This window comes from Streptomyces sp. NPDC101118, from assembly GCF_044759445.1.
Taxonomy (GTDB): Bacteria; Actinomycetota; Actinomycetes; order Streptomycetales; family Streptomycetaceae; genus Streptomyces.
In genome coordinates this window covers 403207-458828 of record NZ_JBIVZG010000002.1, presented here as the reverse complement: position 1 = coordinate 458828, position 55622 = coordinate 403207, and the positions used below count along the sequence as shown (strand labels likewise).

Here is a 55622-nt window from a genome sequence, read left to right as displayed (position 1 = left end):
CCGCTGAGGTCCTGGCGCAGGGCGAGGGCGAAGCCGCGCAGCCCGAACTTGGTCGCGTTGTAGAGGGAGGTGGAGCGGGTCGCCGCCTTGCCGGAGATGGAGCCGACGAGCACGATGTGGCCGCGGCCGCGGACCACCATGGGTGCCGCGAGCAGCCGGGACAGCACGATGGGCGCCCGCAGGTTCACGTCGAGGGCGCGGTCGAGCTGCTCCTCGGTGTAGTCGAAGAGTTCGCCGCTGGCGGGCAGGGCGGCGTTCGCGACCAGCACGTCGGTGTCGGCGCACGTCTCGGCGAGGCGGGCGACGTCCTCCCGTACGGCGAGGTCGGCGAGGACTCCCCGGGCGCCGTGGGCGTCGGCGGCGGCCTTGAGCGCCTCCTCGCGCCGTCCGGTGACCGTGAGGCGGGCCCCGGCGGCGGTGAGGTGCGCGGCCAGGGCCGCCCCGATGCCGCCGGTGGCACCCGTGAGCAGAACGTTCGCTCCAGATATGTCCATGACAACTCCTGTGCTCGCCTACTGTTCGTTCGAACGAACAGTAGGGAGGGGCCCGCCCGCTGTCCAGGTGCGGCAGGGGAACGGGTGGCCGGCCCGAGGGCCTGGGACCCCTGACGATGAGGCAGAATGCCGCCATGTCCCCTGCGTCCGACACCCGCCAGCGCATCATCGACGCCGTGCTGCGGATCATCGGGCAGGACGGGGTCGCGGCCGTGACCAACCGGCGCATCGCCAAGGAGGCCGCCGTCTCCCTCGGCTCCGTCACGTACCACTTCGCCACCCAGCACGAGCTCCTGCGGGAGAGCCTGCTGCACTTCGTGGCCGAGGAGACCCGGCACTTCACCACCCTCGCCGACGAGTGCTCGGAGGGCCTCGACATCCGCCAGGCGGCCGAGGTGGTCGCCCAGGTCGCGGGCGTCGACGGCTTCGACAGCCGGCACATCGCCCCCTTCGAGCTCTACGTCCAGGCCGGCCGCGACGAACGGCTGCGCACCGCCGCGGCCGAGTGCTTCGCCGCGTACGACCTGCTCGCCGCCCGCCTGCTGACGCACCTCGGCGTGCCGGACCCCGAACGGCTGGCCGGCGCCGCCGTCGCGCTGGTCTTCGGCCAGCAGCTGCGCCGCCTCGCCACCGGCGCCCCCGCGGAGGACCTCGTCGACGCGCTCCTGGTCCTCACCCGGATCTCCCCCGCGGCGCCCGCCGCCGGTCCCGGCTCCCACTGACGGGCCACGTGCCCCTTCCTTTCGCCGACACGGCGTTCCCATGCGTGTTCTCGTGGCTCTGAGGTGTGCGATGCGGGACCATACGGACGCATCAGGCGATAGAAGGACCAAGAGGAAGAAGGGCGCCCGTGTCCGGCAGCGAAAGCGAGAACCCGGTCATCCCCTCCCCGGCCCCCGTGCCGACCCGGCCGATGACGAACCGGGACTGGTGGCCGAACCAGCTGGATCTCCAGGTTCTGCACCAGCACTCCCCCCGCGCCAACCCGATGGGTGAGGACTTCGACTACGCGGCCGAGTTCGCGACGCTCGACGTCGAAGCGCTGAAGCGGGACGTCTTCGACGTGATGACCGCGTCGCAGGACTGGTGGCCCGCGGACTACGGCCACTACGGGCCGCTGTTCATCCGGATGAGCTGGCACGCCGCCGGGACGTACCGGATCGCCGACGGGCGGGGCGGCGGCGGCAGCGGCGCCCAGCGCTTCGCCCCGCTCAACAGCTGGCCGGACAACGCGAGCCTGGACAAGGCGCGCCGGCTGCTCTGGCCGGTGAAGCAGAAGTACGGCCGGAAGATCTCGTGGGCCGACCTGCTGGTGTTCGCCGGCAACTGCGCCATGGAGTCCATGGGGTTCAAGACCTTCGGGTTCGGCTTCGGACGCGAGGACATCTGGGAGCCCGAGGAGATCTTCTGGGGGCCCGAGGACACCTGGCTCGGCGACGAGCGCTACGTGGGAGACCGCGAGCTCACCGGCCCCTTCGGCGCCGTCCAGATGGGCCTCATCTACGTGAACCCCGAGGGCCCCAACGGGAATCCGGACCCGCTGGCCGCCGCGAAGGACATCCGCGAGACGTTCCGCCGCATGGCGATGGACGACGAGGAGACGGCCGCCCTGATCATCGGCGGGCACACCTTCGGCAAGTGCCACGGCGCCGTCGACCCGCAGTACGTCGGCCGTGAGCCGGAGGGCTGCCCGCTGGAGGCGCAGGGCCTGGGCTGGCCGAACACCTACGGCACCGGCAAGGGCGCCGACGCGCTCACCAGCGGGCTGGAGGGCGCCTGGACCACCGACCCGGTCCACTGGGACAACGGCTACCTGGACAACCTCTTCAGGTACGACTGGGAGCTGACGACCAGCCCGGCGGGCGCGAAGCAGTGGACGCCGACGGACCCCGCGGCCCAGGGCACGGTGCCCGACGCCCACGACCCGTCGAAGCGGCACGCGCCCATGATGCTGACGACGGACCTCTCTCTGAAGCTGGACCCGGTGTACGCGCCCATCTCGCGGCGCTTCCACGAGAACCCGGACCAGCTCGCCGACGCCTTCGCCCGGGCCTGGTACAAGCTGCTGCACCGCGACATGGGTCCCCTCTCGCGCTACCTCGGGCCCTGGGTGGCCGAACCGCAGCTGTGGCAGGACCCGGTCCCGGCGCCCGGCCACGACCTGATCGGCGACGCCGAGGTCGCCGCGCTCAAGGAGGCCGTCCTCGCGTCGGGGCCGTCCGTCTCCCAACTGGTCACCGCCGCCTGGGCGTCCGCGGCCAGCTTCCGCGGCACCGACAAGCGCGGCGGGGCCAACGGAGCGCGGATCCGGCTCGCCCCGCAGAAGGACTGGGAGGTCAACACGGCCTCCGGGGTCGCCGCGGTGGTCGAGGCGCTCGAAGGCGTCCGGAACGAGTTCAACTCCGCGCAGTCCGGCGGCAAGCAGGTCTCGCTGGCCGACCTGATCGTGCTGGGCGGGTGCGCGGCCGTGGAGAAGGCGGCGCGGGACGCCGGGCACGCGGTCACGGTGCCCTTCGCGCCGGGACGCACCGACGCCTCCCAGGAGCAGACGGACGTCGAGACGTTCGCCGTCCTGGAACCGGGCGCGGACGGCTTCCGCAACTACCTGCGGTCCGGCGAGAAGCTCCCGCCGGAGACCCTCCTCCTGGACAGGGCCAACCTGCTGACGCTGACCGCCCCCGAGATGACCGTGCTGATCGGCGGCATGCGGGCGCTCGACGCCAATGCCGGCGGGTCGGCGCACGGCGTCTTCACCGGCCGTCCCGGAACGCTGTCGAACGACTTCTTCGTCAACCTGCTCGACATGGGCACGGAGTGGCGGGCGTCCGACACGGCGGAGAACGAGTTCGAGGGCCGGGACCGCGCCACGGGCGAGGTGAAGTGGACCGCCACCGCGGTCGACCTGGTCTTCGGCTCCCACTCCCAGCTCCGGGCGCTCGCCGAGGTGTACGCGAGCGCGGACGCCGGCGAGAAGTTCGTGCACGACTTCGTGGCCGCCTGGGACAAGGTGATGAACCTGGACCGGTTCGACCTCCGCTGAGACCGGGGCCGCGGGCCGGCCGGACCACCGGCCGGCCCGCATCCGCACGTCCGGTCCGCGGACCGGTACCGGTCAGCCGGTGCCCTCGTCGTCCTCGTCGATGACGTGGACGGCGGCCTCCTCGGCGGAGGCCGCGCCGCCGTCGATGCCCACGTCGTGGGCCCGGACCGAGAGGTGGGGGTGCGGGCCGGGACCCGGATCGTCCGCCGGCGCCAGGCGGCCGGCCCGGCGCGTGCCCGCCTGGTCGTCCACGGGTTCGCCCTCGCCACCGGGCAGGTCCCCGATCCCGTTGCCGTCGGCTGCGCCGCGGGGGTCGGGTTCGGGGACCTCGGTGGCCAGGCGCTGGTCCAGGGTCGTGCCGTCCCTCAGCTCGCGGCCGGTGGTCGCGGGGCCCGCGACGGCGTACGGGCGCTCGGGGGGCGAGTCGGCGGTGTCCAGCCGGTCGTCGAGGCCGGGCTCGTCCAGGGTGTTCTCCAGGTCCGGCTGGAGTTCTCCGGGCTGGTCGGCGTCCTGCGGCTGGTACACGTCGTCGGCGCGCGCGTCGTTCTCGGTCATGGCCCGCCTCTCCTTCCGGCCGCGCCGTGCGGCGCGGCCCCGGGGCTTGCGTACCCGCCTGCGCCTACCCGGGGCCGGGGCGTCCACACCGCGGTCGCCGTGGTCCGGCGACGGGCGCGGCACGCGGCCGCGCCCGTCGGGCGGGGCCGTCAGCAGATGCGGGGCAGCTGTTCGCCGACGGGGAGGTCGACGACCCGGGTGCCGCCGAGGGCGGTGCGGGCCACCACCATGCCGGGGTGGTCGGCGACCGCCTCGCCGACGACGGCCGCCCGCCGGCCCAGGGGGTGGGCGCGCATCGCGTCGAGGACGGCGTCGGCGTGCTCGCGCGGTACGAAGGCCACGAGCTTGCCCTCGTTGGCGACGTAGAAGGGGTCGAGGCCGAGGACGGCGCAGGCGTTGGCGACCGCGGGCGGCACGGGCACGGCGCGCTCGCGGATGACGACCCCGGTGCCGGAGGCGGCGGCGATCTCGTTGAGGGCGGCGGCCAGGCCGCCCCGGGTGGGGTCGCGCAGGACGTGCAGGTCGGGGGTGACCGCCAGCATCGCCTGGACCAGACCGCCGAGCGCGGCGCAGTCGCTGGCGACGTCCACGCCGAACTCCAGGCCCTCGCGGACGCTCATGATCGCCACGCCGTGCAGGCCGATCTCGCCGCTGACGACGACCACGTCGCCCGGGACCACGCGCTGGGGGCGGAGGTCGACGCCGGCCGGGATCAGCCCGATGCCGGCCGTGTTGACGTACACGCCGTCGCCGTGGCCCGCTTCGACGACCTTCGTGTCGCCGGTGGCGATCTCGACGCCCGCGGCCCGGGCCGCGGTGCCGATCGCCTCGGCCACCCGCGCGACCGTGGCGACCTCGACGCCCTCCTCCAGGATGAACCCGCAGGACAGGTAGGCGGGGACGGCCCCGCTCATCGCCAGGTCGTTGACGGTGCCGTTGACGGCCAGGTCGCCGATGCTGCCGCCGGGGAAGAACAGCGGCCGCACGACGTAGGAGTCGGTGGAGAAGGCCAGCCGGGCGCCGCCCAGGGTGAGCTGGGCGCTGTCCCCGAGACCGGCGAGGGCGGGTCCGCCGTAGGCCGGTGCGAAGACGTGCCGGACGAGCTCGGCGGAGAGGGCCCCTCCCCCGCCGTGGCCCATGACCACGCGGGGGTGGTCGCGGAGCGGGGCCGGGCAGGTCCACCCGGTGACGTCGAGCGGTGCGGTCTCAGACAACGGGGTTCGCCTCCAGGGGTGCGGTCGTCTCCGTGCGTCCCGCGCCGCTGCCCGCGGCCGCCGCGTCTGCGGCGCGCGGCGGGGCGAGGTCGAGGCGCCGGTAGAGGTAGTACGCGGCGCAGGCGCCCTCGCTCGAGACCATGGTGGCGCCGAGGGGGTTGCGCGGGGTGCACAGGGTGCCGAAGGCCTCGCACTCGTGGGGCTTGAGGAGGCCCTGGAGGACCTCGCCGCTGCGGCACTTCTCGGGTTCGCGGGTGGCGATGCCGGTCACGGCGAAGCGGTGCTCCGCGTCGTACTCCCGGTACTTCGGCGAGAGCCGCCAGCCGCTGTCCGGGATGACGCCGATGCCGCGCCAGGCCCGGTCGGTGACCTCGAAGACGTCCGCGAGCATGGCGAGCGCGGCCGGGTTGCCCTCGGGGCGCACGGCGCGGGCGTAGGCGTTCTCGACGCGGTGCTCACCGCGTTCCAGCTGGTGCACGGCCCGGCGTACGCCCTCCAGGATGTCCAGCGGTTCGAAGCCGGTGACCACGATGGGCACCCGGTGGCGGTCGGCCAGGGCGGGGTACTCGGCCGTGCCCATCACGCTGCACACGTGGCCGGCGGCCAGGAAGCCCTGGACCCGGCAGCTCGGCGAGCCCATGATCGCCTCGATGGCGGGGGGCACCCGGACGTGCGAGACGAGCAGGCTGAAGTTGCGGATGCCGAGCCGCTCGGCCTGGTACACCGTCATGGCGTTGGGCGGGGCGGTGGTCTCGAAGCCGATGCCGAAGAACACCACCTGCCGGTCGGGGTTCTGCCGGGCGATCTGCAGCGCGTCGAGCGGCGAGTACACGACCCGCACGTCGCCGCCCTCGCCGCGGACCCGGAACAGGTCCCGGCCGCTGCCGGGGACGCGGAGCATGTCGCCGAAGGAGCAGAAGATCACGTCGGGGCGGGAGGCGATCTCCAGCGCCTTGTCGATGACCTCCAGCGGGGTGACGCACACCGGGCAGCCGGGCCCGTGGATCAACTCGACCTCATCGGGCAGGAGTTGGTCGATGCCGTGCCGGATGATGGTGTGCGTCTGGCCGCCGCAGACCTCCATCAGGGCCCAGGGGCGGGTGACGGTGGCCCGGATGTCGTCCAGCAGCCGGCGGGCGAGGTCCGGGTCCTGGAATTCGTCGATGTACCTCACTGCCGCGCCGCCTCCTGCGTCGTGCTGTCGTCGCCGAACGGCCAGCCGCCGGCCTCGGCGGCCGCCTGCTCCCACGGGTCGCCGAACTCCTCCTGGAGCAGGCCGAGTTCGGCGAACAGCTCCAGGGTCTGCCGGGCGGACTCCTCGTCCAGTCGCTGGAGGGCGAAGCCGACGTGCACGATGGCGTACTCCCCCACCCGCAGGTCCGGCAGGTACTCCAGGCACACCTCCTTGACCACTCCGCCGAAGTCGACGGTGGCCATCCGGGTGCCGTCCCGTTCGCCGATGTCAATCACCCTGCCGGGTACCGCCAGGCACATGGGCTCCTCCTCGCTCTGGGTGTTCCGGGCGCCGCCGGGCGGCCGCGACCATCAGCTGGCCGAGGGCCAGGCCGCCGTCGTTCGGCGGGACCTGCCGGTGGCGCAGCACGGTGAAGCCGGCCCGGCGCAGCAGCCGGGCGCAGGCCGTGGACAGCAGGGTGTTGGCGAAGACCCCGCCGGTGAGGGCCACGGTGCCGGTCTCGTGCGCCGCGCGGGCGGCGGTGCTCAGCGCCAGGACCAGCTCCGCGACCGCGCGGTGGAAACGGGCGGCGATCACGCCGGGGGCGGTGCCGGCGCGCAGGTCGGCGACGGCCGCGGCCAGCAGGGGCGCCGGGTCCGCCGTGACCGGGGTGCCCGTGCCGAGGGCGAAGCGGTACCCCTCGGCCGGGGCTGCCGCGTCTGGGGCGGTGAGGGCCGCGGCCTCCAGTTCGACTGCGGCCTGGGCCTCGTACCCGGACTCGTGGCAGACGCCGGCCAGGGAGGAGACGGCGTCGAACAGCCGGCCCATGCCGGAGGTGGGCGGGCAGTTCAGCCCGCGCTCCAGCTGCTGCCGCAGGACGCGGAGTTCGGCGGGCGGGCAGGCGGCGACGCAGGGCAGGCCGGGTGCCCAGTCCAGGCCGGCGGCCCACAGGTGGGCGAGCGCCATCCGGTACGGGCGGCGGACGGCCGCGTCGCCGCCGGGCAGCGGCACGGGGGCCAGGTGCGCGAAGCGCTCGTACCCGGCGTAGTCGGCGAGCAGCACCTCGCCGCCCCAGATGGTCCCGTCGTCCCCGTAGCCGGTGCCGTCGAAGGCGATGCCGATCACCGGGCGGGTGCCGTCGTGGCCGTGCTCGGCGAGGACGGAGGCGATGTGGGCGTGGTGGTGCTGGACCGGCACCACCGGACGTTCTCCGGCGTGCCGTCGGGCCCACCGGGTGGACCGGTAGCCGGGGTGCAGGTCGGCGGCGAGCAGCCGGGGCGTGACGCCGGTGATGGACTCCAGCTGCCGCTCGGCGCGTGCGAAGGCGGCCTGCGTGGCGAGGGAGTCCATGTCGCCGATGTGTGCGGACAGCCAGGCCTGCCGGTCGCGGCCGAGGCAGAAGACGTTCTTCAGGTCCCCGCCGGCTGCCAGCGTCTCGGGGACGGGCAGCGGGAGGGTCAGCGGCAGCGGGGCGTGGCCGCGGGAGCGGCGTACGACCAGGGGTTCGCCGTCGCAGACGCGCACCACCGAGTCGTCGCACGGCACGTGGATGGGCCGGTCGTGGGTGAGCCAGGCGTCGGCGATGCCGGCCAGCCGTTCCAGGGCCTCGGCGTCGTCCGTGACGATGGGTTCGCCCGAGAGGTTGGCGCTGGTCATCACGAGCAGGCGGGGTCCCGGCGGATCGCCGGGCAGCCCGAGCAGCAGGTGGTGGACCGGCGTGTACGGGAGCACGAAGCCGAGGTCCGGGCAGCGGGGGGCCACTCCGTCGGCGGGCGCCGGCCCGTCCGGGGTGCCGGGGCGGCGCCGCAGCAGGACCACCGGGCGGGCGGCGCCGGTGAGCAGGGCGCGCTCCTCGGGGCCGGCGAACGCGAGGCGTTCCACGGCCGCCAGGTCGGGGACCATCAGGGCGAACGGCTTGTCCCCGCGGGCCTTGCGGCGGCGCAGCTCGGCCACGGCGGCGCTCTGGGTGGCGTCGCAGGCGAGGTGGTAGCCGCCGAGGCCCTTGACGGCGACGACGGCGCCCTCGGCGAGCAGCCGCCGGGCCCCCGCCACCGGGTCGGCACCGTCCGTCTCGCGTGGGGGCCGGCCGGCCAGCAGCCGCAGCCGGGGGCCGCAGGCCGGGCAGGCCACGGGCTGCGCGTGGAAGCGCCGGTCGGCGGGGTCGGCGTACTCCCGGGCGCAGTCGGGGCACAGGGGGAAGCCGGCCATCGTGGTGTGCGCCCGGTCGTAGGGCAGTGCGGTGACGATGGTGAACCGGGGCCCGCAGTGGGTGCAGGTGATGAAGGGGTGCCGGTGGCGGCGGTCAGCCGGGTCGGCGAGTTCGGCGAGGCAGTCTGCGCAGGTGGCGGTGTCCGGCGAGACGAGGGTGCGGGCCGCACCCTCGGTCCGGGACGCGACGATGGTGAAGCCGGTGGTGCCGGCGGCGGGCAGCGGGCGGTGCCGGACGGCGTCGACGACCGCGAGCGGGGGCGCGTCGGCGGCGAGCCGCTCGCAGAACTCGCGTACGGCCGCGGCCGGGCCCTCCACCTCTGCCACGACGCCCTCGGGGGTGTTGGTGACGTGTCCGGTCAGCCCCAGGGCGGTGGCCCGGGTGTACACGTACGGGCGGAAGCCGACGCCCTGGACCACGCCGCGGACGGTGACCAGGCGGCGTTCCACGGTCTCCACGGGTGCCGGCCGTTCAGTGGTGGTGCGCGTGGGTGTGGCCGGCCATGACGGGGACGTGGGCGGGGGTGTCCGGGGCCACCGCCAGCGCCCGGTCGAGCAGCAGGCCGAGGCCCTCGCCCCGCCGGGCGGAGGTGAGCGCCACCTCCACGCCGGGGTTGACCCGTTCGACGTTGCGGCGGAACGCGGCCTCGTCGAACTCGGCGGCGGCGGCCAGGTCGGACTTGGTGACCAGCACCAGCTGGGCGAGGCCGAAGGCGGTGGGGTACTTGAGCGGCTTGTCCTCGCCCTCGGTGACGGAGGCGAGGACGACGCGCAGGCTCTCGCCGAGGTCGTAGGAGGCCGGGCAGACGAGGTTGCCGACGTTCTCGACGAACAGCAGCCGGGTGCCCTCGGGCAGCCAGCCGTCGAGGTGGCGGCCGAGCATGGCCGCCTCCAGGTGGCACAGACCGTCGGTGAGGACCTGCTTGACCGGTACGCCCGAACGCGCCAGCCGGACCGCGTCGTTCTCGGTGGCGAGGTCGGCGGTGAGGGCGGCGGCCGGGACGCCCCGGGTGCGGGCCAGGCCGAGTTCGCGTTCGAGCAGTTCCGTCTTGCCGCTGCCGGGGCTGGACAGCAGGTTCACGACGGTGGTGCCGGCCTCGGCCAGCCGGTCGCGCAGGACCTGCGCGGCCCCGTCGTTCTTGGCGAGCACCGCCTGCTTGAGGTCGACCGTTCGGCACATGGTTCAGCGCTCCTCGGGGATGGGTTCGCGGTGGTGCGCGCCGGCCGGCGCGTCGTCCCAGGTCACGCCCGCGATCTGGAGTTCACGGCCGGAGCGCAGCTCGGTGCCGGCCGCCGAGCCGCAGCCGGGGCAGCACAGGTCGGGCGGCATTCCGACGGCCCAGTCGGCGGAGCAGGAACGGCAGCCGGCGCGGGCCGGCACGGTGTCGGTGACCAGGGTGGCGCCGGCCAGCACCGTGTCGGCGCAGGCGAGTTCGAAGCAGAAGGCCAGGGCGTCGGGTACGACGCCGGCGAGCTCGCCCACCTGGAGGCGGACCTCGCTGACGGCGCGCGCCGCCGGCTTCCGCCGCCTCCGCCACCTGGGCCACCACGGCCATGGCGATCGACATCTCGTGCATGGGTCTCCGTCCTGCCGCGGCTCATTACACCGGCCGGACGGGGGCGGGGCGTTCGGGCGCGCCGTCGGGCGGCGCCTGCCGTACGCCGTCCGGCTCAGAGCCGGCGCATGTGCAGGTAGCGCCTGATGTCCGGGAGGCACAGGGCCAGTACGGCAGCGCCCACGATCAGCGCGGCGCCGGCGGCGGTCTTCGTCACGGTGGTTCTCCTTCAGCTGTCGGGGAGTTCGGCGGAGCGGGCGGCGGCCGCGGCCGCCGGGTGGTGGGCCGGGCCGGTGTCCGTACGGGGCTCCGGGCCGGGGTCGTGGAGCAGCTCCAGGAGCAGCCGGGCGGCCTCCGGGACCGCGGCGGCGACGGGGGCGCTGAGTCCGATGCCCTCGTCGAGGCAGGCGGGTTCGCAGCCCACGACGAGGATGCGGCCGGGCGGGCTGGTGCCGGTGCCCGCGCAGAGGGTGCCCAGCAGGGCCAGGACGGTGTCCGGGGACATCTGGTGGCCGTCGAGGACGCCGGCGGGCCGGTCGGTCTCCACGGGGGCGCCCTCGCCGAGGGCGTCGGGCTCGATGACGTAGAGGGTTCCGGGGGGTCCGCCGCGTGCGGTGGCGTCGACCAGGACCAGGGTGTCGTAGCCGTCGAGCAGCTGGTAGGCGAGGTGGACGCCCCGGACGCCGAAGTCGGTCACCTCGGCGCCCTCGGGCAGGGTCGCGCCGGCGAGCCGGCGCACGGTCTCCACGCCGAAGCCGTCGTCCCCGAGGAAGACGTTGCCGATGCCGGCGACGAGGGTGCGGCCGGTCACCGGTCGGCCTCCGCCATCGCGTCGGGCACGTCCCCGGCGTCGGGCAGCGGACTGACTTCGTCGGGCTGGAAGTACAGGAAGCGGCCCTGTTCCCGGCGGATGTCGGCGCCCGGGTCGCCCTCGACGGTGACCGCGAGGTGCACTCCCCCGTCGACGTCGTGCAGGACCTCCTCGACCAGGGCGGTACGGCCCTGGAGGAACAGGTCCTGGGCGTCGGTGCGCCGCAGGCCCGGCCGCAGGAGCACCCGGCTGCCGCGGCCGACGGGCACGCCGTCCACCGGGACCCGCTCGGGCGGCGGGCCGGCGGGGTCGGCTCCGGCCGGGTCCCACCAGGGGGTGTCCGGCCGGAACAGGCCGGCCCCGGGGCCCGCGCCGGGACCCGCGCCGTGGCCCGCGCCGGGGCCCGCGCCAGGGCCCGCCTCGGGGCCCGGAGCGCCTTCCGGGCCGCCGAAACCCTCCGGGCCGTCGACGCCGCCGGGGCGTTCCCCGCCGGTGATCTCCCGGAGCGTGCGCACCGCGCCGTGCAGCCGGTCCAGCACCTCGGGCGGCAGCGAGTCGGCGAGGTCGACGACGGCCGCGGCCCGTGCGTCGGTCCCGCGGGCCTCCCGCTTCTCCTGGTCGGTGAGGGCCGCGGTGCGCAGGGCGAGGATCTCGTCGATCTCCAGGGCGTCGTACATCGCCCCGGCGCTCTCGGGCGCGATGGCCGGGTGGTCCTCCAGGATGATCGGGGAGGACAGCACCACGTCCGTGCGGCCGGGCTCCCCGGCGAGCACCGGCCAGGTGTGCCGGTTCTCGCAGGCGGCGGTCTCCGCTCGGGCCCATTCCGGGGGTGCCGTCAGGGAGAGGAACGATCCCGCGCCCAGGCCGAGCAGCAGGTGTGCGGCCACCAGGGAGCGGGGCAGGGCGGCGTCGCGGCCGGCCGCCTCGGAGGCGCCGTCCGGGGTCCAGGGGCTGGTGTTCTCGACGGTGGCGGTGAGCCGGTACGCCCGGTAGGGGACGTCGAGTTCGGCCGCGCACAGCCGTACGGTGCCCTCGACGGGCGCGGCGCGGCGGACCAGCCGTCCGACGGTGCGGCCGTCGCCGTCGAGGACGGGCTCGGTCTCCTCGCGGGCCGGCCGGCCGAAGTGCCGTACCTGCCCGTCGCCGAGCAGGTCGCGGACCGGCACCGTGAACTCCACGCGCTCCTCGGCGCCCTCGTCCCAGGGGACGAGCACCCGGTCGGGCAGGTGCAGCTCCGCGGTGTCCGCGAAACCCCCGCCGGGAAGGGCCCGTTGGACGGTCCGGCGCAGGGGGTGCAGGAAGCGCAGCTCGACGGCGAGCACGGTGTCCCCGCGCGGTTCCATGAGGAGCTCGGTCCGGAACGCGGAGTGCTCGCCGTGGGCCGGGCCCCAGGCCGGCGGGACCAGTACGCCGAACTGCCAGCGCAGCCGGTTCTTGGCCGCCGAGGCGCGGTACGGGTAGAGCACGTAGCCCTCGAAGAGGACGGCGTCGGCGACCTGCCGCGCGTACGCGAAGCCCGCCGTGCCGGGGCCCCCGGTACGGGCCGCGGGGGCCGGGGTGAGGGTCACGGGGTCAGCCTCTCGCCGGAGCGGGTCAGCAGGGCGGCCGGCCCGCCGGGACGGGCCGCGGCTCCGGGCACCTGGGGGGCGCGGCTCGGCGCGGCGTCGTCCAGCAGGGCCCGTACGGTCGACTCCCAGGAGGCCAGCGCGTGCCGGGAGCGGTAGGCGAGCAGGGCGTCCATGGTGTCCCGGGACAGGCGCAGCCAGCCGCAGCCCGGGAAGTGCTGTTCGACCATCTCCCGCCAGACGGCGACCGGCAGCCGGAAGGGCGCCTCGCGGTCCCAGGGCACCGGTGCCACCTGGAACCCTCCCGCGCCGGTGAAGGCGGTGCCGGAGAACAGCAGGAGCAGCGGAGCCTCACCCTCGCGGAGCGCCCCGAAGTAGCGGGTGGCCGCGATGTCCATGTCGTACGTGCAGGGCACCGGCAGGTCGACCTCGGTCTCCCCGGTGAACCCGGGCACCATCACGGCGACCTGGGCGAACTGGAGCGGCTGGAGACTGGTGCCCCAGCGGGAGCGCTCGCCGAACAGGTCGGTGAGCCCCTCCGCCTCGGCGGGGCCGTAGCTGCGCCTGGCCGGTTCGATGCGCAGCTGGCAGCGGAGGGCGAGGGCGTGCACCCGGGTGTCCGGGGACGCGGTGACGCGCAGCCGGAAGACCAGGGTGGGGCCCGCGGCGTAGGGGTCGGCGCGGACCCCGGTGCAGGCGAAGGAGAGGTCGGTCACGGGGCTCCCGTCCCGGTGGGCGAGGTGGCCGCCGGCACGGGCCGGGCCCGGCGCTCCACCTCGGCGGAGAACTCGCGCAGCGCGGCGCGCGCCTCGGCGCCGCCGTCGAAGCCCTGCCACAACAGGCGCATGCGGCCGACGAGTTCGTAGCAGATGTCGACCGGCACCAGGTGGCAGCTGGTGCGGCCGGCGTCGCGGCGCAGCAGCAGGGCCTCCACGTCGGGCCGCAGGAGCGCGGCGAGCGGCGTGGCGTCGAGCAGCGACTGCCAGGCGTCGGGGTCGAGTTCGCTCTCGGTGGCGCCGGCCGGGCTCGGGTAGAGGGCGACCGGCCGGCCGAGGGCGGCGTTGTGGAAGAAGAAGGCGGTGCCGACCGGGACGCGGAGCCGGTCCCAGGCGCCGTCGTCCAGCCGGTGTCCGGGGTCGGACAGGTAGCGGTCGGGTACGGTCCGGTACCGGCCGGTGGCGGCGCCGGGCCGGTCGAAGAGCACCGCGCAGGGCCGGCAGGCGCACACCAGGGCGCGCCGTTCGGTCTCCACGAGGTGGCGGTGGCCGTCCCCGGACACCGGGGTGCCGCAGAGTTCGCACGCCTCGGGGCGCGGGGGCCGGGGTCCGGTGAACCGGCCCAGCCCGCGCGCCGGGCGCGGGCCGGTCCGGTCGGGGTGCGGCCCAGCGCCGGGGTGCGGCCCCGCGCCGGGGTGCGGCCCCGCGCCGGGGTGCGGGAGCCCGGCGGGCGTCGGCGGCGCGGCGGTCACGGGACCCGCGCCGGAGCCGTGGGCCGGGAGCCGATCTGGAGCAGCACCGGCTGGGGCGCACGGCGGTCCGCGGGCTCCAGTTCCACCGCGGTGACCTCGGGTACGAGGGCCCCGACGGCGTCCTCCAGGGCGCGCCGCAGGGCCTCCGTGCCGGAACCGCCGCAGCCGCAGCCGCCGCTGCCGGTCTGCCGGACCCAGAGCACTCCCCCGGCCTCGTCGAGCGCGACCAGCTCGACGGGTTCCGGGGCCGCGGCCAGGACCCGGTCGATCCTGGTCCTGGCGTCCTCGGGGTGCAGGTCGTGCAGGGCGAGCAGGCCGCCCACCAGTTCGTCCCCGGCGAGTCCGGCGAGCCGGGCGGGGTCGAGGGCGGCGACGACGCGGGCGAGGCCGGCGCCGTAGAACTCCATGAGGACCCGGACGAGGTCCTCGGCCGCGGCGAGGGCCGCCGGGTCACCCGCGGCCGCGAACCCGTCGAGGATCTCCTCGATCCGCCGCCCGGCCTCGCGCGCGCCGGCCGGCGCGCCCGCGGCGCTCATCCGCCCAGTCCGCTCAGGCCGGTGGGCACGTGCATCTGCTTGACGGTCTTCCCGCCGCCGACGTACATGTGCACGCCGCACGGCAGGCAGGGGTCGAAGCTGCGCACGGCGCGCATGATGTCGATGCCCTTGAAGTTCTCCGGCGGGTTCTCCTCGAAGATCGGGGTGTTCTGCACGGCGTCCTCGTACGGGCCCGGGGTGCCGTACGTGTCACGGGTGCTGGCGTTCCACGGGGTCGGCGGGTACGGGTGGTAGTTGGCGATCTTTCCGTCGCGGATGACCATGTGGTGCGAGAGGACGCCGCGGACGGCCTCGGTGAAGCCGCAGCCGATGGACTCGTCCGGCACCTCGAACTTCTCCCAGGTCTGGGTGCGTCCGGCGCGGACCTCGGCGAGGCCCTTCTCGGCGCAGTGCAGCGCGATGCCGGCCGCGTAGGCCTGGAAGTAGGTGCGGGCGCGGTTGCGCTCCAGCGCGTTGCTCCACTTCGGGATGCGCCACTCGAAGGTGGTCTCGGGCTTGGTCATCGTGCGGGGCAGGTTGATGACGACGCTGTGCCCGGTGGCCTTGACGTACCCGACGTCGACGAGGCCGGAGAGGGCGGTGGACCAGAGCCGGGCGATGGGGCCGCCGCCGGTGTCCAGCGACAGGTGGTCCTTGCCGTCGAACCAGCGGGGCGACATCACCCAGCTGTACTTGTCGTCGAAGTTCCGCTTCTGCGGGGCGGGGAGGGTGTGCTGGTTCCACGGGTGGCGGGGGTCGACGGGGTTGCCCAGCGGGTCGTGGGTGACGAACTGCTCCCGGCCGGCCCAGTCGTCGTAGTACGAGCTGCCGAGCAGGATGCGGATGCCGAGGTTGATCTCGGTGAGGTCGTTGGTCACCAGCTTGCCGTCCACGACGACGCCCGGGGTGACGAACATCTTCCGTCCCCAGTCGGTCATGTTGGCGTACGTGAAGTCGCAGTGCTCGGGGTCGTTCAGGGCGCCCCAGCAGCCCAGCAGGACGCGCCGCCGGCCGACCTCCTCGTACCCGGGCAGGGCCTCGTAGAAGAAGTCGAACAGGTCGTCGTGGAGCGGCACGACCCGCTTCATGAACTCGACGTACCGCATGAGGCGGCTCATGTAGTCGGTGAAGAGCTGCACGGACGCGACGGTGCCGACGCCGCCCGGGTAGAGCGTGGAGGGGTGCACGTGGCGGCCCTCCATCAGGCAGAACATCTCGCGGGTGTAGCGGCTGACCTGCAGCGCCTCGCGGTAGAACTCGCCCTCGATGGGGTTGAGGGAGCGCATGATGTCGGCGATGGTGCGGTAGCCGTGCTCGCCGGCGTGCGGAGCCTCGGTGCGCTCGGCCAGCTCCAGGACGCCGGGGTTGGTCTCGCGGACCATCTTCTCGCAGTAGTCGACCCCGACCAGGTTCTCCTGGAAGATGTTGTGGTCGAACATGTACTCCGCGGACTCGCCGAGGTTGATGATCCACTCGCCGAGGTGGGGCGGCTTGACGCCGTACGCCATGTTCTGCGCGTACACCGAGCACGTCGCGTGGTTGTCGCCGCAGATCCCGCAGATGCGGCTGGTGATGAAGTGCGCGTCGCGGGGGTCCTTGCCGCGCATGAAGACGCTGTAGCCGCGGAAGACCGACGAGGTGCTGTAGCACTCGGCGACCCGCTTCTGCTTGAAGTCGATCTTCGTGTGGATGCCGAGGCTGCCCACGATCCGGGTGATCGGGTCCCATGCCATCTCGACGAGGCCGCTGCCGTCACCGGCCGCCTTGGTGTTCGGTGTCATCGTGTGTGCCGTGAGCCTTCCGGGTGTGCGGGGGCGGGATTGCCGGGGCGGGGTCGCGCGGGCGGGGGTGCGGGGGTCAGCGCGGCGGGCGGTAGCCCGTGGTGAGCTTCTTGCCGGTGTGGCGCCACTTGGGCTCCTTGTCGGCGGTGTGCAGGGTGATGGAGCGGAGTCTGCGGACGACCGCCCCGTACGCGCTGCTCGCCGTGACGGAGACCCTCGCGCCGGGCGGCTCGTCCATGAACGGCATGAACTTGTCGGGGAAGCCGGGCATCGTGCAGGCGATGCAGATGCCGCCGACGTTCGGGCAGCCGCCGACGCCGTTGATCCAGCCGCGCTTGGGTACGTTGCACTTGACGACCGGTCCCCAGCAGCCCAGCTTGACCAGGCACTTGGGCGAGTCGTAGGTGTGCGCGAACTGGCCCTGCTCGTAGTAGCCGGCGCGGTCGCAGCCCTCGTGCACGGTGGCGCCGAACAGCCAGGTCGGGCGCAGCTTGTCGTCCAGCGGGATCATCGGGGCCGACCCGGCCGCCTGGTAGAGCAGGTAGGTGAGCGTCTCGGAGAAGTTGTCCGGCTGGATGGGGCAGCCGGGGACGCACACGATGGGGATGCCGGCGTGGGACTTCCAGTCCCAGCCGAGGTAGTCGGGCACGCCCATGGCGCCGGTCGGGTTGCCCTCCATGGCGTGGATGCCGCCGTACGTGGCGCAGGTGCCGATCGCGACGACGGCGAGGGCCTTGGGCGCGAGCCGGTCGATCCACTCGCTGGTGGTGATGGGCTGGCCGGTCGCGGGGTCGTCGCCGAAGCCGCACCAGTAGCCCTCGCGCTTGACCTTCTCGTTGGGGATCGAGCCCTCGACGACGAGCACGAAGGGGTCGATCTCGCCGCGCTCGCCCTTGAAGAACCATTCGATGAAGGTGTCGGCGCCACCGACGGGGCCGCACTCGAAGTCGATCAGCGGCCAGTGCACCTGGACCTTCGGCAGCCCGGGGAGGGCGCCCGTGACGATCTCCTCGATGGTGGGCTGCATCGCCGCCGTGAGGGCGACCGAGTCCCCGTCGCAGCTCAGGCCTGCGTTGATCCAGAGGATGTGGACCGTGGGGTCCTCCACCTGGGTGGTCGTCGGGCTCGCATCCATGCGGGTTTCCTCCTCGGGGAGGGGTGGGGGGACGGGCCGCCCGGGGCGGCCTCACCTTTCTTGCTAACAGCCGGTGGGCGTGGCTGCCGTGTCATGTGCGGCCAGTCCGGTGACGGACCCGGCCCCCGCCCGCGGTGTCCGTCTCCGGTTGCGCGGCCGGTTCGGGGCGGGGCGGGAGGGTGAGGTGCGGCGGGGTGCCGGTGGCGGGTTCCTTGCGTACGAAGGCCCGACGCAGGGCGTGGTAGGGCGCGGCCGGGTCGTCGAAGACCGCCCGCATGCGGGCCAGCTCGTCCGCGCGGTGGGCGGCGAGCGGCCGGAGGGCCTCGTCGCGCTCGCGCCGGCCCTTCTTGGCGGCGATCCGGGCCTGGGTGCCGGGTACGGCGGACAGCCGGACGGCGAGCCTCCGGGTGCGCGCGGCGAACTCCTGCGGGGAGCAGGGGATCGTACGGTCGACCAGGCCGAGGCGCCGTGCCGCGTCGGCACCCACGGGCAGGGCCTCGGCCATCAGCCGGGCGGCGGTCGTGTCGCCGACGCGGCGGGGCAGGGTGTACGTCCAGAACTCCGAGCCGTACAGGCCCATGAGCCGGTAGTGCGGGTTGAGGACGGCTCCCGAGCGGCACCAGACCTCGTCGGCGGCCAGGGCCAGCATCGCGCCGCCGGCGGCTGCGTTGCCGCCGAGGGCGGCGACGACGATGCGGTCCGTGGTGGTCAGGACGGCCTCCACGAGGTCGTCGATGGCGTTGATGTTCGCCCAGGACTCGGCGGCCGGGTCGGCGGCGGCCTCGATGACGCCGAGGTGGATGCCGTTGGAGAAGAAGTCGCGGCCGCCGCCGAGGACGAGGACGGAGGTGGGGCGGGCGCAGGCGGCGCGGTAGGCGTCGAGGAGCCGCCGGCACTGGGCGGTGCTCATGGCGCCGCCGGGGAAGGCGAAGGTCAGGAAGCCGGTGGCGCCCTCTTCGCGGTAGGTGATGTCGGTCCAGGTGCGGGGGGCTCCGGTCGCGCCGGCGTCGACGGGGGCGGGGAGTTCGGGGAGCGGGGGCAGCAGGGGGCCGAGGGCGAGGGTGGCGGGCAGCTTGACCGGGGCGGGCGCGCCGGGGGTGCGGGGGGCCCGGAGTTCCGGGATCCACACCGCGCCGTCGGCGGTGGCCCGGCAGACGGCGCCGTTGCGGGTGGCGAGGAGGGTGCCGGGGCGGCCGCGCAGGCCGTCCTCGGGGTGGCCGCCGTGCAGGTACCAGGGGGCGCCCAGGAGTTCGTCGAGGACGCCGGGCCGGGAGTCGGCGGCCCGCAGGCGGCGCAGGACCAGCTCGGTGGGGTCCGCGTGCCAGTCGATGCGGCGGTCTTCCTGGCGTACGGGCGGACGGACCCGGCCGGTGGTCTGGGGCTCCGGTACGTGGGTGCCGGAGGCGAACCGTGCCACGGCCAGCAGCACCGCCTCCAGGGCGGCGTCGGCGACCTCGCCGCGGTAGAGGTCGCTCTTGCCGAGGGGCGGGAGGGGGCAGGAGGCGGCGGCCCACACGTCGCCGGCGTCCATCTCGGCGTTCGCCTGGAGCACGGTGACGCCCCAGGCTGCGACGCCGTCGTGGAGGGCGTGGTCGAGGGAGGAGGGGCCCCGGTCGCCGGGCGGCCCGGGGTGCACGATCAGGCAGGTGCGGGCGGACCAGACCGCCTCGGGCAGTGCGGTGCGCAGCATCGGGGCGAGCACCAGGTCGGGGTCGTGGCGGTCGACGGCCGCGGTGAGGTCCGTACCCGGCAGGGCCAGCTCGACGGCCACCCGGTGCCCGCGGTCGCGGAGTTCGGCGTGGACCCGCTGGGTGAGGCTGTTGAAGGCACTGGCGACGAGCAGGATGTGCACGTGGTCTCCCGGCTGCGGCCGGTGGCGGACGCGGGCGCCGGCCGGAGGGCGGAACGTGGGGCGGCCCGGTCCGGCCGCCCTGCGTGACCGGGTCGTGACCGGCCGCCAGCGATGATCCGGTCCGCGGGCCGCCGCTCCGACGGCGCCGGGCTGCCGCGTCACCCGAAAGCGGTCTCCCATGGGTCCGGTCGGCGGCAGTCCGGGGGCGGGGGCGCGCCGCACTGCGATCGCGGCACCCGTACCCGCCGCTCCTGCCGGGCGCCGGCGTGGACGGGGGCCCGTGACCCCGGGGGTGGGAGGGCGCGCCGGCGCGGGCCGGGGCCCGGAGGGTGGGGTGTGGTCCGGGAGATCGGGGGCAGGCGCCGGGCATGGTTCTTCAGCATCCGGCCGAGCAGTCCGGTGACGGGGTCGGCGGGCGGTTCGCGCGACTCGCCGAGCATGCCTCGAACTTCACCAGCTCGGCGCTGTTCTCCGGGCTGTGCCTGGTTCTGGTGACGGCGTTCCTGGTCGTGCACGTGCTGGGGCTGGCGATCGGGTGGCAGCACCTGGTCGGGGACGCGATCGGCGCGGTGTCGCTGTTGCTGCTGGCCCTGCTCAAGAACAGCGAGCGCCGCGCCGAGCACGCCATCCAGCGCAAACTCGACGCCATCGCGGCGGCCCTGCTGGAGCAGCAGGAGGGCCGCCCGGGCGAGGCCCACGAGGACCTCGAGGACGCGATCCGCATGGAGGAACGGCTGTAGGGCGGCGTCAGGGCCTCCCGTCCTGAGCCCGGGTGGGCCGGGCCGCCCGGGCCGGCCTGACGCGGCCAGGTGAGGTGGTAGGTCGTGACCACCGCCGCGTGGTCGGAGGCCAGTCGTTGGCCGCCACGTCCGGCCAGGGGGTGTTGCGGCCGGTGGCCAGGGTGGTGGAGTCCAGGACGGGGACGCGGGCGCCCGCGTGCAGCACGTAGTCGATGCCGTCCTGCGGTTCGGGGCGGCCGCTGCCGTCCTCGTACTGCGGGTGGGCGGGCGACCAGGTGGTGCCCGGGGCCGTCACCGGGTCGGGGTGGGCCTCCCGGTACGAGTCGCGGAGGCCGGCCCGCTCGACGGCGCGGGAGACGGGCCGGTCCACCGGACCCCGGCCGCCGTGCCGCGCGGTCGCGCCGGCGGTCCGGTCCAGGTGTGAGGGGGCGTTGAAGTCGCCGGTGAGGAGGACCGGGGTGTCGTCGGCCCGGGCGAGGTCGGGGGCCATGGCTGCGAGGACCTCGCCGATCCGGTGGACCCGGCCCGACTCCTCCTCGCGCCGGACCAGTTCCGCCTCGGGGAGGCCGTCGAAGCAGGCGTCGTAGACCCGTGGGGCGCGTGGTCGAGGTGGGCCGTCCACGGCACCAGCTCGTGGGGGGTGCCGTCGGGGTGCTCGTCGAGCCGGATGCGGGCGCCGGCCGCTCCGTAGAAGCCGACGCCGGGGTCGCCCAGGGTGGCGGCGGTCGGGTGACGGCTGAGGACCGCGAGGTTCTCGCCGGCCGCGTGGTGGAACCACCCGAGCGCCGCGGCGAGTTCGGGCGCGGCGCGCACGGCGGTGTCGAGGCCCGCGGCGTCGACGTCGGCGTCCAGAAGCACGGGCGCACCGCGGCGGCGACACGGGGCTGGTGTTTGCGTACGGCGAGCACCTCATCGACACGGTGGCGCCCGGGACGCCGGACTCCTGGACGTACGGCGCACGAGCCCGCTGCTGCGGGTGCCGCGGATGGCCACCACGCGGGAGGGGCGGCCGGTCGAGTGGTCCGACGACCGGTACGGCCCGGACGCGGTGAACTTCAGCGTGCACAACTCCATCGGGAGCAACGCCCTGGCCCGGCGGACCGGCCCGGCGCTGACCGGGGACCGAGCGGCGGCCCCGTGAGGGGGACGTCCGGTGGGGCGGGCACGTCCGGGGCGGTGCTGCGGGCGCGTCCGGGGGCGGCTGTCAGTGGCCGGTGTCACGCTGGGGCGGTACCGGACACGTGGAAGGGAAGACCCCGTGATCACTACCGATTTCGTCCCCGGTTCCCCCTGCTGGATCGACCTCGGCGCGCCCGACGTGCCCGCCGCGGCCGCGTTCTACGGCGCCGTGCTGGGCTGGGAGTACGAGCCCATGGACACGGGTGAGGAGGGCGCCGGGGACGAGGGCATGGAAGGCGGGATGTTCCGGAAGGACGGGAAGATCGTCGCCGGGCTCGGGAAGCTCACCGAGGAGGGGGCGCGCTCCGCCTGGATGATCTACTACTCGGTCGCCGACGCGGACGCCACGACCCGCGCGGTCGAGCAGGGCGGCGGCACCGTGCGGGTGGCACCGCGGGACCTCGGCGAGTGGGGCCGGATGGCCCAGTACACCGACCCCCAGGGCGGCCAGTTCGCCGCCTGGCAGCCGGGCTCGGACACCGGCATCGAGCTGGTGGACGAGCCGGGCTCGCTCTCCTGGACGGAGCTGTACACCACCGACGCCGCGGCCGCCAAGGAGTTCTACGGCAGCGTCTTCGGCTGGACGTACGGCGACATGGGCCTGCCGGGCGGCGGGGGCACGTACTCCCTGATCACCCCGGCCGGGCTGCCCGAGGAGCGGATGCAGGGCGGCCTCATGGAGATGCCCAAGGAACACCTGACGCTGGCGGACGGCAAGCCGTACTGGCACCCCGTCTTCGCGGTCGCCGACTGCGACGCCGCGGTCGCCACGGTCAGGGAGCAGGGCGGCACCGTCCAGATGGGCCCGGAGGACGCGGAGGGCGTGGGCCGGCTGGCCGTCTGCGTCGACCCGGCGGGCGCGGACTTCGTGGTGCTGACCCCGGTGGGGCCGCCGGCCCAGGGCTGAGTGCCGGGCGGCTCAGGGGCTGGGTGCCGGGCGGCTCACGGCTGAGTCCCGGGCGGTCGGCGGCGCTCCCGTGTCAGCGGGTGCCACCGCCCGGCCGGATGCTGCGCCGGGCGAGTTCGTACGCCGGGAGCATCCGCCGGTGCTCGGCCGTGTCCAGCCCTCCGACGTGGAGGACCACCGCGCCGCGCGGGGTGGTGACGGCGAGCGCGCTCTCCTGCTTGGACTCGCCGAGGAGTTCGCTGGTGACGGTGTACGTCACCTCGGCGACGGGCAGGCCGCCCGCGGCGGTCTCGGTGTACGTGGCCCCGTGGGCGTTCCGGTCCCCCGCGACGAAGGCCTCCAGCGCCCGGCGCGGGGAGCCGGCACCGGCGTCCCCGGTGTAGACCCGCAGGAACCCGATGGCACCGGCGGGCTTGGCGTCGATCTCGCAGACGGCGGTGTACGGGCCCTGGGTGAGGTCCCCGAGCACCGAGTCGGCAGGGGCCGGCTCGATGGCGTCGGGCTCCCAGGAGGCCGCGAAATCGAAGGTCACGGGCAGCACGCACGCGGAACCGGCGGCACCGAGGGTGCCGCCCTTCGCGGCCGCCTGGCCGGTGGCCTTCCCCGGGGCGCTGCCGGCGGCCTTCGGAGTGCCCGTGGCACGCGGCTGCCCCGCGGACGGCGCCGAGGCCGCCGGAGGGGCCCCGGTCCGCTCCTCGGCACCCTCGCTCCCGTCCGGCGCACAGCCCGCCAGCACCACGCACACCGCCAGCGCCGGCGCCACGCCCGGCATCGCCCTGCCCGCCATCAGACCCCCCGATTCCGTACAACCGTGCGAGATTATCCGCCGGTTCGTGCGGCCTCCAGGCCGGGGGGGCAGGGATCAGGCTCCGATACCCAGCAGGGCGATCCTCAGCATCTGGGCCTGCTCGACGTCGGGCAGCGGGGCGGGCTCGTCCCCACGGCCCTCGTGCGTCGCCGGCACGGCGCGCAGCCCCCGGACCCCGTCCGCGGCCCACGCCGCGTCCGTCGGGGGCAAGGACAGGACCAGCCGCCGCCCGTCCGGCAGCGCGGTCTCCAGCGTCGAAACGTCCCTCGGTTCCACGGCTCCCTCTCCCCGGTCGCGCCAAGGCAACGGCAGCGTTGCTCACCCATGAGGACGGATGCGCGGCCCCGATCGTTCCCGCCGTCGGCGGCCGGTCCCGGAGCCGCGGCTTCCGTACGTTGACCGGATTTCGCGCTGACCCGGGCGGCTGGGCCGCTCACCATGGCCGACACCGCAGCGGGGCGATCTTCGGCCCCTCCCCCCACGGTTGGAGAGCCATGTCCGGATCCGTCCTCCAGTACGCCGCCTGCCCCGAGGGCACCTGGGACGTCGCAGCCGCCCGGCCGCACCCCGCGCTCCGGCCCGGAGTACGGCTCTACCGTGGGGTGCGGTTCGGGACGGGACAGCCCCGCCGCCGGCTGGAGATACCCGTCCCGTGGGTCAGCCTGGTCGTCGGCTTCGGCTCGCCCCTGCGGCTCGTCGGGGCCCCGCGGCAGCCCGGCGCGGCCCCGTCCGGCGTGCGGCTCGTCTCCGCGGTGGCCGGGCTCCAGACCGGTCCCGTCGTCGGGGAACACGACGGCCGGGTCGCCGCGGTGGAGGTGCTGCTGGCGCCCTGGACCGCGTACCGGCTGTTCGGCGTGCCCCTGCACGCCCTCGCCGACCGGCACCTCCCCGCGGCCGAGCTGCTCGGGGCACGCGCCGACCGCCTGGCCGAGGCCCTGGCCGAACAGCACGACTGGACCAGCCGGTTCATGCTGGTGGACCGTGCGCTGACGCGCTGGCTGGCGACGGGACCGGTCCCCGAGCCCCGGGTGGCCTGGGCGTGGCGGCAGCTGGCCCGCAGCGGCGGGCGGCTCCCGGTGGCCGAGCTCGCGGCCCGTACGGGGTGGAGCGTCCGGCAGCTGGAGAACCGGCTCAAGGAACAGGCGGGGCTGACGCCGAAGTCGATCGGGCGGATGTTCCGGCTGGGGCGCGCCCTCCGGCTGCTCGCGGACGGTTCGTCCACGGCCGTCGCCGCCGCGGAGAGCGGCTACTGCGACCAGTCCCACCTGCACCTGGACTTCCGGCGGATGACGGGGGCCACGCCCCGGGAGTTCTTCGCGGCCCGGGCCGCCGGCGGCTCCCTCCCGCCGTCGGGTCCCCCGGTGTCCGACCGCGGCACCGGAACGGTCACGAGCGCGCCGGCGCCGGAGCACGCGCCGGCCCGGCCGCGGGGCCGGCGGCGGCTGCCGTGAGCGGGGGCGGTCCGCGTGGGGGCGGTCCGCGTGGGGGCCTGGCCACGGCCGGTCGTGAGGCTCCCGGCCAACCGTCGCCGCCGGGCTGCGCATTCTTCCAATACCGCGGTCCGGGCACCCCGGAATGATCCCGTCCCACGAGGCGCCACCGGGGCGCCGGGTCCGCGAAGGAGTCACCGGCCCATGTTCCGTACTTCCCGCACCGCCGGTACGTCGTCCACCGCCCGCCGGCTGCGCAACGCCCTGGCCGTGACCGGCACAGCCGCCGCGGCCGTGGTGCTGATGGCACCCTCGGCCGGGGCCGCCGGCAGCGTGGGCGGCGCCGGCACCGCCACCTGGTACGCCAGCGGCGACAAGCTGGTCGTCTGCGACAACGCCTCGGACGGCAAGTCGGTCGTCGCCGAGGCCTACGTGAACGGCCGCTGGCAGTACAAGTGGCACACGGCGGGCGCGGGCAAGTGCACCGACCGCTCCTACGGCGACCTGCCCGAGGGCTACGGCTTCGACTTCCGGGCCTGCCTCGGCGACGGCAGCTCCAACGTCGTGTACTGGGAGACCTGCGGCGGCTGGGCGCACGCCGTCGCGTAGCGGCGCACCGTGCGGTCGGTGCCCCGCGGGGAAGGGCACCGGCCGCACGGTGTTCTCGTCACCGTCGCCCTACGGGCGGGGGCGGGGGCGCAGCGCGAGGGCGAGGGCCAGCACGGCCGCCCCGCAGGCGGCCGCGGCGGCGAAGCCGGCGGACATGGCCTCGGGGAGGCTCCCGTACCCGGAGGACGCGGTGACCAGCAGCGCGACGCACAGCGAACCGCCCACGGCCTGGCAGGCGTTGAGCAGGCTGCCGGTGGATCCGGTCTCCTCCGCCTTCAGCCCGGAGGTGGCCAGGACGGTCGCGGGGACGGCGCAGAAGGCCAGGCCGGCGCCGAGCAGGACGAGGGCGGGCAGCACGGCGGTCGCGTACGGGTCCTCGGGCCCCAGCCGCGTCAGCCACAGGTTCTCCAGGAGCAGGGCCGCGGCGCCGATGGCCATCACCCGCTTGGCGCCCAGGGCCCGCTCCTCCCGCACCGCGAAGCCGACCAGCGCGGCCGTGGTCAGCGGCACCGGCAGCAGCGCGAGCGCGGCCGCCAGCGGCGACCAGCCGCGGTCCTGCTGGAAGAACTGGCTCAGGAAGAAGTAGGCGCCGATCACCGCGCCGGGCACGGCCAGCATGCTCGCGTACGCCAGCGCCCGGTTCCGGTCGCGGAACACGCCGAGCCGTACGATCGGCTGCGCCGTGTGCCGCTGCACCCCGACGAACAGCGCCAGCAGCGCGGCGCCGGACGCCAGCGGGCCGGCCACCTGGAGGCTGGACCAGGGGCGTTCGGCCGCCTGCGACAGCCCGTACACCAGGGAGGCCGCGCCCAGGGCGGACAGCACGGCACCGGCGGCGTCGAAGCGGCCCGGAATCCGGACGGACTCGGCCAGCACCCGGGGGGCGAGCAGCGCCAGGACCAGCCCGAGCGGCACGTTCAGCAGCACGACCCAGCGCCACGAGCCGACGGACGTGAGGGCGCCGGCCAGCAGCAGGCCGCCGGCGGTCGAGGCCGCGCCCACGGCCGTGCAGACGGCGATCGCCCTCGTGCGGGCCGGCCCCGGGGGGAAGGCCTCCAGCATCAGAACGAAGCCGTTGGCCGCGACCAGGGCGGCGCCGGCCCCTTCGGCGGCCCGTACGGCGATCAGCAGCTCGCCGTTGGGCGCGAGCGCCCGCAGCGTGCCGGCGAGGGTGAAGACGGCCAGGCCGGACACGAAGACGCGGCGCCGGCCGAGGACCTCGCCGGCCCGGCCGCCGAGCAGCAGCAGCCCGCCGAAGGCCAGCAGGTAGGCGCCGACGACCCAGGAGGCCGAGAGGGCCGTCAGGTGCAGCTCGGCCCGGATGCCGGGCAGGGCGACGTTCATCAGCGGGTCGTCGAGGTGGATCGTGGCATTGGCGCCGGCGATGACCGCGAGCGCGGGGCCGGGACGCGGCCGGCGGACGCGGGGCGCCGTCCCGGGGCGCCGGACGAGGGCCCCCGGCCGGGCCGGTACGGGGGCCGCGGGCGGCGCGGCTGCGGATAACGGCGCGGACATGTGCTGCTTCCCGGGAGACACGGCGTGACGTACTGCCGTCCCACCCTGCCGGAACGCGCTCGAGCACCGCTCGACCCCGGAGGGCGGGCGGTCGGTCATGGGGGGGCGCGGCCCGGGGCGTCACGTCCTGAGGTGGCGTGTCCTCGGGCGGCGCATGTCCGGTGGGTCCCGTCCTGGGGGGTGGCGCGCCCCCGTGCACGCGGGGGTGGGGGGGGGGGGCGGGGGGGCCCCCCCCCCCCCCCCACCCGCCCCCCGGGGGGGGGGGGGCCCGGGGGGGGGGGGGGGGGGGGGGGCCCCGGCGGGGGGGGGGGCGCCCCCCGGGCCCGGGGGGGGGGGGGGGGCGGGGGGGGGGCCCGCCCACGCCACCTGCTGCGTCCCGGTGGCGTCGGCGGCGACGGTGGTCCGGGTCGCCGCCGCGGTGGTGCTTCGGATGCGGTGGTCTCGGAGGCGGTGGTTCAGCGGAGGAGCTTCTCCTTGGCCGCCTGGAACTCGGCCTCGGAGAGGTCTCCGCGCGCCTTGATCTCGGACAGCTTGGCGAGCTGCTCCGCGGTGCTGCTGCCCTTGGTGCCCGCGGTCTCGCGTATGTAGGAGTCCATCTGCTCCTGCTGCGCCTGCATCTGGGCGACCGAGCGCTCACCCATGCTCTTGCCGCGGGCGCAGATGTACACGAAGACGCCCAGGAAGGGCAGGACGATCACGAAGATGATCCATCCGGCCTTGCCCCAGCCACCGAGCTCGTGGTCGCTGAAGATGTCGCCGATGATGCGGAACAACAGGAAGAACCACAGGACCCATAGGAAGATCCACATCGTGGTCCAGAAGGCACCCAGCAGCGGGTAGTCGTAGGCCAGCGGCACGTAGCGGTCCATCGCAGTCTCCTGTCCTAGCGGATGGTGCGGCTCCGACTTTCGCCCGCGGGGCCGTTTCCCGCATCACCCGGCGCGGGTGATCTCAGGACCGCGCGGCGGCGGGGTCCGGGGCGGCCGTGACGCGCCCGTCGGCGACCGCGGCGGCGAGCGCCTCGTAGTCGCGCTGGTTCTGCTCGGCGTACGCCTCGGCGTAGTCGGCCAGGGCCCGGTCGAAGGTGTCGGCGGAGCCCAGGTACGCGGCGATGGCGACGGGGTCGCCCGCCCGGGCGTGGGCGCGGGCCAGGGCGGCCCCGCAGACCCGGGCGAACAGCCGCATGCCGGCGGGCACCATGACGTCGGTGTTGGGGCCGCCCTTCCAGTCGTGGAGCTGGCGCACGTAGAAGTCGCGGCGGCGGCCGTCGATGCCGGTGACCCGGTCCCAGCCGAGGAAGATGTCGCCGGACGCCTGCATGAGCCGCTGGCCCTCGACGACTCGCTGCCCCTGGTTGTCCTGGGGGACCGGGCCGGCGTAGGGGGCGAGGACGGACTCGCCCGCTTCCTTCGCCTGGAGGATCAGCGGGTCCTCGTCGTCCCGGCCGAGCATGAGCAGGATCCAGCAGCGGGTGCCGACGCTGCCGACGCCGACGACCTTGCGGGCGATGTCGACCAGGCGGAACCGGCCGAGCAGCTCGCGGCGTTCGGCGCTCAGCGTGCCGCCGTACTCGGTGAGGAGGGCGCGGAGGGCCGGCGCGGGATCGCTGTCGCCGGTGTCGGACAGCAGGTCGCGGAGGGGGGTGACCAGGGGCGGGTCGGCAACGAAGCGGCGTTCGCCGTCGACGACGCGGGTCAGCTTGGCGAACGCCCGCAGGTGGTCCTTGCCGCGGGCCTTGGTCAGCGCCTCGTCGGTGCGGCGGCGCATCTTCCGGCCGCCCTCCTCGGCCACCAGCGCGCGCAGGTCGTCGGCGTCGTCGCGGGCGTACCAGATGTCGAGGACCCTCATGCCGCCGAAGGCGCGCATCCGTTCGCGGTACGAGCGGACGGCCTCGCGGACGACGGACCTGCGGTCCACCTCGTCGTAGCCGTTGTCGCGGCCTGCCACGGAGAAGCCGGCGGCCAGGCGCTTCACGTCCCACTCGAAGGGGCCCGGGCAGGTCTCGTCGAAGTCGTTGATGTCGAAGACGAGGTTCCGCTCCGGGGAGGCGAAGACGCCGAAGTTCAGGGCGTGGGCGTCGCCGCACAGCTGGGTGGTGAGGCCGGTGTGGGGCGCCCGGCCCAGGTCGGCGGCCATGACCGCCGCCGCGCCGCGGTAGAAGCGGAACGGGGATTCCAGCATCCGGCCGTACCGGATGGGGACCAGGTCCGGGACGCGGGAGGCGGCCTGGGCCTCCAGGGTGGCGACGGGGTCGGGGCGGTCGGGGGCTGGCTCGTGGCCCCCCTGGTCCGCGCGGCGGACGCGGGCGCGGGCGGCCTTGCCCGCGGCGGCCCGCTCGTCGGGCGTCGGCCAGTGGGGCGTGCGGTGCGACGTCGTGACCACGGTGGCGCCTCCTCCCCGCGGGGCGACCGGTACGCCCCGCCGGTCCGCCCGGCCGGTGGTTTCCCGGTGGGCGGAACGGTTCGGGAAACCAGTGTGTGCGCGGTGCCCGTGGCACTGCCTCACCCGCCAGGAGTGAGCCAGGACCGGTGCCTTGCGCCCCGCGCGGCCGCTCAGAGGATCCGGAGCTCCCTGGCACGCTCCACCGCGTCGCGGCGGCGCGAGACGCCGAGCTTGTGGAAGATGCTGCGGAGGTGCGTCTTCACGGTGTTGACGGAGAGGCCGAGTTCGGCGGCGATCTCGTCCGTCGACATCAGCCGGGCGACCTGTGCGAGCACCTGCCGCTCGCGCGCACTCAGCTCCTCGACGAGCACGGGCCACACGGGTGCGCTGCCGCTGCGGGCCCCGGGCCCGCCGCCGTTGCCGGCCACCGGGGCGGGTCCCCCCGGCTGCCCGGCTGCGGGCCGGCGCCGCCCGGAGGATGCCGGGGCCGCCCGTCCCGCGGCCCCCGGCCCCCGCGCGGGCCGTCCACCGCGGCGCGCCGCCGCCTCGCCGGAGGCGGGCGAAGGGCGGGTGGGGGGCGCAGGGGACGACGAGGTCCGGTCGGCGAAGGCCCGAGCACCGCCCACGAGCCCGCCGGCCAACGGTCCCCCGGCCGGCCGGCCGCCGGTCTCCCCCGGTGCGGCACCGGACGCCGACGGGGGCTGGGCGGCGGGCGGCTCGAAGGCGGGGGGCTGGACGGCGGGGGGCTGGACGGCGGGGGGCTGGACGGACGGGTCGACGGGGGACGGCTGGGCGGCGGGCGGCTGGGCGGCGGGCGGCTGGACGGACGGCTGGGCCGCGGGCGGCTGGGCGGACGGGTCGGCGGGGGCCCGCTGGGCGGACGGGGTGGCGGGGGCCCGCTGGGCAGCGGACGACTCGGCGTCCGGCCAAGAGGTCCAGTCCTGGGCCGCGGGCAGCCCGGACCCCCAGAGCGGGTGTTCTGCCGCCGGCCCATCGGCCGCGGGCAAGGCGGCGGACGGTTCACCGGCCGACGGCTGTGCGCCGGAACCGCGGCTTGCGGCGGTCGGCTCACCGGCCGCTGGCTGGGCGGCCCGCAGCTCCTCGGCCGACGCCGGGGCGAGCGGCAGTCGGGAAGTCCCCGGCTGCTCGCCGGACCACTGGCCGGCAGACGGCTCGACGGCGGCCGGCACGGCGGACGCCTGCTGGGAAACCGAGGGCTGGGCTGCCGGCCCCTCCGCGGCCAACGACTCCTCGACGTTCCGCGCGTCCGAGGGCTGCTGGGCAGCGGAAGGCGCGCCGTCGGACAGCGTGTCGGCCGGCGGCCGCCAAGCCGAAGGCGGCTCGGCCGACGGTTGGGCGAGCGACGGCTGGGGTGCGCTCAACTGCTCGGCGGACGGCGCCGCGGCCGGCTCCTGGGCGGCGGGCGTTTGTTGCGCGGCCGACGGCCCGGCGGTGGGCTGCTGGACAGCGGACCACCGGCCGTCAGGGGGCCGGGAGGATGGCTCGTGGGCGGGCGGCGACTGGAGCGCCCCCGGCTCCTCGACGGACGGCACCGCGACCTGGTGCCCGGCGATGGACCGATGGTCCGCGGGCGGCTCGGCGTACAGAGGCTCGGCACCGGAGAGTCGGGCGGGCGGCGGCTGCGAGGCCGGGGGCCGGGTGTGCGGCGGCTGCGAGGCCGGGGGCCGGGTGTGCGGCGGCTGCGAGGCCGGGGGCCGGGTGTGCGGCCACTGGTGTGCTCCCGGCTCATCGGCGGGTGCCGGCTGTGCGGGTGGCTGCTGAGATGCCGTCGGCATGGCGGTGACCCGCTGAGCGGCGGCCCGCTCGGCCGCGGCCCCCTGTCCGTCGGACGGCATGGCGGCCGACGGCTGGGTGGCCGGCGGCTGCTCGGCCGAAGGGACGGCAGGGGACGATGGGGGAGCCCACGGCTGCTCGGTGGACGGCGCCGCGGCGGACGGCTCGGCGGGAGGCGGTTGGGAAGCCGACGGTGGGGCGGGCGGCGGCTGGGCAGCCCACGACTCCTCAACGGGCAGCGCCGAGGCCGGTGGCTCGCCGGGCGGCCGGGCAGCCCAGGCGCCCTCGGCTGACGGCGGCACAGCCGACGGCTCGGCGACGGCTGGCCGCCGGCCTGCGGGCGGCGGGTGTACACCGGGTGAGCCGGCGGCCGGCTGCCGGGCCGGGTGGGTCGGGGGGTGGGTCAGGAGGTGTTGGGCCCAGGAGCCCGCTTCCTTGAAGGGGCGGACCAGGCCTTCCGGGCGGGCGGCTTCGACGGCGTGGAGCAGGAGGTCGTACGCCGTGGCGGGGTCGTCGGTCAGGAGCGCCGCACGGGCGCGCAGGAGCAGTACGCGCACCCGGTCCGGGCCGTCCTCGTCGAGTCCGGCCAGCAGCGGGCGCGCCAGGGCCGGGTGCCCGGCGTCCAGGTAAGCCTGGGCCCGGGCCATGGCGACGGGGCCGCCCCGGGCACCGGTGTAGGCCCCCGGTCCGCCAGGAACCTGAGGGGTGAGAGGCGGGGGCCCTTCGGCGTGGGCAGAGGGAGCTTGGCCGCCCTCGGTGGGGGTGGTGGGGACCGGGCCGCCTCCGACTGCGGAGTGGGGAGCAGCGGCGTCGAACGCCGACGGGGCGCTGTGGGCACGGGCGACAGCGGCCGGGACGCCCGAGGCGTGCTCGGTGGGGGCCGAGCCGCCCTGTCCAGCCCAGTCCGGCGCACCAGTGCCGAAAGCGCCCAGGGCGCCCTGCGCGTGGGCGACGACGGCCGGCACGCCCGCGGCGTGCACGGTCAGGGCCGAGCCACCCTGGACCGCGGAGCCCGGAGCAACGCTGTCGGCAGCGGGTCGACCGTCCTGGGCGCGAGTTGTGGTGGCCGCTGGGCCTCGCTGAACAGCGGAATCCGGAGCGGGGGTGTCGGATGCGGGCGGGAGGCCCTGGGCGCGGGCCAGAACCGCCGGAATTCCTGGGGCGTCCTCGGTGGGGCCCGAGCCACCCTGGAGCGCGGATCCCGAAGCAGGGGCGTGGGCGGCGAGCGGGACGCCCTGCGTGCCACCCCCAGCCGCCGGGACCCCGGAGGCGTCGATCAGGCCCGAGCCACCCTGGACCGCGAAGCCCCAAGTAGCGACGTCGGAAGCATCCGGGACGCCCTGGGCGCGGGCCACACCTGCCGGGACTCCCGGGGCGTGCGCGGTGGGGTCCGAGCGCCCCTGGACCGCGGGGTCCAGAGCAGCGGCGCCGGAAGCATCCGGGACGCCCTGGGTGCCGGCCGCAGTCGCCGGGGGGCCCGAGGCCTGCCCGATCAGGCCCGAGCCACCCTGGACCGCGGAGCTTGAAGCAGCGGCGTCGGAAGCGGGGCGGGTGCCCTCGGCGCAGGTTGTTGTGGCGGCCGGGCCGCACGGAACGGCGGAATGCGGAGCAGCAGCATCGGCAGCGGGCGGGAGGCCTTGGGCGCGGGCCACAGCCTCCGGGACACCTTGGGCGTGCGCGTTCAGGCCCGAGCCGCCCTGGAGCGCGGAGCGCGGCGCGGAGGCCTCGGCAGCAGCCGGGGCGCCCTGGGTGCGGGCCACAGCCGCCGGGACGCCCGGGACGTGGGCGGTGGGGGTCCAGCCACCCTGGACAGCGGGATCCGGCACCGCAGCTTCAGAACCGGCCGGGATGCCATGGGAGCGGGCCACAGCGGCCGCGATACCCGGGACGTGCGCGGTGGGAGTCCAGCCACCTTGGACAGCGGGATCCGGCACGCCGGCATCGAGGGTGGCCAGGGCCGAAGCCGGGTCGCCCTGGGCCAGGGCGAGGCTCGCGCGGGCCAGCCGTCGGCGTTCCGTCAGCCAGCGCGGGGCGTTCGGGCACGGGGTTTCGAGGGCGGCGGCTGCGGCGCGCCAGCGGGCCTTGGCCACGTCCACCGCCGAGGCCAGTAGGGCGCGTTCCGCTGCGAGCAGGGGGTCCGTGCGGGTGTCGGGGAGTGCGTCGGCCTCGGCGAGGTGTCCCTCCGCCGCCCGGAGCTGGGCGCGCTCCACGGCCACGGTCGCCAGGGCCAGGTGCCCGGCGGCCGAGCGGCGGGCCTGCGGCACGTCGGCGGCCGAGGCGACCGACGCGGTGGCGTGTTCCCGCGCCGCGGTCAGTGCGCCCGCGGCGGCCTCGGCGAGGGCGAGCAGGCCCAGGGCCCGGTGCCGGACGCCGTGGGCGGCACCGGGCGCGCAGGCCCGTACCGCCTCCTCCAGAGCGGGGCGGGCGGCCTGCGGCCCGTCGGCCCAGAACTGGGCGCGGGCGGTCCCGTAGGCGAAGAGGGCCCGGATCTCGGGGTGGTCCGCGAGGGCCTCCGGCGGCATCCCGTACGGGCCTTCCCCGGGGTCCGGCCCTGTGTCCGGCCAGGCCCCCGGCCAGGGGGCGAACACGGCGGTGGGCACGGGGGTGGGCCCGCCGGCCGGGACGGCGACGAGTCCGGCGTCCAGCACGGCGGCAGGATCGACAGCGGGTACGGCGGCCGGCCCGACACCAAGGGCAGCAGGGGGCCCGCAGGCCGGGACGGCAACGAGCTCGGCGTCCGATCCGGGGACGAGACCGGCGGCATGGTCGGCGTCCGGCACAGCGCCGAGGCCAGCTGCGTGCCCGGCGGCAGGCCGGGCCGGGGGCCCGGCGGCCGGGGCGGCCACGAGCCCGGCGTCCCATCCGGGGACGAGCCCGGCGGCGAGGTCGGCGTCCGGCACGGTGGCGGGGCCGGTGGCGGGGCCGGCCGGGGGGTCCCCGTGCGGGACGGACAGCAGGCGCAGCAGCGTGAGCGTGAGGCGTTCGGCAGGCTCCGCCTCCGCCGGGCTGCCGGGCCGGTCCTCCGCGCGGCGCATCCGGTCCTCGGCACGGTCCAGCCAGGCCCGGCACTCGGCCGGGTCCCCCGCCCCGAGGCTGCGGGCGGCCGCCACGAGCGCGGGTGCCGTGCCCTCGGTGCCGGGCGGCATCCCGGCGAAGAGGTCCACGGGGATGCCGGTGCCGTCGCCCTCCAGCAGGTGGCCCACCAGCAGGCCGCGGACCGCCAGGGAAGCCGCGGCCGGCCAGTCCCCCGCCGCTGCCGCGTGCTCCAGCGCCTCGGTCACCCGCCCGCCCCCGGCCAGCCAGCGCGCCGCCCGCCGGTACAGGCCGGGCAGGGCATCGGGGCGGCTGCCGCGCAGCCGGGTGCGCAGCACGCCCGCGAAGAGGGGGTGGAACCGGTACCAGCCGGTGTCGCCGACGGGCTCGACGAAGGCGTGGGCGCGTGCCAGCGCCTCCAGCACGCGGGCGGCGTCCCGGCGGTGGGTCAGGACGTCGGCCAGGTCGGGGTGGACCTGGCCGAGGATGCCCGTGCACAGGAGCAGTTCGCGCGTCGGTGCCGGCTGGGGGTCGAACACCTCGGCCAGCAGGTAGTCGGCCACGGCGTGCTCGGCGGGTCGGTGCGAGCCGGTGAACGCGGCCGGGTCGCCGTACTCGCCCATGGCCAGGGCGCACAGCCGCAGCCCGGCCGCCCACCCTTCCGTACGGCGTACGAGGGCGGTCGCGGTCTCCCGATCGGCCGATGCCTTCCGGCCCCGCTTCCGGGACCCTCCGCTGTCCTCCCCGCCGCCGCGCCCCGCCCGCTGCCCGGCGAGGAGTTCCACCGCCTCGGCCGGGGTGAAGGCGAGGTCGCGGCCGGGTATCTCGTGGACGCGCCGTTCGGCGCGGTAGCGGGCCAGCGGCAGCGGCGGGGCCCCCCGGCCGAGCAGGACCAGGCGCAGGTCCGGGCCGCTGTGCTCGACGAGGAAGCGGAGTCCCTCGGCCAGGTCGGGGACGGCCGGCCGGTCCACGCCGTCCAGGACCAGGACCGCGGGCGCGGGCTGCCCGTCGAAGGAGGCCGCGAGACGTACGAGGAGCGAGTGGTCGACGCCGTCGGCACTGAGGGGCCCGACGATGTCGGGGCGGAGTGCGACTCCGGCGCGCCGGAGGGCCCCGAGGACGTACGCCCAGAGCGTGCCGGGGCGGTCGCAGGCGTCGAGGGAGACCCAGGCGACCGGTCCCGGCGGCTCCGCCGAGAGGGCCCACGACGCGGCCAGCGCCGTCTTGCCCGCGCCCGCGGGGCCGGTGACCACCGTCAGGGGCCCGCGGGTGCCCTCGGTGAGTGCGTCGTGGAGGCGCTGGCGGGACACCAGGCCGCCGGGGTGGACCGGGACCGTCAGCTTGGCCGTCAGCAGCGGGTCGTCGACCGGTTCCCGCAGGGCGGCCCGGCCGTGCCCCGCCGCCCGGGCACCCCGGCCGGGGTGCCCGGACTTCCCGCTGCCGGGCCGGTCGCGGACGGGGGCGGTGTGCGGCGGGTCGGCGGGTACGGGCGGCAGGAGCACCGGCGGCACGCGCACCGGCGTCGTGTACCCGGGCGCCGGATAGCCGGGGGCCGGGCCCACGTACACGGGCACCGGCTCGATCGGCAGACGGTCGTGGCCGTCGGGGCGGGAAGGAGTCACGGGCAGCACCCCTCCAGGTGGGCGACGTCGGCGTCGTGCCCGGCCCCCGGGCCGCCGTACCGGACGACGGTTCAGGGGACACCCGTACGGGGTGACCCGTCCGGGTGAGCCGGATCCCTCTCATGATCGTGCGCACCCGTGGCACCCGCCACACGGGACGGTCCGGCGGCCCGCCCGCTCGCCCGGTACGGGTGGTGCGCGAGGCGGTCAGGCGTCGTCCCATGGGGTGGAGGGCTCCGTCCGCCGCGCCCGGAGGGGCGGACCGTGGCCCACCCGAGGGAGGTCGATCGCGTGGACGACCGTCGGACGGACGGCACCGACGGACCCGACGCCGCCGAGGGCGCGCCGGCCGGCCGGCACCACCACCGCCACCACCGCCACCACTGGTGGTGGCGGCCCCCCGACACGCACGCCGACTACACGGGGGCGGTCTACGGCTCCGTGCTCGCCGCCTCGGTGGTGGTCGGCGGCGGGACGTACGGGGATTTTCCCCGGGCGAACCTGGCGCTGCTGGTGCTCCTGACCGCCTTCGTGTTCTGGGCCGCGCACGTCTTCGCCCACGTCTTCGGGGCCAGCCTGGCGGCCCGGCAGCGGCTGAGCCGGAGGGAGGTCCTCCGGGTCGGTGCCGGGGAGCGGCCGGTCATCGACGCGGCCCTGCCCCCGGCGCTGGCACTGCTGATCAGTCCCCTGTTCGGGCTGGACGAGCAGGGCTCGGTGTGGCTGGCTCTCGGCGTCGCGATCGCGGGTCAGGTCGGCTGGGCCACCGCGGGCGCCGTGCGGGCCGGGGCCCCGCGGAGGCTGGTCGCCCTGTGCGCCCTGGTGAACCTGCTGCTGGGCCTGGTCATCGTGGCGGCGAAGGCCGCACTGACGCACTGAGGCACTGAGGCACTGAGGCACTGAGGCGCCGCGGTGCGGGATCCCGGCCGGGCCCGAAAGGGCTCGGCCGGGATCCCGGCACCGCCTAGGTCTTCGGCAGGTCCCTGACGAACACCACCCCGTCGGTCACGGCGAGATGGGACGGGTCCATCGGGAAGTACCCGAACCAGGGGGAGGTCCGGGGGGCCGGCGGGTTCTGCGCGAGGGCGTCGGCCAGCGCGCCGGGGTCGACGAGGCAGCGGTCCTCGCCGAGCCCGTACAGGAGCCCTTCCAGGGAGTCCGGGGGCGGGGTGTCGACGCCGTGGTGCCGGATCGTGCCGACCGTGGTGGCCAGGAAGGCGTACTCCTCCCCCAGCCGCGCGCTCACCAGTGCGCCCGCGCTCCACCACGCCAGCGGCGTGCCGCCCAGCCGCATCGTGCTCCGCGGGCGCTGGAGGTGGGCGTTGTGGGCGTGGACGAGCACCGGGCCGCGCTCGGCCAGGGCGAGGAGGTTGCGGGCCATCATCTGGTCCCGCACGCCCACCAGACGGGTCAGGCGGCCCGTCGAGGTGTCGGCCAGCCAGTGGTGGTAGCGCAGCAGGCCGGTGGCGGTGCGCGCGTACAGCCTGGCCCGGTCCCAGGCCTCCCGCGAGGTGGCCGCGAGCAGCTCCGGGGTCCGCTCGTCGAGCAGGGCCGCCAGGTCGTCTGCGAGCAGCCGCAGTTCACCGGCCTCGGCGGTCCGGCCCACCGACCGGGCCGGATCCATCATCGCGGCGGGTTCGGTCCACCGGTCGTCGGCTCCGAGCAGGCGGTCGAGGGCTTCCGCGGTACAGGGCAGCAGGTCGGCGTCCACATGGGCCGCGAGGTGTCCGTGGAGCGCCGTGAGTGCCTGCCGGGGGCTGGCGGCGGCGGTCATCTCGAGCGGGCCGTCGAAGCCCGCGAAGCGCACCTGTTCGGAGGCGGGCCGGCCCTCGTTGTGGGCGCGCATCCAGCGCACGAGTTCGCGGTTGGCCGGGGAGGCGCCCCAGCCGTGGCTGATGCCCTGCGCCACGACCTCGTCGAGGGTGCCCGCACCCGTGGTGACGTGGTCGTCCACGGCGAGGCCCGCGAGGCAGTCGCTCTCGATCGCGATCGTGCGGTAGCCCTCCTCCTCGACGAGCTGCCGGAAGAGGTCGTTGCGCACGTCGAGGAGGAGTTCCTCGCCGTGGGTGGGCTCGCCCAGGGCGAGCACGCGGGGCCGCCTGCCGTCCAGCAGGCGCAGGACGGCGGCGGCCTCGACGGGACGGGCGGTGTACTGGCTTCTGGTCGTCATGCCTTCAACGCTATCGTTGAAGTTCCGGTTGAAACCTGTGTCCGTCAGGTGCCGGAAACACCCCTTGAAATGCGGGGATATCCTCGGCGGCATGGGACCGAACCTTCAAACCGGTGGGCACCTGAGGCCGGTCGACCTGGCACGCCCGCACGGGCTGTCCGCCCAGGCCGTCAGGAACTACGAGGAGGACGGCATCCTCCCCGCCGCCGGCCGGACGGACAGCGGCCACCGCCGTTACACGCCCCTGCACGCCCGGGCTCTGGACGCGTTCCTCGCCCTCGTTCCCGGGCACGGGCACCGGACGGCGGCTGAGGTGATGCGGGCCGTGAACCGGGGCGCCGCGGACGAGGCGTTCCGGCTCATCGACGAGAGCCACGCCCAGCTGCTCGCCGACCGCCGGACGCTGCGCGCCGTCGAGGACGCCCTCCGCGACCTGGCGCCCGGCGCGGGGGGACCGGCCGCGGAGCAGCCCACGGCGACCGCGCCCGGCGGGTCCGGCGGGGCGGGCCCGGCCGGCGGCACCTTCATCGGGACGCTGGCGGCGGAGCTCGGACTCCGGCCGGCGACGCTGCGCACGTGGGAGCGGGCCGGCCTGGTGCGCCCGCGCCGCGACCGGCTGACCGGGTACCGCGTCTACGACGCCGCGGACGTACGGGACGCCCGGCTGGTCCACCAGCTCCGGCGGGGCGGGTACCTGCTGGAGCAGATCGCCCCGCTGATCGGGCAGGTGCGGGCGGCCGGCGGACTGGAACCGCTGGAGGCCACCCTGACCGGCTGGCACGGCCGGCTGTCCGCCCGTGGGCGGGCGATGCTGGCCGGTGCCGCCGCGCTGGAGGCGTACCTCCGCGAGCGCGGCTGAGGCACCGGCCCACGGGCGCGGGTCGCCCGTACCCCCGTTACGGGCACGGGTCGCCCGTACCCCCGTTGCGGGCACGGGTCGCCCGTACCCCCGTTACGGGGACGGGCGCCCGTACCCCCCGCGACGAGCGCTGGTCCCCCGGCCTCCGCGTACCACCGTCCGTTACCGGCGCCCGGCCGCCGCCCGCGGGGCAACCACCTCCCCGTCCCCGCACAGGGCCTCGCGCTGCAGCGCGGCCAGCGCGCCGTCGATCGGGTGGGGCACCGGGACGCCGGTGGAGTCCACCGCGTTCCACCGCTGGAGGTTGACCGCGTACGAGGCCTGGCGCCGCCCGTCGGCCCGGGTGAAGGACACGGTCCCGGCCCCCCAGGCCGAGCCGTCGTGGCCCCAGAAGGTGCCGCACCCGGGGACGTCGAGCCGGTGGAGGCCGAGCCCGTACCGGACGGTGGAGCCGTCCAGGGCGATGACCGGCCCGGTGCGCTGCATCTCCGCCAGCGAGGCGGGGCTCACGATGCGGCCGGCCAGCAGCCCGGCGTAGAAGCGGTCGAGGTCCTCCATGGTCGACACCAGTCCGGCCGACGGGCCCACATAGGACGTGTCGTAGACGCTGTAGTCGCGCGGCGGGTCGAGCAGGCCGTGGAAGGACTCGTACATCCGCGAGTGCGGTCCGCGGATGCGGGGCCCGGCGGGGAACGCGGTGTGCCGGAGCCCGGCCCGCGCGATGACGTTCCGGGTGATGTACTCCTCGGCGGGTGTGCCGGTCACCCGCTCCAGCAGCTCGCCGAGGAGCAGGTAGTTCGTGTTGGAGTACACCCCGACGGGGCCGCCGGGCTCGCCGGCGGGGGCGGCCGCGAGCCCCATCCCGATCAGCTCGGCGGGCCGGAAGCGCCGGAAGCGGTTCTCGTCGATGCTCGCGGCCGAGCCCGGCAGGGACGGGAAGGCGGGGCGGAGGTGGTCGGCGATGCCGCTGGTGTGGTTCAGCAGCATCCGGACGGTGACGGTCCGGCCGCGGGGGCCCGGTACGAGGTCCGGCAGGTGGTCGCCGATCGGGTCGTCGAGGCGGATGCGGCCCTGCTCGGCCTGCTGCATGACCGCGGCGGCGGTGAAGGTCTTGGTGACGCTGCCGACGCGGTGCAGCAGGCCGGGCCGTACGGGGCGGCCGGTGGCCAGGTCGGCGACGCCCGCGGCGCCGCGCCAGGTCCGGGCGCCGTCACGGACCTCTGCAAAGGCGCCCGGCACGCCCGCACGGTGGACGCCGTCGAGGGCGGCGCGCAGGGCCTCGGCGTCGGGGCGGGCCGCTGCCGCGGCGTGGCCGGCGGCGGGCCGGGGGTCCGGTGCGCCGGGTGCGGCGGCGGGCCGGGGGTCCGGTGAGCCGGGTACGGCGGACGCCGTGACCGTACCGGCGCACACGGTCAGCGCGGCGGCGCCCGCGCAGAGCGCGAGTCTGATCCTCATGTCGTACGTCCCTTCGTCGGGGTGGTGTGAGGTGGTGGTGCGGAACGGTGTGCGGCGGCGGGACGGGGCCGTGCCCCCGGGCTTCCCGTGCTGCCGGGCCCCGCTTCAGCCGGCCAGGGCGCGACGCAGTGCGCCGCCCAGCTCGGCGTGCTGCCGCTGTGAGACCTCGGCCGAGAGGACCGCCTGCGAGCCGTGGAAGGTGCCGGGCCACTGGTGGAGTTCGACCGGCACGCCCGCCTCCAGCAGCCGCAGGGCGTAGGCGATGCCCTCGTCGCGGTTCGGGTCGAACTCCGCGGTGGAGAGGTAGGCCGGGGGCAGCCCGGACAGGTCCTCGGCCCGTGCGGGTGCGGCGTAGGGGGTCGCGGGGCGGCCGCCCAGGTAGTGGCGCCAGGCGGCGGTGGCCTTGTCGCGGTCGAAGGAGGGCGTGCCGTCGAAGTGCCGCGCCGACCAGCTCGTCTGCCGGTCGTCCAGCGACGGCTGGTTGAGCAGCTGGAAGCGGAGCGCGGGTCCTCCCTCGTCGCGGGCCCGCAGTGCCAGGCCGGCGGCGATGTTGCCGCCGGAGCTGTGGCCGCCGACGGCGATCCGCTCCGGGTCGATGCCGAGGCCGGCGGCCTGCTCGGCGGTCCAGGCCAGTGCGGCCCAGGCGTCGTCCAGGGCGGCGGGGAACGGGTGCTCGGGGGCCGGGCGGTAGCCGACCGAGACCACCGCCGCGCCGGAGAGGGCGGCGATCCGGGCCGCCCACGGGTGCTCGGTGTCCAGGTCGCCCATGACCCAGCCGCCGCCGTGCAGCCAGACCACGGCGCCGCGGGCCCCGTACGGGCGGTAGACGCGGACAGGTACGTCCGGGTCGCCGGGCACGGTGTGGTCCTCGATCTCCATTCCGGAGGTGTCGGGGGCGGGCAGGGCGGCCGCGAGTTCGGCGAACCGCCTGCGCGCCGTGACCGGGTCGTCGAGGCCGGCTCGGGGGAACAGCGGTACGAACGCTTCGAGTTCGGGATCCATGGCCCTCATCCTCACGGCCGGTGCCCCGCGGGACAGCCGCCGTCCGTCGCGCTTCCGGCCACGGTCCCGCACCGTCCGGCGGAACCCGGGCCCCGCGCCGCACGTCCGGCTCGCCGGGCCGGTTGTCAGTGGCGTGCGTCACAGTGGAGGGGTATGCGCCTTCCTCCACGAACGGGGTGATCTCGTGAGTTACGCGATCCGGGCCGAGGCGCTGGCCAAGCAGTTCAAGGAGACCCGCGCCCTCGCCGGTGTGGACCTCGAGGTCCCTACGGGCACGGTGCTGGGCCTGCTGGGGCCCAACGGCGCGGGCAAGACGACGGCCGTCCGCATCTTCGCGACCCTGCTGCGTCCGGACGGCGGGCACGCCGAGGTCGGCGGGTACGACGTGGTGCGCGAGGCCGGGATGGTGCGCTCGCTCATCGGGCTCACCGGGCAGTACGCGGCGGTGGACGAGAACATGACCGGCACCGAGAACCTGCTCATGATCGGCCGGCTGCTCGGGATGTCGCGGGCCGAGGCCCGGGCCCGGGCCGCCGACCTGCTCGACCGCTTCCACCTGAGCGACGCGGCGGGGCGGGCCGCCAAGACCTACTCGGGCGGCATGCGGCGCCGCCTCGACCTGGCCGCCAGCCTGGTCGGCCGGCCGCGGGTGCTGTTCCTGGACGAACCGACGACCGGGCTGGACCCGCACAGCCGCAGCGAGGTCTGGGACATGCTGCGGGTCCTGGTCGCCGAGGGCATGACGACCCTGCTCACCACGCAGTACCTGGACGAGGCGGACCGGCTCGCCGACAGCATCGTCGTGATCGACAAGGGGACGGTGATCGCCGGCGGCACGCCCGACGAGCTGAAGTCCCAGGTCGGCGGCCAGGTGTTGTACGTACGCCCGGCGGACCCCGCCGACCTCGGGGCGGCGCACCTCCTGGTGACCGCCGAGGCGGGTCCGCAGACCGCGGTCGAGGGCGACGGGATCCTCGCGCCGGTCAACGACCCGGCGCTGATGCCGAGCGTCGTGCGCCGCCTGGACCAGGCGGGCATCTCCGTCGGCGAGCTCAGCCTGCGGCGCTCCTCGCTCGACGAGGTGTTCATGGCGCTCACCGGCCACCGGGCGGAGCCGGAGGCCGAAGAGGAGGAGAGCGCGGAAGAAGACCGGTACTCGGAGGCGGTGACCCCCTCATGACCTCGGCGGCACTCACGGACACGCAGTGGCGCGGCGGGCGGGTCCGTCCCCTCGCGGCCCTCCGTCAGACCGGCACGATGGCGTGGCGCAGCCTGGTCTCGGTGAAGCACAACCCGCTGGAGCTGGTGGACTACAGCATCACGCCGATCATGTTCGTGTTCCTGTTCACCTACGTGTTCGGCGGACAGATGGCGGGCTCCCCGCAGGAGTACCTCCAGTACGCGCTCGCGGGCATCATCGTGCAGAACACCCTGTTCATGAGCATGTACACGGCCATGGCGCTCAACACCGACCTGACGAAGGGCGTGTTCGACCGGCTGCGCAGCCTGCCGATCGCGCGGACGGCGCCGCTGCTCGGGCGCATCACCGCGGACCTGGCCAAGCAGCTGTGGGCGATGCTGCTGATGATCGCGCTGGGCACCCTGCTGGGCTTCGAGATCACCGGCGGCGTGGCGGGATTCCTCGGCGCGACGCTGCTGCTCCTGACGTTCGCCGCCGCGGTGTCGTGGACGGCGGTGCTGATCGGGATGCTGGCCGGCGACGCGGAGAAGGTCCAGGTGTTCGCGTTCACCTTCATCTTCCCGATCACCTTCACCAGCAGTGCGTTCGTCCAGGTGGACACGATGCCCGGGTGGCTGCAGGCCTGGGTGAACGTCAATCCGGTGACCCACCTGTCGGACGCGTTCCGCGGCCTGCTGCTCGGCACGCCCGCCGGCAGCGCCATCATGTGGTCGCTGGTCTGGGCCGCGGGCATCACCCTGGTCTTCATGCCGCTGGCGATGCGGGCGTACCGTTCGCACACCCGCTGACGCTGCGCCGGTCCGACAGCCGCGGGCGGAGGCGGGCAGGCGTACGACTGTCCGGCGCGGCGTGTCGGTGCGGGCGGTTTTCGACAACGCGGCAGGGTGCCGCCCCTCCCCCTCGCGCATGATCGGGTTCGCGCGGCCGTACGGGGATCCGCGCGTACGGACAGGAAGGCACCCTCCAGATGACCGGCATCCAGGTCCGCGCGGTGCGCGCGGACGACTTCGCCCAGTGGCGCACCCTCTACCGGGGTTACGCGGAGTTCTACCGCGTGGCGCAGACCGAGGAGGCCGCCGCGCTGGTCTGGTCGTGGATCAACGACCCGGCCCACGAGGTGAACGCCCTGGTGGCGGAGGGCGCCGACGGGCGGCTCGTCGGGCTGGCGCACTACCGGCCGTTCGCGCGGCCGCTGTCGGCCACCACGGGCTGCTTCCTCGACGACCTCTTCGTCGCGCCCGAGAGCCGCGGCTCGGGCGCGGTCGACCTCCTGCTGGAGCGGCTGCGCGGGATCGCGGCCGAGCGCGGCTGGAGCGTCGTCCGGTGGATCACCGCCGACGACAACCACCGGGCGCGGGCCAAGTACGACCAGGTGGCCGCGCGCACGATGTGGGTCACGTACGACATGGCGCCCACCGGCTGACCCGTACCGGAACCGATCGGCGGCGCGGCCGTGCGCCTCGCCGGCCGGGGCGGGTGCATGGCCTAGCCTCGGCCGGGCAAGGTCACGCCACCACCCAGGGAGCCGGCAGGATGGCCGCGACACCTCAGAAGATCACCACGTTCCTGATGTTCGAGGGACAGGCCGAGGAGGCCATGGCCTTCTACGTCTCCCTGTTCGAGGACTCCGAGGTCATCGGCGTGACCCGCTACGGCGCGGACGGGCAGGGCCCGGAGGGCACCGTCCAGTTCGCCACGTTCGCGCTGGCCGGGCAGCGGTACATGTGCATCGACAGCCCGGCCAAGCACGACTTCGGCTTCACCCCGGCGGTCTCGCTCTTCGTCGAGTGCGACACGGAGGCGGAGCTCGACCGCCTGTACGCGGCCCTGGCCGACCGGGGCGCCGTGCTGATGCCGCTCGGCTCGTACGGCTTCAGCGAGAAGTTCGGCTGGGTGAACGACCGCTTCGGCGTCTCCTGGCAGCTGAACCTGAACCTCTCCCTCTGACCTGCCGCCCGGCGTCTCAGGACACCCCCTGACCATCCGTCACCCGCGTACAGGTGACGACACGGGGGTTCCCCGTCCGTCACGGGGCCAGGCTGGTCCGGACGCGGCGGAAGGCGGCCGCCGGGTCGCCGGCGCGCGTGACCGTCCGGCCGACGACGACGTGCGAGGCGCCGGCGGTGATCGCCGCGCGGGGTGTCCCCACACGCGCGTGCTCGGCCGGAGAGTCCCCGGACAGCGTGACACCGGGAGTGACGATCAGGGCGTCGGGGCCCAGGGTGCCGCGCAGGGCCGCGACGTCCTGCGGCGAGGCGACCACGCCGTGGCAGCCGGCCTTCCGCGCCAAGTGGGCCAGCCGGAGCACCTGTTCGTCCACCGCGTAGCCGACGCCGATGTCGGCAAGGTCAGCGTCGGTCATGCTGGTGACCACGGTCAGGGCGAGCACGCGCAGTCCGGGGAAGTCGCGCGCGGCCTCGACTGCTGCGGACATGATGCCGGTGCCGCCCATGCCGTGCACGGTGACGAACTGCCCGCGCACCCGGAACTCCTGCTGAGCAGCGCCCCCCTCGACGGGCGGGGCCGGCTGCCGCAGGACGCGGCGGCCTGGCTGCGGACCTGACACCGGGGCCGGGCCGCCCAACGGCACGGGTCCGGGGCCGGGGCCGGTCACTTCGGGAAGGGCCTGCCGGGCACGGTGACCGGGTGGGCGTGCGGGTGCGGTTCCGGGTGGGGTTCCGAACACGGGTCCGTCTGGCGGAGCTCGGCGAGCAGCTCGGTGCGGCCCGCCAGCATCTCGGTGAGGATGCGGCGGGCTGCGCGCAGCAGGTCGGCGACGTCGCCGCCGGCGAGGGCGTAACTGACCGTGGCGCCCTCGCGGGTGGAGACGACGATGCCCGACCGGCGCAGCACCGCGAGCTGCTGGGACAGGTTGGAGGGTTCGACGTCGATCTCCGCGAGGAGGTCGCGCACCGGCATGGGTCCCGCCTGCAGGAGCTCCAGGACGCGGATGCGGACCGGGTGCCCGAGCATCCGGAAGAACTCCGCCTTCGCCTGGTACAGCGGTACCTGCATGCCCACGAGTGCTCCTGCTGTCGCCCGACCACGGCCGGGCCCGGCCCATGCCCTGCCGCCTGCGGTCTTTCGTCCCATCGTCCCGTCCCGGCGGCCCGCGCATGCCCACACTTGGCCAGATTTGGATCTGCCGAATTGAAGAATTCTTCAATTAGTGGGCATGCGAGGGCCGTTGCGAGCCGTTGTCAGACCTCGAGGGCGGCCTCGATGCGGCGCAGCTGGTGCCGGGCCATGGCCAGGTTGGACCTGTCCTTGTCCAGGACCAGGTACAGGAACAGGCCGCTCCCGGACTTGCCCTTGAGCAGCCTGATCAGGTGGTACTGACCGCCGAGGGTGATCAGCAGGTCCTCGATCTCGTCCCGGAGGCCGAGCATCTCCATCGTGCGGACCTTCGCCCTGATCACATCGGTGTTGCCCGCCGCGGCGACCGACAGGTCGAGGTCCTTGCCTCCACCGAGGGTGCCCAGGGCCATGCCGCTGGTGTAGTCGACCAGGGCCGTCCCCAGTGCTCCCTCGATCGAGGTCATCGCCTCCTTCAAGGAGACTTCCACGTTCGCCAATTCGTCCACTCCCTCTGGTGCTCTGTTCGCGTCCGCGGCGGGAGAGTCGCGCTCCCCCACCGGAACCTGCCCGGCTCAAGCTACTGAGCCGCAGGCCCCGTTGGGCCGGAATGGCAGATTCGGCGGAAATCGATCGGAGGGAGGACCGGTCCGTGCGGTCAGCTGTTCGGGACGGTGTCCCTGAAGGCGGTGCCCGCCGCGCGCAGGGCCGCGACCCCGGCGGCGACCTGGGCCGGGGTGCGGACCTGGTCCTTGACGAAGTACACGTAGTCGACCTGTTCGTCGTACGAGCGCGGGGTGGCCGAGGTCTGGCCGGCCAGGTCGATCAGCCAGTGGTTGAAGTCGATGAACTGCGGGGTCTCCGGCAGGTAGGGCTCGCCGTGGGTGGCGACGACGCGGCCGTCGACCCAGTACGTCACGGAGGTGCCGTCGACGGTGAACTGGAGGTCGTGCCAGCCGTCGTGCGAGGCGCGCTGCTCGCCGTGGGTGTTGACGGCGTTCCAGGGGTCGGGGTTGTAGGTCTCCCAGGTGGTCTCGTACATGATGTTGCCCGGCTCGCCCCAGCCGCCGTTGGGCAGGTACTCGAAGTCCTGCTCGCTGTAGGCCGGGTCCATGGGGGCGTTGAGCGGGGTGAAGGCGAAGAAGGTCTGGACGACGTGGTCGCCGTCGGGGCCGCCGGACGGCGTGTCGTCGAAGCGGACCCGGGCGGCGTAGGTGCCGTTCCTGAACTTCCTTGCGGTGGTCTGGAGTTCGGTCTCGCGGGTGCCGGCGGCGGTGCCGTCGGTGGTCAGGCGCAGGTTCATCACGGTGCCGCCCCCGGCGGAGGGGAAGGTGATGTCCTGCGGGGACCAGGTGGCGCCCGGGACGCCGGGGCCGCCCTGCCCGGACTTGACGGTCCAGCCGTTGCGGGCGAGGGCGGGGTCGGCGCTGGAGGCGTACGTGAAGTCGTCGAAGAGGACCGGTGCGTCCGGGTCGGCCGGCGGGGTGGTGGGGGGCGTGGTCGGCGGGGTCGTGGGGGGCGTGGTCGGGTCGTTGCCGGCCGGGGCCGTGCCCCAGACGAGGGTGCCGCCCGACTGGAGGGTGACCTTGTCCCAGTCCGCGTACGAGGTCCGGCCGGGGCCGAAGGAGTAGTCGTCGGACTGGGTCAGCGGCTGCCAGTCGGTGCGGTGGAAGCGGAGCTGCATGTCGCCGGTGGACTGGCCGGGGGCGAGGGAGCCGGCACCGGGGGTGAAGCCGATCTCCAGGTACCGGTCGGCGGTGGCGGTCGGGTGGTCGGGGGTGCCGAAGGCGCCGGTGATGTGGGCACAGCCCTTCACCGCCCAGGAGCAGGCGAAGCGGTACGTCACCGCGGGGCCGTCGGCCTTGAACCAGTACCGCAGGCGTACCTGGCTCAGGGGGACGGTCGTGGCGCCGGTGTTGGTGATCTGGAGCCAGGGTTCGGACTGGTCGGCGGTGGCTCCGCCGGCGCTGGTGCGGTACTGGACGCTGAGCGCGTCGGCGGCGGCCGAGGCGGGGGCGGCCAGGAGGCCCGCGGCCGCGGTGCCGGAGAGGAGGGCGAGGGCGGCGGCCAGGGCCACCCTGCTGGTGCGACGGGGTCGGTCGGACACGGGATTCCCTTTCGGTGGGGGGCGCGGAACGGAACCTGTGGGTGCGGGGTGCGGGGGTGCGGTTGGGGCGGATGGGATGGGTGGGGTGGACGGCGGGGGTGGCTCGGGTGGCGCTCGGGCCCTGCGGGGTGCGCGGTGCGGGCCCCGCGGGTCAGGGGGTCTGGCCGTCGATGCCGAGGGCGGCCAGGCGCGGGCGGTGGGCGGCCAGGGCGGGGAGGAAGTCCCGGTGGTAGTCGCCGTCCGGGTTCCAGGCCCGGGCCGCGAGGGCGCAGAGCCGGGGCCAGAGGAGGCGGTCGTACCGGTCGGCGGTGGTGACGTACTCTGTCCAGAGCTGGGCCTGGGTGCCCAGGACACGTGCCGCGGGCCCGGCCGGCCAGGCGGCGGGCGCGGGGTCGTTGGCGTACACCGCGGCCAGGTCCACCACCGCGCCGGGCTGGCCCGCCGGCTCGCCGGGACGGTCCGACTGCGGGTAGTCGAGGTACGTGGAGCGGTGCGGGGCCATCACCACCTCGTGGCCGCGCCGCGCGGCGGCCAGGCCGTGCCGGGCGTCCCGCCAGGCCATCAGCGCGAACTCGGGCGGCAGGACGGCCCCGGGCGGCTGGGCGTCGGTGTCGTCCTCGGCCCAGCAGACGGGGCGCCGGCCGGCGGCCAGCACGTGGGCTCCGGCCCGGCCGAGGAACCAGCCGCGCAGCGCACGCGGGCCGGGGAGGCCGAGCGCGGCCGCGCGGGCACGGGCGGCGGGGCTGGACTCCCATTCGGCGGTGGGGCATTCGTCGCCGCCGAGGTGGACGTACGGGCCGGGGAAGAGGTCCATCGCCTCGTCGAGCACCGTCCGGCAGAAGTCGAGGGCGGCGTCGTGAACGCCGAGCACGGTGTCGCAGATCCCCCACTCGGTCCACACGTCGAGCGGGCGGCCGGGGTGGTTGCCGAGGTGCGGGTAGGCGGCGAGGGCGGCCCGCGCGTGGCCGGGCATCTCGACCTCCGGCACGATCGCGACCCCGCGCTCGGCCGCGTACCGGACCAGTCGCCGCAGCTCGGCCTTGGTGTACGCGCCGCCGTGCGGCCGGTCGTCCCGGCGCCCGGAGCCCGGCGGCCCCAGCGGGGTCCGGGCGCGGACCGAGCCCACCTCGGTCAGCAGGGGGTACGCGTCCACGGGCAGCCGCCAGCCCTGGTCGTCGGTGAGGTGGAGGTGCAGGACGTTGAGCTTGTGCAGGGCGATCCGGTCGACGGTGCACAGCAGCCGGTCCAGCGGCTGGAAGTGGCGTGCGGTGTCGACCATCAGGCCCCGCCAGGAGTGCCGGGGCCGGTCCTCGATCTCCACGCAGGGCAGCGTCCACGCGGTGCCGGGGGCGGCGGGCCGGTCGGCCAGCGCCTCCGGGGGCAGCAGCTGGCGGAGGGTCTGTACGGCGTTCCGGAGCCCGGCGGGCCGGGCGGCGAGCAGGCCTACGCCGTCGGGCCGGACGTCCAGCCGGTAGCCCTCCGCGCCCAGCGACGGGTGCTCGGCGGGGTCCAGGGCGAGGGACAGGGCCCCGTCGGCCGCGGGCGGGAGGGGGAGGCCGGTGGCGGGACGGAGCAGGGTGCGCAGCAGGGCGGCGGCCTGCTGCGCGGCGGGGTCGGCGCGTACGGCGGTGTCCGGGGTGAGGGTGAAGTGCCCGGGGGTGCGGGCGAGGTGACGGGGCGCGGGCAGGAGGGCGGGGACGGCGCCGCCGTGGGCCGGGAGCGGACGGGACGGGCTCACCAGGCTCACGGGGGGTCCTCCTCTGCGGGGGGGGTGGGGCGTTGACCAGTAGCCCGACCAGTACGCGAACTGGCCAGCAACTGGTAAGGAAAATGGCACAGGGGCGGAGGCCGGTCAAGAGGCCGGAAACTCTGCCCAGCGCCCCTCAACTTGCCTTCTGAAACAGCAGTTTGTGCGCGCCGGAGGCTTGCCGCGGCCGGTCCGCCGACTGGTAACATCGCCGAGCTGGTCTGGTCAGCTGTACGGGGTGGACGAGAGGACGGGAACATGGCCGAGGCGTCCGGAGGTCCGGTTCCGAAGCGGATCTGGGTACGCGACCACCTGCGCGGTCTGGCGGAGTCCGGCGCACCGGGGGCGGCCCTGCCGTCGGAGCGCGCGCTGTGCGAGGAACTGGGCGTGTCCCGGCCCACGGTGCGCGCGGCGGTGGACGAACTGGTGGCCGCGGGCCTGGTGGTCCGCGAGCACGGGCGGGGCATGTTCGTCGCCCGGGCCAAGATCACCCAGGAGCTGGCGCCGGCCGGCGCCGAACCGGGGTTCAGCCTGCCGCGGGCGCGAGGCAGCTGGGCCAGCAGGGTGCTGGAATTCGCCACGGTGCCCGCGGGCACGGCCCTGGGGCGCAGGCTGCGGCTGCCCCCGGCCGACGAGGTGGCGTACATCGCGCGGCTGCGGCTGGTGGACGGCGAGCCGATGGCGATCGAGCACCTGCACGTGCCGGCCGCGCTCGTCCCCGGCCTGGCCCCGGGTGACATGGAGAGCGGGGACTTCTACGAACTGCTGGGCGCGCGGCACGGCGTACGGGTCCACGAGGCCGTCCAGGCCATCGAGCCGACCGTGCTGGGCGACCGGGAGGCCCGGCTGCTCGGCGTACCGGCGCACTCCCCCGCCCTGCGGTTCGAGCGGCTGACCACGGACCGGGAGGGGCGGCCCGTCGAGTACGTCCACTCGGTGTACCGCGGCGACCGCTACCGGATCGTGTCGCGCATCGCGCTCGGCGGGCCGGACGGCGACGGCGACGGCCTGCGGCACCACCCCGGCATCCCGCCCGGCGACCTGGCGGCGGGCGCCCACGGCCGGTCGGTCACCACGGGGGACGTCCAGCCGGTGCTCTGAGCCCGGCCTCCGGTGCTCGGCCCCGCCGCCCGGTTCGTCATGCGGGGGCCCGGCTCCGCCCGTACGGTGACGCCATGAGCGATCCGGTGCGCAACAAGGCCACGGCGATGGCGTTCTACGAGCTGATGTTCAACCAGTGCCGGCCCGCCGAGGCCGTCGAACGGTACGTCGGCGACACCTACACCCAGCACAACCCGCACGTCGGCGACGGCAAGGAGGCGTTCGTCGCGTACTTCGAGCGGATGGCCGCCGAATACCCGGGCAAGCGGGTGGTGTTCAAGCGGGCCTTCGCGGAGGGCGACCACGTGGTGCTCCACTGCCACCAGGCGTGGCCCGAGGAGGAGTACGCCGGGATCGACATCTTCCGCTTCGACGGGGACGGCCGGATCGTGGAGCACTGGGACGTGCTGCAGGTGGTCCCGCCGACGTCCCTGAACGGCAACACCATGTTCTGACCGGTGGGCGTGCGGGGGCCGTGGGGCGGTGGAGGCAGTGGAGGCGGGGGCTCGCGGCCGGAGGCCGGTCCGTGGTGGATTCGGGAAGACGCCGTCACAGAGCCGTGAAGCTTCTCCGGGACGCTGGTGCCACGCCCAGCGCACTTCCGCGCTCCTCACCCCGGGGGACAGCATCATGAGCACCGTACGCAGAGCCGCCGTCGTCCTCACCGCCGTGTCCGCCCTCGCCCTGACGGCCTGCGGCCCTTCGCAGGACGACGCGTCGGGCGGCGGGAAGACGCCCGGCCCGGGCGCGTCCGCCTCCGCTTCCGCCTCCCCCTCCACGGCCCCGACGGCCTCCGCGAAGCCGACGCCGCCGTCCACCACGGCGCCGGCGCCCACGGCGACCGGCGGCGGGAGCACCGACCCCGACTACGACGTGTTCCCGTGCAGCACCTTCGACGTGAAGTTCACCGCGAGCCTGGCGGAGCCCACGACCGGCAGCTACCTGCTGAAGGTCACCAACAAGAGCACCAAGCCCTGCCGGGTCCTGGGCCACCCCGTCGTCACCTTCGGCGACCTGGACGGGCAGGCCACGCAGCGCGGCACGGCGCCGGGCATCGAGGACGCCTTCAAGCTGGCCCCGGGCGAGTCCGCGTACGCGGGTCTGATGGGCGGCGCGCACGACGGGAAGGGCAGGACGGTCGACTGGATCGCCATGACGATGGACACCTCGTCCGACCTCGTGCAGACCCCGCTCAAGGCGCCGACCCCGGGCCTGTACGTGTCCCCCGACAAGAACTCGGTCACCCCCTGGGTGACGAACGCGGAGGACGCGCTGAGCCTCTAGGGCACACCCCCGGCCCGCCCCCGCCGTCCGTCCGCGTGTTCAGTCGTGGGAGGGGCGGCGGTGGCGCATGCGGTGGCGGAGGTACCAGATGGCGCCGACGGCGAGGGAGAGCACGGTCACCGTCACGGCCGCGAGCGGCCAGCGCGAGTCGTCGACGGCGGCCACGAAGACCAGGATCACGGCGCCGACCGGCACCAGCAGCGAGGAGAGGGTCCGCAGGGCCGCCGCGATCATGCCCGGGTCGGCGGCCGCCGGATGGACCTCGGCGACCGCCTCGGCCGCCTCGGCCGGCGTCGCCGCGCCGTAGAAGGCCACCGTGCGGGCCGCCAGCTCCCCCGTCGACCGGTGGTAGGACCACCCGAGGTACGGGATCCAGACCAGCGGGGCCACCAGCCCCACCAGGAAGACCAGGCCCACCAGCGCCCAGCGGCCGATCTTGACGATGAGCCTGGAGGTGTCCTCCTCCGGACCGAGCAGCCCCAGCAGGTACGCCATGCGCTTCACCAGCGACCACAGTGCGGCCACCCTTGACGGACGCGGCCCGGGCGGCGGCGCGAGGTCGCCGTCGCGGTCCGTGCGCGCAGCCAGCTTCTCCAGGGCCTCACCGGCCGTGGGGATGTCGGGGTAGACCCCCTGGATCACGAGCAGTTCGGCGGTCCGGTCCGGGGAGGTGGCGGGGCGGCCTGCCAGCGCGCCCAGCTCCAGGCACATGCGCAGCTGGGCCAGCAGGGCGGCGCAGAAGGCGAAGGGGATCACCACGATGAACGGGCCGCCGACGAAGGAGCCCTCGGTCACCACGATCCGCCGGCCCCGGTTCGCCACCATGCCGCGCAGTTCCTCGGGACGCGCGTCCGGGTGATCGGCGCGCACCTTGGCGACCGTACGGGCCGCGGCGGTCCCGAGCCGGCGGGAGGCGAAGGAGGCCAGGATCTCGGGGAGGTGGCCGGGGTCGGCGAGCACCGAACGCAGCAGCCAGCGCGCGAGGCCCTCCTCGGTGCGGCCGGAGGTGTCGGGGTGCTCGTCGTTCGGGGCTGCGTCCCGCGCGTCGTTCGGCGCGGCGCCCTGGGCCTCGTCCGGGGCCTCGTTCCGGTCGCCGTCCGGCGCGGTCCCCCGGGCGTCGTCCGCGGCCGCGCCCCCGTCGGGGTGCGAGGGGGCGTCCGGACCGGCGGCCGCACGCGGGCCGTCGGGCCCGTCGGGCGCTCCCCCGGCGGGTGGCCAGGTGTCCGTGGGAGCGGGGTCCGGGCCGGGGATGCCGGGGGGTACCTCGGAGGCCATGCCTCCATTGTGGCCGCAGGGCTTGCGGGGCACCCCCGCAGCGGGCCCGTCGGGTGATCAGGCCTCCGGCCGCCAGAGCATCAGGTTGCTCATCAGCTCGGCCTGCTCGATCGCGTCGTCGAGGGCGTGGTGGGTGTGCCGCCGCCGGGACAGCAGCTCGCGGGGCATCGTCCCCTTGGCCACCGACCGCAGCGGCAGCCCGGCCTTGGCCGCGTAGAGGGTCTTCATGTCCAGGCAGCCCGAGTGCCCGAAGGGGCTCTCCCCGGTGAACCGGATCAGGTACCAGTACAGGAAGGTCCAGTCGTACGAGGCCGGGTAGCCGCACATCACGGGCTGCGCTCCGTCGGACACCTGCCGCACCCAGGAGCTGAACGCGCGCAGGGCCGCCTCGGGCGGCGTCCCCTCGGTGCGCAGCCGCTCCCGGTCGAGGCCGCTGACGGCCAGGGCCTCCGGCACGAACGCGTCGCTCACCGGGCGCAGCTCGCGGTAGAAGGTCTGCCGCTCGGGGTCGGCGGGGACGTACCCGTCGGCGTCCTGCCGGCCGGCGACGGCCGCGCCCAGGCTGAGCATGGAGTAGGGACCGGGGATGGGGCCGTCGGCCTCGATGTCGACGGAGATGTAGAGGCTGGGCCGGATCTTGCGGGGTGACATGTCCGTGAGCATGTCAGCCGGGGGGCCGCGGGTCATCCGGATTTCCGGGCGTCGCCGCCGCCTCCTCCGAGGCCCCGCGACGGGGCTCGGGCCCGTCGCGGGAAGGCACTGCGCGGGGGCAGCGGGACGCGGGTACCGCGCGGTAGCCTCCCCGCATGATTGTCATGGACATGTTACGAGCGCGTTCGCGCGGGCGGCGCCGCGGCCCCCGCGGCCTGCGCGCCCTCGTATGCCTCCTGCTGCTGGCCCTGCTCGGTACGGCGGCCTCGGCGACCGCCGCCCCGGCGCCGGCCGGCTCCCGCGCCGCGGCCGGCGCCGCCACCGCGGCCACGCCGGCCACCGCCACCGCTACCGCCACCGCCACCGCGGCCACCCGGGCGGCCGCCGACGCCGCCTCCGCCCGCTGGGGCGACCGCCGGCTCGACGAGGTCGCCTTCCTGACCACCCACAACGCCTTCACCAACTACGAGGACTCCCGCTGGAGCTCGGTGAACCAGTCCGAGTCGGTGCGCGCCCAGCTCGACAACGGCGTGCGCGGCCTCAGCCTGGACACCCACTGGTACGAGCGCAGCACCTGGCTCTGCATCATCAGCTTCGGCAGCGACTGCTACCCGAGCGACGTGTACCTGTGCCACGGCGACTGCAAGACCTTCGCCGGAGCCACGTACGCCCTGCCCCGGCAGTCGTTCCACGGCACGATGCAGACGGTCGTGGACTTCCTCGCCGGCCACCCCCAGGAGGTCGTGACCGTCTTCCTGGAGGACTACGTCAGCGCCGGGCAGCTGCAGAACTCCCTCGGCCGGGTGCGCGGGCTGAACGAGCTGCTGTTCCGGGCCGACGACTGGGGCGTGCGGCAGAAGGGCTGGCCCAAGGTCGCGGACCTCGTCACTGCGGGGAAGCGGCTGCTGGTCTTCTCGGACCGCTCCGACCGCGAGCACCTGGGCGTCATGTACGACAGGTCCTGGACGGTCAGCAACTACTGGAGCCTGGGCGACCTCGGCAACGACCTGGCCTGCGTCACCCGCTGGTCCGACGTGCCGCTGGACCGGCAGGAGCCTGGCTTCCGGCGGCTGTTCACGATGAGCCACCACCGCAACGTGCCCACCGTCCTCACGGCCGCCCTGGACAACGGGACGAAGCTGCGGGACCGCATCGCCGGGCAGTGCCGGACCGCGACCGGGGGCCGGAACCCGAACTACGTCTCGGTCGACTTCCACCGGCTTTCGGACGGCAGCGGGCACACGCCCGCCTCGATCGTGGCGGAGCTCAACGCGAGCCCGTGAGTCGGCCGAGCTGCTGAGCCGGCCGAGCCTCTGATCGGCCGAGCCCCTGACCCCCGCGCGCCCCGGACCGCGCCCGGCGCCGCCGGGGCGCCGGGGCATCCGGGCTGCCGGGGCATCCGGGCGGTCCGGGCGGCGGCCGGGACTGCGGGAGTCCGGGCCGGCCGGGGCACCCGGCCGCCCGGAGTTCGACGCCGGGCGGCCGGGTCAGAAGTGGTGGAGCTGCCAGGTGAACTTGCCTCCCCCCACCCAGCGGACGGTCTCCAGGTCGTCGAGGTCGTGGATGTGGACCCCCGCCTCCGAGGCGATGAGGATCACGTCCGTCATGGACTTGGCCATCCCCACCACCTCCCCGTCGACCTCGACGATGCGGAAGGGCGGGTCGCCGCTCTGCACTCCCAGAACGGTGACCCTCGGGCGGGAGATGTGGGGACTCGCGCTTTCGGTCATGCAGGACGGGTTCCACGCCGACGCGCACGTTAAGCCTGATGCGGGAGTGGCCCACGGGACCGGCGGGAATGCCGGCCGGCCGCGGGCCTGCGGCGGCACCCGCGGCCCGGCCGCGCGCCGGCCTGGCCCCAGGGCGGGTGGGGGCATCGGGACGCCGGGGTGTCGGGACGTCAGGGTGTCGGGACCTCCCGACGTCAGGGCGTCAGGGCAGCCGCGGCGGCGAAGAGGCGGGCGCACCGCGCGGCCATGGCCTCGGGGGACTCCTCGGGGTGCTTGACCCACCAGCGCACCAGGGTGGCGACCAGGTCGCGCCAGACGTACTTGAGGGCGTCGGCGTCCAGCGGGTCCGCCGAGCCGGTGGCGCGCAGCAGGTCGGCCGTGCCGCCGGCGGCCAGGGCGTCGATGGCGGACCAGTACGCGGCGGCCCGCCGGGCGGCCTCGCCGCCGGCCGGCAGCGTGGTGTCGTACAGCACGAACCACGCCTCCCGCTGCCCTTCGAGGGCGTCGAAGATCCCGCGCAGCACGCGCAGGGGCGTGCCCGGCCCCGTCCCCTGGTGGCC

General features: G+C 75.4%; 51 protein-coding genes and 2 pseudogenes (2 of these 53 only partly in view). 17 read left to right on the top strand and 36 right to left on the bottom strand.

Translation table 11 applies throughout. The features are described from left to right. Nucleotides 1–494, bottom strand: the 5' portion of a protein-coding gene (locus ACIQUQ_RS05010; protein ID WP_403971405.1) for an SDR family NAD(P)-dependent oxidoreductase. Its footprint begins 298 nt before the window's first position; the window shows 494 of its 792 coding nt (coding positions 1–494); the start codon lies at nt 492–494; its stop codon lies off the left edge, out of view. Nucleotides 495–628: 134 nt separating this feature from the next. Between ACIQUQ_RS05010 and ACIQUQ_RS05005 the strand changes: the two genes are divergently transcribed. Together ACIQUQ_RS05005 and katG are read left to right on the top strand one after the other, a co-directional pair. After that, on the top strand, nt 629–1216 hold the full coding sequence (locus ACIQUQ_RS05005) for a TetR/AcrR family transcriptional regulator (RefSeq protein WP_403971403.1): 588 nt from the start codon (nt 629–631) through the stop codon (nt 1214–1216). A 128-nt stretch (nt 1217–1344) separates the two neighbouring features. Then, nucleotides 1345–3534 carry a catalase/peroxidase HPI gene (gene katG / locus ACIQUQ_RS05000; protein ID WP_403971401.1) on the top strand — a complete coding sequence of 730 codons (2190 nt, stop codon included), beginning with the start codon at nt 1345–1347 and terminating at the stop codon, nt 3532–3534. A gap of 72 nt (nt 3535–3606) precedes the next feature. Here the strand turns inward: katG and ACIQUQ_RS04995 are convergent, their stop codons facing one another. The 16 genes and pseudogenes from ACIQUQ_RS04995 to ACIQUQ_RS04920 all read right to left on the bottom strand — a co-directional run bounded on the left by ACIQUQ_RS04995 (nt 3607) and on the right by ACIQUQ_RS04920 (nt 19389). Next, entirely contained in the window at nt 3607–4089 is a 483-nt protein-coding gene (locus ACIQUQ_RS04995; RefSeq protein WP_403971399.1) for a DUF5709 domain-containing protein, read from the bottom strand. 149 nt (nt 4090–4238) lie between these two features. Further along, the gene (gene hypE, locus ACIQUQ_RS04990; RefSeq protein ID WP_403971397.1) at nt 4239–5303 is read right to left on the bottom strand and encodes a hydrogenase expression/formation protein HypE; all 1065 of its coding nucleotides are present in this window, start codon (nt 5301–5303) and stop codon (nt 4239–4241) included. After that, nucleotides 5296–6477: a hydrogenase formation protein HypD gene (gene hypD / locus ACIQUQ_RS04985; RefSeq protein WP_403971395.1), complete on the bottom strand. Its 1182-nt coding sequence runs from the start codon at nt 6475–6477 to the stop codon at nt 5296–5298. Before hypD ends, hypE begins: the two co-directional genes overlap by 8 nt. Next, nucleotides 6474–6797, bottom strand: coding sequence for a HypC/HybG/HupF family hydrogenase formation chaperone (locus ACIQUQ_RS04980; RefSeq protein ID WP_403971393.1), 324 nt, complete (start codon nt 6795–6797; stop codon nt 6474–6476). The genes hypD and ACIQUQ_RS04980 overlap by 4 nt, the downstream gene beginning before the upstream one ends. Next, on the bottom strand, nt 6766–9144 hold the full coding sequence (gene hypF, locus ACIQUQ_RS04975; RefSeq protein ID WP_403971391.1) for a carbamoyltransferase HypF: 2379 nt from the start codon (nt 9142–9144) through the stop codon (nt 6766–6768). Before hypF ends, ACIQUQ_RS04980 begins: the two co-directional genes overlap by 32 nt. Before the next feature lie 13 nt (nt 9145–9157). Then, a complete protein-coding gene (gene hypB, locus ACIQUQ_RS04970) occupies nt 9158–9865 on the bottom strand; it encodes a hydrogenase nickel incorporation protein HypB (RefSeq protein WP_403971389.1) in 708 nt (235 codons plus the stop codon). 3 nt (nt 9866–9868) lie between these two features. Further along, nucleotides 9869–10262, bottom strand: a pseudogene (locus ACIQUQ_RS04965) (hydrogenase maturation nickel metallochaperone HypA). Nucleotides 10263–10356: 94 nt separating this feature from the next. After that, nucleotides 10357–10458: a DUF6893 family small protein gene (locus ACIQUQ_RS04960; RefSeq protein ID WP_403971387.1), complete on the bottom strand. Its 102-nt coding sequence runs from the start codon at nt 10456–10458 to the stop codon at nt 10357–10359. 12 nt (nt 10459–10470) lie between these two features. Further along, complete coding sequence (locus ACIQUQ_RS04955) at nt 10471–11052, bottom strand: hydrogenase maturation protease (RefSeq protein ID WP_403971385.1); 582 nt, start codon at nt 11050–11052, stop codon at nt 10471–10473. Then, on the bottom strand, nt 11049–12620 hold the full coding sequence (locus ACIQUQ_RS04950; protein ID WP_403971383.1) for a hypothetical protein: 1572 nt from the start codon (nt 12618–12620) through the stop codon (nt 11049–11051). Before ACIQUQ_RS04950 ends, ACIQUQ_RS04955 begins: the two co-directional genes overlap by 4 nt. Further along, the gene (locus ACIQUQ_RS04945; protein WP_403971381.1) at nt 12617–13333 is read right to left on the bottom strand and encodes a DUF6084 family protein; all 717 of its coding nucleotides are present in this window, start codon (nt 13331–13333) and stop codon (nt 12617–12619) included. Before ACIQUQ_RS04945 ends, ACIQUQ_RS04950 begins: the two co-directional genes overlap by 4 nt. Continuing rightward, entirely contained in the window at nt 13330–13959 is a 630-nt protein-coding gene (locus tag ACIQUQ_RS04940; protein WP_403971800.1) for a DUF5947 family protein, read from the bottom strand. The genes ACIQUQ_RS04945 and ACIQUQ_RS04940 overlap by 4 nt, the downstream gene beginning before the upstream one ends. Nucleotides 13960–14081: 122 nt before the next feature. Then, entirely contained in the window at nt 14082–14621 is a 540-nt protein-coding gene (locus ACIQUQ_RS04935; RefSeq protein ID WP_403971379.1) for a hypothetical protein, read from the bottom strand. Then, nucleotides 14618–16402, bottom strand: a complete 1785-nt coding sequence (locus tag ACIQUQ_RS04930; RefSeq protein ID WP_403971377.1) for a nickel-dependent hydrogenase large subunit — start codon at nt 16400–16402, stop codon at nt 14618–14620. The genes ACIQUQ_RS04935 and ACIQUQ_RS04930 overlap by 4 nt, the downstream gene beginning before the upstream one ends. Nucleotides 16403–16478: 76 nt before the next feature. Continuing rightward, nucleotides 16479–17537, bottom strand: a complete 1059-nt coding sequence (locus tag ACIQUQ_RS04925; RefSeq protein ID WP_403670070.1) for a hydrogenase expression protein HypE — start codon at nt 17535–17537, stop codon at nt 16479–16481. Nucleotides 17538–17628: 91 nt separating this feature from the next. Then, the gene (locus ACIQUQ_RS04920) at nt 17629–19389 is read right to left on the bottom strand and encodes a hydrogenase maturation protein (protein ID WP_403971375.1); all 1761 of its coding nucleotides are present in this window, start codon (nt 19387–19389) and stop codon (nt 17629–17631) included. Nucleotides 19390–19757: 368 nt separating this feature from the next. Between ACIQUQ_RS04920 and ACIQUQ_RS04915 the strand changes: the two genes are divergently transcribed. Next, nucleotides 19758–20129: a hypothetical protein gene (locus ACIQUQ_RS04915; RefSeq protein ID WP_403971373.1), complete on the top strand. Its 372-nt coding sequence runs from the start codon at nt 19758–19760 to the stop codon at nt 20127–20129. A gap of 7 nt (nt 20130–20136) precedes the next feature. Here the strand turns inward: ACIQUQ_RS04915 and ACIQUQ_RS04910 are convergent, their stop codons facing one another. Next, nucleotides 20137–20751, bottom strand: coding sequence for a hypothetical protein (locus ACIQUQ_RS04910; protein WP_403971371.1), 615 nt, complete (start codon nt 20749–20751; stop codon nt 20137–20139). A gap of 253 nt (nt 20752–21004) precedes the next feature. On the opposite strand from ACIQUQ_RS04910, the pseudogene ACIQUQ_RS04905 reads away from it, so the two are divergent. Together ACIQUQ_RS04905 and ACIQUQ_RS04900 are read left to right on the top strand one after the other, a co-directional pair. Further along, nucleotides 21005–21270 (top strand): annotated as a pseudogene (locus tag ACIQUQ_RS04905) (UTRA domain-containing protein); the annotation flags it as partial. Between the two features lie 117 nt (nt 21271–21387). Beyond that, nucleotides 21388–22215, top strand: a complete 828-nt coding sequence (locus ACIQUQ_RS04900) for a VOC family protein (RefSeq protein WP_403971369.1) — start codon at nt 21388–21390, stop codon at nt 22213–22215. Between the two features lie 73 nt (nt 22216–22288). Here ACIQUQ_RS04900 and ACIQUQ_RS04895 read toward each other — a convergent pair whose 3' ends face one another. Continuing rightward, nucleotides 22289–23002, bottom strand: coding sequence for a lipoprotein (locus ACIQUQ_RS04895; RefSeq protein WP_403971367.1), 714 nt, complete (start codon nt 23000–23002; stop codon nt 22289–22291). A 75-nt stretch (nt 23003–23077) separates the two neighbouring features. Further along, the gene (locus ACIQUQ_RS04890) at nt 23078–23299 is read right to left on the bottom strand and encodes a hypothetical protein (protein WP_403971365.1); all 222 of its coding nucleotides are present in this window, start codon (nt 23297–23299) and stop codon (nt 23078–23080) included. 218 nt (nt 23300–23517) lie between these two features. On the opposite strand from ACIQUQ_RS04890, the gene ACIQUQ_RS04885 reads away from it, so the two are divergent. Beyond that, the gene (locus ACIQUQ_RS04885; RefSeq protein ID WP_403971363.1) at nt 23518–24474 is read left to right on the top strand and encodes a helix-turn-helix domain-containing protein; all 957 of its coding nucleotides are present in this window, start codon (nt 23518–23520) and stop codon (nt 24472–24474) included. A gap of 183 nt (nt 24475–24657) precedes the next feature. Beyond that, a complete protein-coding gene (locus tag ACIQUQ_RS04880; RefSeq protein ID WP_403971361.1) occupies nt 24658–25062 on the top strand; it encodes a hypothetical protein in 405 nt (134 codons plus the stop codon). A gap of 69 nt (nt 25063–25131) precedes the next feature. On the opposite strand, the gene ACIQUQ_RS04875 is transcribed toward ACIQUQ_RS04880, so the two are convergent. From ACIQUQ_RS04875 to ACIQUQ_RS04860, 4 genes are all read right to left on the bottom strand, one after another. Then, complete coding sequence (locus ACIQUQ_RS04875) at nt 25132–26577, bottom strand: MFS transporter (RefSeq protein ID WP_403971359.1); 1446 nt, start codon at nt 26575–26577, stop codon at nt 25132–25134. A gap of 455 nt (nt 26578–27032) precedes the next feature. Next, nucleotides 27033–27446: an SHOCT domain-containing protein gene (locus tag ACIQUQ_RS04870; RefSeq protein ID WP_403971357.1), complete on the bottom strand. Its 414-nt coding sequence runs from the start codon at nt 27444–27446 to the stop codon at nt 27033–27035. Between the two features lie 82 nt (nt 27447–27528). Further along, on the bottom strand, nt 27529–28959 hold the full coding sequence (locus tag ACIQUQ_RS04865; protein WP_403971356.1) for a DUF2252 domain-containing protein: 1431 nt from the start codon (nt 28957–28959) through the stop codon (nt 27529–27531). Between the two features lie 170 nt (nt 28960–29129). Continuing rightward, the gene (locus tag ACIQUQ_RS04860) at nt 29130–35408 is read right to left on the bottom strand and encodes a LuxR C-terminal-related transcriptional regulator (protein ID WP_403971354.1); all 6279 of its coding nucleotides are present in this window, start codon (nt 35406–35408) and stop codon (nt 29130–29132) included. Nucleotides 35409–35699: 291 nt separating this feature from the next. Between ACIQUQ_RS04860 and ACIQUQ_RS04855 the strand changes: the two genes are divergently transcribed. Beyond that, a complete protein-coding gene (locus ACIQUQ_RS04855) occupies nt 35700–36284 on the top strand; it encodes a hypothetical protein (protein WP_403971352.1) in 585 nt (194 codons plus the stop codon). 85 nt (nt 36285–36369) lie between these two features. On the opposite strand, the gene ACIQUQ_RS04850 is transcribed toward ACIQUQ_RS04855, so the two are convergent. Continuing rightward, nucleotides 36370–37575: an erythromycin esterase family protein gene (locus ACIQUQ_RS04850; RefSeq protein WP_403971350.1), complete on the bottom strand. Its 1206-nt coding sequence runs from the start codon at nt 37573–37575 to the stop codon at nt 36370–36372. Nucleotides 37576–37666: 91 nt separating this feature from the next. On the opposite strand from ACIQUQ_RS04850, the gene ACIQUQ_RS04845 reads away from it, so the two are divergent. Next, nucleotides 37667–38434: a TioE family transcriptional regulator gene (locus ACIQUQ_RS04845; protein WP_403971348.1), complete on the top strand. Its 768-nt coding sequence runs from the start codon at nt 37667–37669 to the stop codon at nt 38432–38434. A gap of 162 nt (nt 38435–38596) precedes the next feature. Here the strand turns inward: ACIQUQ_RS04845 and ACIQUQ_RS04840 are convergent, their stop codons facing one another. Together ACIQUQ_RS04840 and ACIQUQ_RS04835 are read right to left on the bottom strand one after the other, a co-directional pair. Continuing rightward, nucleotides 38597–39889, bottom strand: coding sequence for a serine hydrolase domain-containing protein (locus tag ACIQUQ_RS04840; RefSeq protein ID WP_403971346.1), 1293 nt, complete (start codon nt 39887–39889; stop codon nt 38597–38599). Between the two features lie 105 nt (nt 39890–39994). Next, nucleotides 39995–40891, bottom strand: coding sequence for an alpha/beta hydrolase (locus ACIQUQ_RS04835; RefSeq protein ID WP_403971344.1), 897 nt, complete (start codon nt 40889–40891; stop codon nt 39995–39997). Nucleotides 40892–41075: 184 nt separating this feature from the next. On the opposite strand from ACIQUQ_RS04835, the gene ACIQUQ_RS04830 reads away from it, so the two are divergent. The 4 genes from ACIQUQ_RS04830 to ACIQUQ_RS04815 all read left to right on the top strand — a co-directional run bounded on the left by ACIQUQ_RS04830 (nt 41076) and on the right by ACIQUQ_RS04815 (nt 44039). After that, nucleotides 41076–42071 carry an ATP-binding cassette domain-containing protein gene (locus tag ACIQUQ_RS04830; protein WP_403971342.1) on the top strand — a complete coding sequence of 332 codons (996 nt, stop codon included), beginning with the start codon at nt 41076–41078 and terminating at the stop codon, nt 42069–42071. Next, nucleotides 42068–42880, top strand: a complete 813-nt coding sequence (locus ACIQUQ_RS04825; RefSeq protein WP_403971340.1) for an ABC transporter permease — start codon at nt 42068–42070, stop codon at nt 42878–42880. The genes ACIQUQ_RS04830 and ACIQUQ_RS04825 overlap by 4 nt, the downstream gene beginning before the upstream one ends. A 179-nt stretch (nt 42881–43059) precedes the next feature. Next, nucleotides 43060–43515, top strand: a complete 456-nt coding sequence (locus tag ACIQUQ_RS04820; RefSeq protein ID WP_403971338.1) for a GNAT family N-acetyltransferase — start codon at nt 43060–43062, stop codon at nt 43513–43515. Between the two features lie 110 nt (nt 43516–43625). Continuing rightward, nucleotides 43626–44039 carry a VOC family protein gene (locus ACIQUQ_RS04815; RefSeq protein WP_403971336.1) on the top strand — a complete coding sequence of 138 codons (414 nt, stop codon included), beginning with the start codon at nt 43626–43628 and terminating at the stop codon, nt 44037–44039. 79 nt (nt 44040–44118) lie between these two features. Here ACIQUQ_RS04815 and ACIQUQ_RS04810 read toward each other — a convergent pair whose 3' ends face one another. From ACIQUQ_RS04810 to ACIQUQ_RS04790, 5 genes are all read right to left on the bottom strand, one after another. Next, nucleotides 44119–44544, bottom strand: a complete 426-nt coding sequence (locus tag ACIQUQ_RS04810; protein ID WP_403971334.1) for an orotidine 5'-phosphate decarboxylase / HUMPS family protein — start codon at nt 44542–44544, stop codon at nt 44119–44121. A 158-nt stretch (nt 44545–44702) separates the two neighbouring features. Beyond that, nucleotides 44703–45107, bottom strand: a complete 405-nt coding sequence (locus tag ACIQUQ_RS04805) for an ArsR/SmtB family transcription factor (RefSeq protein WP_403971332.1) — start codon at nt 45105–45107, stop codon at nt 44703–44705. 185 nt (nt 45108–45292) lie between these two features. Next, complete coding sequence (locus ACIQUQ_RS04800; RefSeq protein WP_403971330.1) at nt 45293–45667, bottom strand: hypothetical protein; 375 nt, start codon at nt 45665–45667, stop codon at nt 45293–45295. Between the two features lie 158 nt (nt 45668–45825). Next, complete coding sequence (locus ACIQUQ_RS04795; protein WP_403971328.1) at nt 45826–47274, bottom strand: cellulose binding domain-containing protein; 1449 nt, start codon at nt 47272–47274, stop codon at nt 45826–45828. Between the two features lie 151 nt (nt 47275–47425). Next, nucleotides 47426–49012: a beta-N-acetylhexosaminidase gene (locus ACIQUQ_RS04790; protein ID WP_403971798.1), complete on the bottom strand. Its 1587-nt coding sequence runs from the start codon at nt 49010–49012 to the stop codon at nt 47426–47428. Between the two features lie 267 nt (nt 49013–49279). Between ACIQUQ_RS04790 and ACIQUQ_RS04785 the strand changes: the two genes are divergently transcribed. The 3 genes from ACIQUQ_RS04785 to ACIQUQ_RS04775 all read left to right on the top strand — a co-directional run bounded on the left by ACIQUQ_RS04785 (nt 49280) and on the right by ACIQUQ_RS04775 (nt 51406). Next, a complete protein-coding gene (locus ACIQUQ_RS04785; protein WP_403971326.1) occupies nt 49280–50122 on the top strand; it encodes a GntR family transcriptional regulator in 843 nt (280 codons plus the stop codon). A gap of 74 nt (nt 50123–50196) precedes the next feature. Continuing rightward, nucleotides 50197–50577: a nuclear transport factor 2 family protein gene (locus ACIQUQ_RS04780; protein ID WP_403971324.1), complete on the top strand. Its 381-nt coding sequence runs from the start codon at nt 50197–50199 to the stop codon at nt 50575–50577. Between the two features lie 175 nt (nt 50578–50752). Continuing rightward, on the top strand, nt 50753–51406 hold the full coding sequence (locus ACIQUQ_RS04775) for a DUF4232 domain-containing protein (protein ID WP_403971322.1): 654 nt from the start codon (nt 50753–50755) through the stop codon (nt 51404–51406). Nucleotides 51407–51445: 39 nt separating this feature from the next. Here ACIQUQ_RS04775 and ACIQUQ_RS04770 read toward each other — a convergent pair whose 3' ends face one another. Next, nucleotides 51446–52681: a hypothetical protein gene (locus ACIQUQ_RS04770; RefSeq protein WP_403971320.1), complete on the bottom strand. Its 1236-nt coding sequence runs from the start codon at nt 52679–52681 to the stop codon at nt 51446–51448. Between the two features lie 57 nt (nt 52682–52738). Further along, nucleotides 52739–53332, bottom strand: a complete 594-nt coding sequence (locus ACIQUQ_RS04765) for a 3'-5' exoribonuclease domain-containing protein (protein WP_403971318.1) — start codon at nt 53330–53332, stop codon at nt 52739–52741. A gap of 164 nt (nt 53333–53496) precedes the next feature. Between ACIQUQ_RS04765 and ACIQUQ_RS04760 the strand changes: the two genes are divergently transcribed. Further along, on the top strand, nt 53497–54615 hold the full coding sequence (locus ACIQUQ_RS04760; RefSeq protein ID WP_403971316.1) for a PI-PLC domain-containing protein: 1119 nt from the start codon (nt 53497–53499) through the stop codon (nt 54613–54615). A gap of 204 nt (nt 54616–54819) precedes the next feature. Here ACIQUQ_RS04760 and ACIQUQ_RS04755 read toward each other — a convergent pair whose 3' ends face one another. Continuing rightward, complete coding sequence (locus ACIQUQ_RS04755) at nt 54820–55062, bottom strand: hypothetical protein (protein WP_403971314.1); 243 nt, start codon at nt 55060–55062, stop codon at nt 54820–54822. A 194-nt stretch (nt 55063–55256) separates the two neighbouring features. Next, on the bottom strand, nt 55257–55622 hold the 3' portion of the coding sequence (locus ACIQUQ_RS04750) for a TetR/AcrR family transcriptional regulator (protein WP_403971312.1). 252 nt of this gene lie beyond the right edge of the window; 366 of the gene's 618 nt are visible here — the last part of the coding sequence; the start codon falls outside the window, past its right edge — the gene reads right to left on this strand; it ends in the stop codon at nt 55257–55259.

Bases quoted from the DNA above. Each gene is read 5' to 3' on its own strand.
- ACIQUQ_RS05005 (WP_403971403.1), top strand. From the start codon at position 629: ATGTCCCCTGCGTCCGACACCCGCCAGCGCATCATCGACGCCGTGCTG.
- ACIQUQ_RS04995 (WP_403971399.1), bottom strand. From the start codon at position 4,089: ATGACCGAGAACGACGCGCGCGCCGACGACGTGTACCAGCCGCAGGAC.
- ACIQUQ_RS04980 (WP_403971393.1), bottom strand. From the start codon at position 6,797: ATGTGCCTGGCGGTACCCGGCAGGGTGATTGACATCGGCGAACGGGAC.
- hypB (WP_403971389.1), bottom strand. From the start codon at position 9,865: ATGTGCCGAACGGTCGACCTCAAGCAGGCGGTGCTCGCCAAGAACGAC.
- ACIQUQ_RS04935 (WP_403971379.1), bottom strand. From the start codon at position 14,621: ATGAGCGCCGCGGGCGCGCCGGCCGGCGCGCGCGAGGCCGGGCGGCGG.
- ACIQUQ_RS04930 (WP_403971377.1), bottom strand. From the start codon at position 16,402: ATGACACCGAACACCAAGGCGGCCGGTGACGGCAGCGGCCTCGTCGAG.
- ACIQUQ_RS04925 (WP_403670070.1), bottom strand. From the start codon at position 17,537: ATGGATGCGAGCCCGACGACCACCCAGGTGGAGGACCCCACGGTCCAC.
- ACIQUQ_RS04915 (WP_403971373.1), top strand. From the start codon at position 19,758: ATGGTTCTTCAGCATCCGGCCGAGCAGTCCGGTGACGGGGTCGGCGGG.
- ACIQUQ_RS04895 (WP_403971367.1), bottom strand. From the start codon at position 23,002: ATGGCGGGCAGGGCGATGCCGGGCGTGGCGCCGGCGCTGGCGGTGTGC.
- ACIQUQ_RS04885 (WP_403971363.1), top strand. From the start codon at position 23,518: ATGTCCGGATCCGTCCTCCAGTACGCCGCCTGCCCCGAGGGCACCTGG.
- ACIQUQ_RS04880 (WP_403971361.1), top strand. From the start codon at position 24,658: ATGTTCCGTACTTCCCGCACCGCCGGTACGTCGTCCACCGCCCGCCGG.
- ACIQUQ_RS04875 (WP_403971359.1), bottom strand. From the start codon at position 26,577: ATGTCCGCGCCGTTATCCGCAGCCGCGCCGCCCGCGGCCCCCGTACCG.
- ACIQUQ_RS04870 (WP_403971357.1), bottom strand. From the start codon at position 27,446: ATGGACCGCTACGTGCCGCTGGCCTACGACTACCCGCTGCTGGGTGCC.
- ACIQUQ_RS04850 (WP_403971350.1), bottom strand. From the start codon at position 37,575: ATGACGACCAGAAGCCAGTACACCGCCCGTCCCGTCGAGGCCGCCGCC.
- ACIQUQ_RS04845 (WP_403971348.1), top strand. From the start codon at position 37,667: ATGGGACCGAACCTTCAAACCGGTGGGCACCTGAGGCCGGTCGACCTG.
- ACIQUQ_RS04840 (WP_403971346.1), bottom strand. From the start codon at position 39,889: ATGAGGATCAGACTCGCGCTCTGCGCGGGCGCCGCCGCGCTGACCGTG.
- ACIQUQ_RS04835 (WP_403971344.1), bottom strand. From the start codon at position 40,891: ATGGATCCCGAACTCGAAGCGTTCGTACCGCTGTTCCCCCGAGCCGGC.
- ACIQUQ_RS04825 (WP_403971340.1), top strand. From the start codon at position 42,068: ATGACCTCGGCGGCACTCACGGACACGCAGTGGCGCGGCGGGCGGGTC.
- ACIQUQ_RS04820 (WP_403971338.1), top strand. From the start codon at position 43,060: ATGACCGGCATCCAGGTCCGCGCGGTGCGCGCGGACGACTTCGCCCAG.
- ACIQUQ_RS04815 (WP_403971336.1), top strand. From the start codon at position 43,626: ATGGCCGCGACACCTCAGAAGATCACCACGTTCCTGATGTTCGAGGGA.
- ACIQUQ_RS04810 (WP_403971334.1), bottom strand. From the start codon at position 44,544: ATGGGCGGCACCGGCATCATGTCCGCAGCAGTCGAGGCCGCGCGCGAC.
- ACIQUQ_RS04805 (WP_403971332.1), bottom strand. From the start codon at position 45,107: ATGCAGGTACCGCTGTACCAGGCGAAGGCGGAGTTCTTCCGGATGCTC.
- ACIQUQ_RS04785 (WP_403971326.1), top strand. From the start codon at position 49,280: ATGGCCGAGGCGTCCGGAGGTCCGGTTCCGAAGCGGATCTGGGTACGC.
- ACIQUQ_RS04780 (WP_403971324.1), top strand. From the start codon at position 50,197: ATGAGCGATCCGGTGCGCAACAAGGCCACGGCGATGGCGTTCTACGAG.
- ACIQUQ_RS04775 (WP_403971322.1), top strand. From the start codon at position 50,753: ATGAGCACCGTACGCAGAGCCGCCGTCGTCCTCACCGCCGTGTCCGCC.
- ACIQUQ_RS04770 (WP_403971320.1), bottom strand. From the start codon at position 52,681: ATGGCCTCCGAGGTACCCCCCGGCATCCCCGGCCCGGACCCCGCTCCC.
- ACIQUQ_RS04765 (WP_403971318.1), bottom strand. From the start codon at position 53,332: ATGTCACCCCGCAAGATCCGGCCCAGCCTCTACATCTCCGTCGACATC.
- ACIQUQ_RS04760 (WP_403971316.1), top strand. From the start codon at position 53,497: ATGGACATGTTACGAGCGCGTTCGCGCGGGCGGCGCCGCGGCCCCCGC.
- ACIQUQ_RS04755 (WP_403971314.1), bottom strand. From the start codon at position 55,062: ATGACCGAAAGCGCGAGTCCCCACATCTCCCGCCCGAGGGTCACCGTT.